The sequence below is a fragment of the Actinoplanes auranticolor genome, from assembly GCF_018332655.1.
In the GTDB taxonomy this organism is placed as follows: domain Bacteria; phylum Actinomycetota; class Actinomycetes; order Mycobacteriales; family Micromonosporaceae; genus Actinoplanes; species Actinoplanes auranticolor.
The window spans coordinates 1-52,682 of record NZ_BOQL01000015.1; the positions used below are offsets into that span (position 1 = coordinate 1).

The window sequence follows — 52,682 nt, forward strand, 5'->3', positions numbered from 1 at the left end:
ACCCAGCCGCTCCACCACATCATGCCGCTGCTGCGGAACGATCCGGACAGCCTTCACGAGGACGATGACGGCAAACAAGAGAACAACAGCAATGATGATACCGGCGACGGCATCCATGTGCGTGAACCACCTTTTCTCAGTTGGAGCACAGGCTAGGCCTGGAAATCGGTCATGTCAGACAGGTCGTCCCGCCAGACCACCGCTGTTCCTGCATTGATCTCGGCAATCCTGACTCGCTCGCCGGGAGGGTACGTGACGGCACTCTCCAGAGAACGCGCCTGCCACAGCTCGCCGTCGATCTTCACCATGCCGTGCTCCGCGTCCACCTGCTCCACGACGACCGCGGCGGCGCCCTGCATCGCCTCCATGCCCAGACCGACCGGGCCGGGCCTGCTCAGATGGCGACGCAGGGCTGGTCGAGCAGCCGCGAGGGTCAGCGCCGACACCGCGACGAACACACCGGCCTGCAGGGGCACAGGCGCACCGAGTGCGGCCGCGGCAGCGGCCGCCAGCGCACCCGCCGAGAACATGATGAGAAAGAGAGTGGCCGTGAAGATTTCCGCGACGGCGAGTACCGCAGCGACAACAACCCACAACACCACATCCATACTTCGATCGTGACACGGCCGCGCCGATTCAACCACCGGAGTTTCCGCCGGCCGTATTGAATCTCATCATTGACCGTCACTGTCATGAGATCGTCATGATTCCGGGGAGCAACGCACATGTGGCCGGCGTAAATTTCTTTCCTTGCGCGTGGTTCGCCATGCCCCCGGCCGGCGGGAGCGCACGTGTCGCCAGGGCGCTGGTGACTCCGGCCTCGTCTCGGCGGTGGGAGGGCTCAGCGGTAGCGCAACAACGCGGCGACGCCGTCCACGGCCAGGGCGGGCGTGTCCGCCGGCACGATCCGTACCGCGGCGCCGGTGCTCAGCGCGGCGCGGACGACGACGTCTTCCAGCGCCGCGGACCGTGGTTCCGGTACGCCGCGTGCGATCAGGTGATCGGACCGCAGAGCGGCGCCGGCCGTTGCCGGGTCGAAGAATGCCCGGCGTCCAGCCGTCCTCGTGGGGTCGAGCAGCACGGTGTCGGCCTGCCCGCGGCCCAGCGCCTGCAGGGTGACGTCGGCTCCGGTGGTGGCGAGGTTGCCCTGTCCCTGTTCGCGGGCCAGGGCTCGCAGCGCTTCGCCGGTCTCGGCGTCGGCCTCGGCGGCGACGAGGTCTTGGGCGCGCCGCAGCGCCTCCTCGAGGTCGCCGTAGTCGCCCTGCACCTCGGACACCAGGTCGCTCACCCGGACCGGCAGCTGGTCGCGGAGGAACTGGACCGCCCGGACGTCACCGCTGATGACGACCAGGCCCGGCTGATGGGCGTCGACCAGACGCGTCAGTGCGTCGGCGACCTCACGGGCGTTGGCATCCCAGCGGTTCTCCGCCCGTTGCTGGAAACGCCTTTGCGACCAGCCACCCGGCGCGGACCGGGTGACGTGCAGATCCTCGCCTTCCACGGACACCCGCCGGTCGGCGTCGTCGGGTTGCACCACGATCAGCTCGGCGCCCAGCCGGTCGGTGACCACCACGACATGCGGGACGAGGCGCTGCATCGTGGCGAGCAACGGCGTCAGATGCGGCAGGTCGGAGAGCACAGCGATGTCTTCCCGGGGCGGCCGGGGCAGGTGAGCGCGGTAGAGCACACCACCGGCATGGGCGATGACGGTGAGAGAATCACCGTCGCGGTGTGCCCCGTCCGTCAGCGGATCCACCGCGGCCAACGCTGTTTCCGGCGCCCCTTGCCCGGCCAGTCGTCGACGCAGGTTGCGCCACCGCAGGGCCACCTGCTCGGCGGCGTCGGGCAATGCCCCCCGGGTGGTCAGATACACCGAGACGAAAGGGCCTTCGGCGTCGAACAGGTGCGGTCCGGGTTGCCGGACCGGCGCGGGCCGGTTCGTGACGATGGACAAGATGGTTCAGCTCCTTGATCACAGCGGATGGGCGGTACGGCTTGCCCACCTTGGTTGGTGCTCCGGCCATGGCGGCGAGGAGCGATGATTGCCGGTGCCGGCGGTCAGCGCACGCCCCGATGGCGCCGTCCGGCCGTGCCGGCGACCACGGCCACGCCCAGGGCGGCCAGCGCCACCTGCGCCAGCAGTTCGAGGAAGCTGAACCCGGAGGTGTCGACGCCGACGGCCCGGGCGAGAACGGTGCCCAGCAGCGCAGCGACGACACCGATGAGCATGGTCAGCCAGATCGGAATGTTCTGCCTGCCTGGTACGGCCAGGCGCCCGAGTGCACCGACGATGAGGCCGACGATCAGTGCGGTGATGATTCCGGTAACGGTCATCATTGATCTCCCCAGATGTGTGTCCCTTCGAATAACCGCCGCCGACCAGAAATAACGTGACAGTCTCGTGACGAATGCGGGGAGATGCAACTGTCATACCGCCGTGGGGAATCCGTTACACGGGCATTGAAATGTTGCTGGTGTACGGCGACGGGACTCCGAGAAAGGAGCGACCATGGACATGCAGTTCGCGACCATGATGCGATTGCGCGACAGCGAGCAGCTGTTGTCCGATCCGGACCACGACATCCGCGGACGCAGAGTCGTGGATTGTGACGGCCATGAGATCGGCAAGATCGACGAGCTGCTGATCGACACGGAATCGAAGAAGGTGCGGCTGCTCCGCGTCGAGCACGGCGGACTGTTCGGCATCGGCGCCATGCCGTTGTACATTCCGGCTGAAGCGGTCGTGCACGTGAGCAGGGACGTGGTCACTGTCAACCGGTCCCGCGCACAGGTGGCCGAAGCGCCCCCATACGATCCCGACCTGTTCGACGGTGACAAGTACTTCGCCCGTCTGCACCGGCACTACGGCCGAACCTGATCGACGTGACCCGTCCGCATCCTGAATCCGAACCTGCACCAGGTTTGATCAGCACCTCCCTGCGGGAACCTGGTGCCTGCCCACCCCGCATCGAGGAGCTGACGTGGAAGTAACCGGGATCATCACCGCCATCATCATCGGCCTGATCATCGGCGCGCTCGGGCGCCTGGTCGTACCGGGCAGGCAGAACATCCCGATCTGGCTGACCCTGCTCATCGGCGTCGTTGCCGCCATCATCGGTACTTTCATCGCCTCCGCCCTCGGCGTCGACGACACCGGCGGCATCGACTGGATCGAGCTGCTCATCCAGGTCGTGGTCGCCGCGATCGGCGTCAGCCTCGTGGCCGGCCTCTACGGCCGTAACCGCCGCTGACCGTCGCATTCCGCTAGTGCCCGCCCACAACGTCGTGGGCGGGCACTAGCGCGTTTCCGTAACCTCCGGCACGGGGCGGCCCGCCGCCCCGTGCCGCGCCGACGTCGGATCCCGGACTCCCGGACGCCGGGGTCCCGCACGGGGCGACGCCATCGGTGATCAAGCCGCTACCATGTCGCTGCGCTGCACGGGGGCAGTCGCCGGCGTCCATCGTGACGCGCGGAACGGGGGGAGGGCGCTTTGCCGGGCAATGAATACGCCGATGGTCCGGAGGAGAGGCTCGAACGGCTCGCCTCGTCGGTCCGGTCGTTGCAACGGGTCGTGCGATCCGCCACCCGCACAGCTGACCGCCATCGCGGCAGCGACGCCAGTGGGCTGGTGACGATGGTGGCGGACAACGCCGGTCAGGTGGAGTCCGTCCGCGTCGACCCCGACTGGTTCGTCCGCCACACTTCCGCCTCGCTGGGTCCGGCGCTGTTCGAGGCTTACCAGGCGACGATGACGAAGGTCATGGAAGCCGCCGTCGCGTTGATGGACGCCGCCGAGGACGAGGAGCGCGGCCGGTACGACGCCGCCGCCGGCGGCCTGCGCTCACCGGCCGGTGACACCGGGCGACCGCAGGACGTGCACATGCCCACCTTCGACGACGTGCGCGACGCGCTGCGGACCATCGAGAACCGCCAGTACGAGCGGGAGTACCAGCGGGACCGGCGGCGGACCGAGCGCCCGGAGGAACGGCTCGTGTACGGGCCGTACCACGTCGTGGCGGTGCTGCACCGGGGCGCCGGCGTGGCCGAGCTCGCCGTCGTGAACGCGGTCAGCCGGGACCGCATCAGCACTCTCGAGCAGGACACCGTGCTGGCGCTGCGGGCGCCGCGCGAGCCGGACGGCAATGCCGACGATCGGGAAACGGAGGGCTGGTGACATGCCCGGAGACAACGAAGAGATCAGGGTCGTCCTCAGCGCGTTCGAGGCGGAGGCCAGGAAGTGGACGGATCTGGCCGATCTCATGCTCGCGCTGCGCAACAAGTCCAGCGCGCTGGGGTTGAACCCGACGGCGTTCTTCTGCGGCAATCCGGGGACCGCGCTCGCGCTCTCCGGCGCCTATGACGGCATCTTCGATCTGGTGAACACGCTGCTGACCGATGCCGAGGCCGAGTTCGACCAGATCGCCGGCGCACTGCTGATCGCCCGGGACCTGTACGACGGCACCGACCGCACCAGCGCCTCCTCCTTCGTCAAGATCTACGGCGAATAGACGCGAGCGGGCAGAAGGAGACTCCGATGGCACCAGCAGGTGACAAGGCCGCCGCCGACGCGACGCTGCAGGCGGCGATCGACAAGCTGACCGGCGAGATCGACCGCATCTCCCCCGAGTACGACAAGTTGATCGACAAGATCAACAGCTGCCTGCGGGACGCGTCGTTCGTGTCCCCGGTCGGCGCCTACCTGTTCGGCCGCAAGGTGCAGGGCAAGGTCACCGAGCTGGGCGGCGCCCTGAAGGGGGTCGGCGACGAGGTCGGCAAGTACCTCAGCGCGTCGGTGCCGGTCTTCTCCCTGATCGACCGGGGCTTCGGCTGGACCGACAACGTGCTCCCCGACCTCAGCGGCGCGGTCAGCGTCGCGCGCGACATCAAGCCCAACGCGCTGCACGCCTGGGGCGGCGAAGCCGGGCGGGCCTACCTGGAGAAGCGCTGGGGCCAGGAGAAAGGCCTGCAGGGAACGACCAACGTGGTCAAGGACACCGGGCAGTGGCTCGTGGACATCGCCGCACTCAACGCCAAGTTCCTGGTCGACCTCACCCAGCCGGTCATCGATCTGATCGAGGCCATCGTCGAGGCGGCCATCGAGCTGTGGTCGGTGATCGGCGTCCTGGAGGCCATCGACACGATCGCGGCGGCAGTCGCCGACTGTCTCGGGGCGGTGCTGGAGATCCTCAAGGAAGCCACCAAGCACATGGCCGACAGCGTCAGCGGGCTCAGCCAGGCAAAGATCATCGTCAACAACAACGACGTCTTCCCGGGCGGGAAATGGCCGCAGGCGGTCAACCGCTGATGGCGATGTCCCAGCGGTTCGCGGCGGCCCTGCTCGCGGCCGGCGCCGCTCTCACCCTGGGCGGTCCGGCCGCCGCCGCGCCGCCCCGTGATCAGCAGTGGTATCTGGATCGCATCGGCATCCCGCAGGCCCACGCCCTCACCACGGGCCAGGGCGTGCTGGTCGGGATGTTCCAGTCGGCGGTGGACACCGGCGACCCCGACCTCGCCGGCCGGGTCCGGCCCGCGCAGTACGTCGGCTCCGGCGGCGACATCAAGCCGCGCCCGGCCGGCGCCGAATCCGCCGCCGCGCGGGCGATCGGCACCGGGCTGACCGGACTGGTCGTCGCCCGCGGCGGCACCGGTCCGCTCGGCGTGGCCCCGGGAGCCGCGATCCAGCCGATCAACGGACCGGTCGGTGCGGAGAAGGTGTCGCAGGCGCTGCGCTGGCTCGTCGACCGGGGCGCGAAGGTCATCGACATGTCCGGCGGATTCACCGTGGACGACGACACCGAACGCATCGACGGCATCAACTATGCGCTGGCCAAGGACGTCGTTGTCATCGTGGACGCGCGCCGGGCCGACCGCCTGCCCGAGGGGGCCACCACCGGCGTGCTGGTCGTCGGTGGTGTCACCGACGAGACGGAGCGCGACGGCACAGCTTCGTTCGGGAGCCGGATCGACCTGTCCGCGCCCGGCGCGACACTGGGACTGGTCGGGCTCACCGGCGAACGCTCGAGCGGGCGGCCGTACGGGCCGATCGCCGCGCAGGGCGACCTCCAGGCGTGCGCCATCACCGCGGGCGTCGTCGCGCTCGTCCGCGCGCGCCATCCCGAGCTCAACGCCGCGTCGGTGATCGACCGGTTGCTGGGCACGGCAACCGATGCCGGCCCGCCGGGCCCGGACTCGACGTACGGGGCCGGCGTGGTCGACGCCGACGCCGCACTGACGACCGATCGTCCCGCGGTCACGGCGAACCCGCTGGGCGATCCCGGACCGCCGGACAGCGACGGCCTGCTCGCCCGCTACGGCGTGGCGCTGGCCGCGGTGGCCGCCGGCTTCGTGGTGGCAGCCGTGGTCGTGCTCGTGCTGACGATGCGCAGGCGTCGCCGGCGCGGCTGAGGTCAGGTCCGGATCCGCCGCATGCAGGTGGCCTGGGCGCCCACGTCCACGGTCACCACTTCCCACCCGCGGGTCTCCAGCAGCTCCACCGCCGACAGCATCTGGTCGGGCGGGCCGTTGTTGCCGGTCTTGAGCCGGAATCCCGCACCGCCGGAGAACAACGACGCCGCCGACGGTGTCACGTAGATGTACCGGAACGGGTAACCGTCGAGCGACACCCGGCCGGCCAGGATGTCGTCGGCCGAGAAGATTCGCGGAGGGCGGGGCTGCATCGCACCACTATGCCCGGCCGCCCGCGACCGCGGTCGGATCGGGTGCGCGCGGCGCGGTCACCGACTCGGACGGGCACCTCCGCGTAACATTTTTTCGTGCCAGTTTTCGGGTCATTGTCGCCGTTTGGTGGATTTCTGACCGGTGGGCTATCGTTCGATCGTTGTCGATGTCTGACCCCGAGGATGCGCATGAAGACGCGGAGTGCGTTGGTGGCCGTGAGCACGGCCGGCCTGCTACTGGTCGCCGGCACGACAGCAGCGACGGTGGCCCACGCCGCTGACCTTCCGCCCGGCGCCCCGCCCGGGGTCTGCCCGGTCGATACGGAGCACGGTCCCCCGCTCGCCTCGCCGACGACCACCGCTTCGCGACTCTTCGGCGCCCGCACGTTCCTCGAGGGCCCGGTCTGGGTGGCCGATCCCGGCTACCTGCTGATGTCCGACATGCGCGCGGCGACCGGCCCGCAGCGTGTGCAACCGTCGACCATGCTGCGGTACACCCCGGGTCCGGCGACGGTCGAGACGGTTGTCGCCGAGTCCGGCAGCAACGGGCTGGCCCTGTCCCCGGACGGGACGTCGATCGTCGCGGCCACGCACGACCAGCGCAGCGTCTCCCGCTATCAGCTCGCCGATCTCTCCCGGCAAACGGTGGCCGCCACCTTCCAGGGAGCGGCGTTCAACTCGCCGAACGACGTGACGGTGCGCTCCGACGGCGTCGTCTACTTCACCGATCCCGATTTCCAGCGCGGCCGGCGAGCCGACGCCATGAACGGCCGGACCAGCGTCTTCCGCGTCTCCGGCAGCACGGTCACGCTGGTCGACGACGGCCTGCGGCAGCCCAACGGCATCGCGCTGTCCCCCGACGGCGGCACGCTCTACGTCGGCGCCTACGGCGAGAACAAGATCTACAGCTATCCCGTACGGGCGGACGGCAGCACCGGCCCCCGGACGCTGTTCGCCTCGATCGCGGGACCCGACGGCGGCACCATCGACTGCGCCGGCAACGTCTACTGGGCCTCCGGCACCGACGGGCTCGTCCACGTCTTCAGCCCCACCGGCGTCAAGCTCGGCACCGTCGCCTCCGGAGCGGGCACGACGAACGTGGCCTTCGGCGGCACCGACCGGCAGACGCTGTTCATCACCTCCGGACGGACGGGTGACTCCGGCCTGTACAGCGTGCACCTCGGCGTACCCGGCTACCCGTACTGACCACCCCGTTGTTCGAAGGGTCCATCGATGTCCGCACCGCGCGCTCTTTCCGCCCTGGTTGCTGTCCTGATCGCCGTACCGGTGGCCGTCGGATCCCCGGTCCGGGCCGCCGCGGCCGACACCCGGCCGCCGACCGCCCCGACCGGCCTGGTGGCCAGTGACCTCAGCTGCTCCTCGGTCACGCTGACCTGGTCGGCGTCCACCGACGACACCGGCGTCGCGTTCTACGACCTCTACCACGACGGCCAGGCGATGAGCTCCACCCCCGCGGAGGTCCGGACCGTCACCGTCGGCGTGGTCCCCGGCGCCCGGTGGGGCTTCTACGTCAACGCCCGCGACGCCGCCGGCAACGTCTCCCAGGCCAGCAACACGGTGTCGGTCACCCCGCCCTTCTGTGCGCCGGACACCACCGCCCCCAGCACCCCGGCCGGGCTCACCGGCAGCGCTGTGGGCACGGCGGTGACGTTGCGGTGGTCGCCCGCGACCGACGATGTCGCCGTCACCGGCTACGACGTGCTGCGTGACGGCGTCAAGGTCGGCGGGCTCACCGGCTCGGCCGCCAATCCCCCGGCCACCACCTTCACCGACGTGGGCCTGACCGCCGACACCGACTACGCGTACGCGGTGATCGCGCGCGATGCGCAGGGCAACACCTCGCCGCCGAGCGACCCGGTCCGGGTCCGCACCGAGGCGTCCTGCGCGGCCGTGTGCGGCATCACCCAGGTGACCACGGAACGCGACCTGCCCTGGGGCCTGGTGCAACTGCCGGACGGCACGGTGCTCTACGGCCAGCGCGACCTGTTCACCATCCAGGCGATGGCTGCCGACGGCACGGGCAAGCGCAGCATCGGCAAGGTCCCGGACGCGGCCGGCACCGACGGCGAGGGCGGCGTGCTCGGCCTGGCGGTCTCCCCCAGCTTCGCCACCGATCGCTGGCTGTACGTCTACCACACCACGGCGACGGACAACCGCATCGTCCGCTTCCAGTACGACGGCACCCTGCGCACCGAGTCCCGGGAGATCCTGGTGACCGGGATCCCCCGCAACAAGTACCACAACGGCGGCCGCCTGCGGTTCGGCCCGGACGGCAAGCTCTACGCGGCCGCCGGCGACGGTCAGGATCCCGACCAGGCCCAGGATCTCGCCAGTCTCGGCGGCAAGGTGCTGCGGACCAACCCGGACGGCACCGTCCCGGACGACAACCCGTTCCCGGGCAGCTACGTGTGGAGCTACGGTCACCGCAACCCGCAGGGCCTGGCCTTCGACTCGCAGGGCCGGCTGTGGGAGCAGGAGTTCGGCAACAACGTGGCGGACGAGACCAACCTCATCGTCAAGGGCGGCAACTACGGCTGGCCGGCCTGCGAGGGAACGGTCGGCGACGCCTGCGCCACCGAGGACTTCATCGCCCCGGCGCAGACCTATCCGGTGGCGGCGGCCTCGTGCAGCGGCATCGCCATCGTCCGCGACGTCATGTACATCGCCTGCCTGCGCGGCACCCGGCTGTACCGCGCGGCGATCGACGGCGATCGGCTGACCGGGATGCAGCAGTACTACGCGGGCACGTACGGCCGGCTCCGCACGGTCGAGCCCACCATCGACGGCGGCCTGTGGCTGACCACCAGCACCCGCGGCGACAAGGACAGCGTCCCGCGCAACAGCAACGAGAGGATCTTCCGGATCACCCTGGGCGACGGCTGACCGGACCGGCGGCGACTCCCCCGGACGTCGGCAAGAGCGCCCTCATCGACTACGCCGGGCGCAACGCCGCAGGCGTCCGGGTGCTGCGCGCTGTTGCCGGTCGGCGGCTCCGAGCGCTGATCAGGGGTGATCGGGTCGGTCACCGGAGGGGGGCCGGCTGTCCGCTTCGGCCCAGGGGTCGATCGCCGGGATGCTGCCGGTGTGCGGTGGCAGCTCACGCTGGGCGGGAATGCCGAACGGGTGCGGTGTGCCCATGTCATAGCCGGGGTGCGGGGTGCCCGTGCCGCCCGTGTCGTAGCCGGGGTGCGGTTGCGGGGAGACGATCAGGACGTACCGGTTGCGGTGGCAGGCCTCGAAGAAGCGGTTGGAGGGTGGCACCGCGAGCAGGACGAGGGCCGTCAGCGCGGCCAGGGCCGTCAGCGCGTCGAGCAGGCCCGCGGTGAGGCCGTACACGGCCGGCATGACCTGCGCGACCGTGCCCGCGCCGGCGGACTCCGACGGCGCGTGCAAGGGGTCCGACAGGTTGCCGAGCCCGCCGCACAGCAGGAAGATCCCGCCGAGCACGTACGTGGTCACCCGGGCGTTCTTGCGGCCGTGGCCGTTGAGCACGGCCAGCAGGGCGGCTCCGCCGGCGAAGAGGATGTCGAGCGTGGCGCTGACGATGCTGCGGGAGCCGGACCCCGTCTCGCCGGTGTAGGCATCGCGGTAGACGCTCAGGTCCGTGTTGACGAACACCAGCTCGGTGGCCGCGGACATCAGGGACAGCACCGCGACCCCGAACAGCAGCGCGGACGAGAACCGCATGCTGGTGGGCGACGTCGGCGGTATCGGTGGTGCCACACGCATGCGAGACAAGGTAGACCCTCGTGGCCCGGCTGCCGCGTGGTGGGCTCGGAGGGCAGGATTTCGTGTTCATCCGTCCGACCGCCCGCCGAGCGCGACCAGTGAGTTCGCCCGTGATCTGACGGGCGCCAGTGACCGCCCGGTCGTCGCACACTGATCGCGTCAGCAGCTATGAGGAGGAAGCCATGTCAGAGAAGCTCACCGTCGTCCTGGTCCACGGCGCTTTCGCGGAATCCGGCGGCTGGGGTCCGGTCGTGCAGCGCCTGCAGGCCGACGGACACCAGGTGATCGCCGCGGCCAACCCGCTGCGCTCGGTCGCGTACGACGCCGCGCAGGTCCGGGCGCTGGTCGACACGATGGACGGGCCGGTCGTGCTGGTCGGGCACTCCTACGGCGGCCTGGTGATCAGCAAGGCCGCCGCCGGGGCGAGCAACGTCAAGGCGCTGGTCTTCATCGCCGCGTTCGCCCCCGAGGCCGGCGACAGCGCCGCCTCCCTGTCGGGCAAGTACCCGGGCAGCACCCTGGCCGAGACGCTGCGGCCGGTCCCGCTGCCGGACGGCAACCAGGACATGTACGTCGCCCAGGAGCTCTACCAGCAGCAGTTCGCCGCCGACGTGCCGCCGGAGACCACCCGGATCATGGCCGCCACCCAGCGACCGATCACCCTGGCGGCGCTGCAGGAGCCGGCCGAGGGCGAGCAGGGGTGGACGACGATCCCCAGCTTCTTCCTGATCGCCGAGGCGGACAAGAACATCCCGGCCGCCGCGCACCACTTCATGGCCGAACGCGCCAAGGGCCACACCGTCAGCATCGACGGCGCCTCCCACGCGGTCTTCGCCTCCCACCCGGCCGAGGTCACCGACCTCATCCGGCAGGCCACCACCGTCTGAGCACCGCAGCATCCCGTCATGATCGAACCGGTCCGGGCTGGACAGGACGGCCGATAGTGGGCTGATGAGACGGTGGATCCCGGCGGTGGCACTCCTGGCTCTCGTGGCTGCCTGCGACGCCACGGTTCCCCGGCCCGCGCCGTCGGTGTCCGCTGCCTGGGCGCCGCCGCCCCTGCGGCTGCCGGCCATCGCCGCCGGGACGCCGTGCCCGGTGACCCCGCCGACGCCCGCGAGCCCGCCCGGCGAGCCGGTGCTCGGCGACGGGCCGGTGCACCCGGTGGCCTACTACTTCGGGCATCCGGGCACGGTCCTGCGGCTGCGGCCCGCCGACCGCCACCCCGACGGCACCTACGAGGTGAAGGTCCGCTGGACCAGCGCCGGATATCGGGGACCCGTCCTGATCCGGGCCGGGCGCATCGACGGCCCGGGAACAGCTCTGAGCGCCTTCTCCTACACCGGGGAGGACCGCGACGGCGGCCACTACGCCGTCATCGAGAACGACCCGGGAGACCTGCCGGGCACGACCACGGTCAGCGGCCCGGGCTGCTACGCGATCCAGGCCGACGGCACCACCTTCAGCACCACGATCGTCTTCCTGGCCCGCTCGTGACCGTCCGCCCGGTGCGCCGCGTCGTTGCTCGCGACCGGCAATCCCCGGCCGCCGAGTTGTCCGCCGCGGGCCCTGTCAGCCGATCGCGAGCCCGCCGATAGTGGGGAGAGGCGGCTGCGCGGCGGCCCGGCCGCAGGATCCATACAGGAAGGATCACCATGCACCCCTCTGCAGAGCGGCCAACACCGCTACCGGCGCGCGACGTCGCGCCGGTGGTTGTCGGATTCGACGGTTCGGCGCATGCGCTGTCGGCCGTCGGCTACGGGGCCCGGGAGGCGCTGCGGCGCGGGTGCGGTCTGCGCGTGGTGCATGCTTTCGGCCGGCCGGTGATCCTGCCGCCGTTCCATGCCCCGTACGACGAGCACGGTCAGGGACCCCGGGCGGCGATGCTGGATCTCCTGGCCCGGACCGCGCAGCAGCTGCGGGCCGGTCATCCTCAGCTGGCGGTGACCACCCGCCTGATCGACGGGTCACCCGGCGCGGTGCTCATCGAGGCCGCGCGCGAAGCTCAGCTGCTCGTCCTCGGCCATCGCGGCCTGGGCGGGTTCGCCGGGCTCCTGCTCGGCTCGGTGGCCGCCCAGGTCGCCGCCCATGCTCGCGGCCCGGTCGTGGTGGTACGCGGCGACCCGCCGCCGGAGGGCGCGCCCGTCGTGCTCGGCACCGATGGTTCGCCGGCGGCCAACCGGGCCGCTGAGGTCGCGTTCGCCGAGGCGCAACTTCGCGACGTCGAGCTGATCCTGGCCCACCACGGTCCGGCCGGAAAGAGCTCCGCGGGCGCCATGGTGACCGGCAATCCCGACTTCTGGGCGGCGGCAGGCGACGCGGGCGCGCTCGGTGCCGGTGCGCGGTATCCGGACGTCAAGTACCGCACCGAGGTCGTGCCGGGTGACTCCGCGGCGTCCGCGTTGATCGTCTTCGCCCGCCGCACCTCGGCCGGCCTGCTGGTCGTCGGCCCGCGAGGACTGGGCGGTTTCCGGGGGCTGGTGATGGGCTCGACGTCCCGGAATCTGATCGAGCACGCCGCGTGCCCGGTGATGGTGGTTCCCGCGGCCCGCGACGCGGAGAGGAGGCAGACATGCTCAGCGACGCCGAACGGCGCAGATTGACGGAGATCGAGAACGAGCTGCGGTTCGAGGACCCCGGGTTCGCCGAGCGGCTCGGCCGCGTGCCGCCGCGCGGCCCCCGCGAGCGGCCCGGCATGACCGCACGCGGGTGGCTGGTCGCGGCCGCGCTCGTCATGGGCCTGGCGGTTCTGCTACGCAGCCCGGGCCTGGCCCTGATCGCGATGAGTGTGGCCGGCGTGAGCGCCGCGATCTGGCTGACCCGCTCGGCCGGCACCGATGGCCGGCCACCGCCCCGGCCGTAGCCCCGGGCGGCCGCTACCCGCACCGGTCCCCCGCCTTCCCCCGGCCATCGCCGGCCCGGTCACCCAGGGCGGTAACACCGTCGAGGTGGTCACCACCTGCGAGCCCGGCAAGCCGGTCACCGGCGACCTCCTCGTCCTCGCCGTACCCACGGGCCGTCCCGGCCGTCGAGCAGTATTGAGTAGCGCGTGGGAGCGCCGGCCAGAACACTGCGGCGGTGACCAGTACCGCGCTGCCAGAGCTGCTTCGGCCCCGCGCCCTCGGGCCCGGAGATCTCGTCGTCATCGCGGCGCTGTCCGGGCCCCTGCCGGCCGCCTACGAGTCCCATGTCGAGCAGACGGTGGTCGTGCTCGAACGGATGGGCTTCCGCGTACGTCGCGCCCCACTGCTCCGCACAGGACACCACCACTGGTGGAGCGCGGCCACGCCGGCCGAGATCGCCGCGGAGCTCAACGGGCTGCTGCGTGATCCCGAGGTACGCGCGATCGTCGCCAACGACGGCGGCCAGACGGTGCTCGGCTACCTCGACCTGATCGACGTCGAGGCGATCCGGGCCGACCCCAAGCCGATCCTCGGCTACAGCGACATCTCACTGCTGCATCTGGTGCTGTACGCGCAGACGGGCCTGGTCGGATTCCACGCCGACATGGCCACCCCCGGCTTCGGCGGGCACTGGCAGGCCGCGCCGGTGACCCGCCGGACCGAGCTCGAGCAGCTCTACTCCCGGTTGCTGACCAGCACCGAGGCGATCGGTGCGCTACCCGCGAGCCCGTCGTGGGAGTGCTGGCGGGCCGGGCGGGCCGAGGGCCGGCTCCTCGGCGGCGTGATCAACCGCATCGCGCTGTCGCAGGCGACGCCCTTCGCGCTCCCGCTCGAAGCCTTCGACGGTGCCGTGCTGTTCTGGGAGGAGATGGGCGGGCTGGCCTCGTACGTGTGGAGCTACCTGCACGTGCTGCGGCACCGCGGCATCCTCGACCGGATCTCGGGCATGGTCGTGGGCGTGCCCCGCGAGATCGCCGGGCTCGAGGGTCCCGACCCGTCCCCGAGCCTGGCCGAGATCGTCCTCGACGTGCTCGGCGACCGGGACATCCCGGTGCTGGGCAACGTCGAGGTCGGGCACGCCGGAGCGAACCTGCCGATGCCGGTCGGCATCCGCGTCGCCCTCGACGCGCAGCAACGGACGCTGGCCCTGCTCGAACCGGCGGTCACGCGAGCCGCCGGCCCGAACTCAGGCTGAGGTCTTCTTCGGCCGCAGCGCCCGGGTCAGCGTCCGGCCCAGCTTGCGGCGCCAACCGGCCGGCAGCCGGTGCCACAGCGGCCGAAGGCGTTCCCGGCCGCGGCGGGCGGGCGCGGCGAACTCGTACGTGGGGCTGGAGTTGAACACCTTGCCGGTGGCCCGGTAGCCGTACGGCCGGAGCACCTGCTCGATCTCGGCCACCAGCTCCGGGCTGTGCGCCTCGGCGTAGATCAGCGGACGCCACCGGGAGAGCACGCGCCGCGCGCCGCGCAGGGCCGCCGCCTCCATGCCCTCGACGTCGAGCTTGATCACCGCGACCGGCTGACGGCGCAGCACCTCATCGAGCTTGACGATCTCGAAGTGCTCCTTGGCCCAGTCCGGATCCGGGACGAAGCCCTTCTGGTGCTCCGGGGAGAGCTGGTTGACGGCCTGCCCGGCGCGGTCGGACAGGCCGACCTGGTGCAGGGTCACGCGGTCGGTCAGGCCGTTCGCGGTGATGTTACGCCGGACGACCTCGGCGAACCGGTTGACCGGCTCGAAGGCGTGCACGTGGGTCGACGGGCACAGCTGGGCGAACCAGACGGTGTGGGTGCCGAGGTGGGCACCGATGTCGACGTAGTCGCCGCGGCGGTTCAGCGATCGGATGTGCTCGAGGAACGGCTCCTCGTACACCTGATCCTTGAGCAACGGCCCGTAGACGTAGGGCGGCTCGGCGAACCCACTGTCGTCGAAGAACAGTTCGGTCTCACCGCGCTTGACCGTCAGCATCAGAACTCCGCTCGCGGGTCTTTCAAGATTCGAATGGTCCCGAGAGTGTGTCATATCGACGCGCGGTCGTGTGCAGGCCCGAGCCACCGGTCGAACCAGGCACGGGTACGGCGCAACACGTCGCGCTGGTGGTGGCGTTCACGCAACGCGTGAGGTTCCCGGGGATAGACGACGTACTCGTGCTCGACGGCGAATCTGCGCAGCGCACGGTGGTAGAACTCCGCCTGGGACACCGGGACGTTGGTGTCGTTCTCGCCGTGCAGGATCAGCACCGGCGTGCGGACCCCGGCGGCGTACGAGATCGGGCTGAGCCGGTCGTGGTGGTGCGGGCCCGGTCCCTCCCAGCCACTGCTGCCGCCGAGGGCGGACTCGAACCGTCCCAGCTCCCCCGTGGCGGCCAGCATCCCCCAGTCGCTGATCCCGGCCCCCATCACCGCCGCCTTGAACCGGCCGGTCTGCCCCACCGCCCACGCGGCCATGAAGCCGCCGTGGCTCCAGCCGCCGATGCCCAGCCGGTCCGGGTCGGCGACGCCGCCGGCGACGAGCAGATCGATGCCGGCGCTGATGTCGGTCCACTCCTGCAGGCCGACCGCCCCGGCGACACGGACCGCGAAGTCGTGGCCGCGGCCGGCGCTGCCGCGCGGGTTCGGCAGGAACACGGCGTAGCCGGCGGTCGCCAGCCACTGTCCGGACGGGTCCCAGTCGAGCATGAGCCGGTCGGCGTGCCGATCGTACGGGCCGCCGTGGACCAGGGTCACCAGCGGAAACGGCCCGTCGTCGCGGGAGCGGCCGGCGGGCAGGATCAGCAGGCCGTCGAGAGCCAGGCCGTCGGGCGCCTGGTAGGACAGGCGGTGCTGGCGGCCCCACCGGATGCCCCGCAGCTCGGGCCGGAGGTCGGTCAGCCTGGTCAGGGGCCCGTGCGCGGGGCCGGCGTGGACGTTGCGGGGCTCGTAGGCGGTGCTGACGACCGCCGCGAGAGCGTCACCGTGCCGGTTGGTGGTCAGCCACTTCGCGTGGCCGTCGATCCGGGACACCTCGACCGGACGGGACCCGGCCGGATCGAGCCGGTGGATCGCGGTGTCGAGGCCGTCGGCGACCAGCACCAGCGGCGGGCCGGTGCCGGCCTGGACCAGAGCGACCGGGCAGACGGTCGCGCCGGCGGTCAGGTTGCGGTGCTCGCCGGCCGGCCCGCTCACCGGTACGGCGACATCGAGCACTGCCTGCCCGCCCGCCAGCAGCGGCGGGGTGGTGGCGAGGTACGCCAGGTGCCAGCCGTCGGCGGCGGACCACCAGACCGGCGACGACGCGTCCGCCGCGGCCGGGCCGAGGTCGCGGGCCGGGCCGCCGGCCGGGTCGAGCAGGTGCAGAGCGGGCTCGATCGCGCCCGGGTCCACCTCGGGGCTGGACCAGCTGAGCACCGCCAGCATCCCGTCGCCCGGACGCTGGGTCACCTCGACGACGTGGCGGTCACCGAACCCGTCCGGTGTCCGGATCTGCCCGCTGCCGACGTCGAGCAGCCGCAACCGGTCCGGACGTACGCGTTCTCCCCACACCCGGGCGTCGTCGCGCTCGGTGGCCCGGCGCACGTCCTCGGCCGACGGCTCGTCGGCGGCGATCACGGCGACGAGATCGGGAGCGGCCAGCGGAAGATGCCCGGACACCCCGCCGGACCACGACGTCAGCGCCTCCACGACGCCGTCGCCCAGGGCGATGCGATGGACCTGTGCCGTGCCGCGCCCGGCCCGGTCGGAGAGAAAGTAGATCAGCCGCGAATCGGCGGCCCAGCGTGGCGCCGCATCGTGGGCCTCGCCCGAGGTGAGCCGTCGCGGCGGCTCGGTTCCGTCGGTGGCGGCGACCCAGACTTCACTCACGGGATGGTCACCGGCCCGACCGGCCGGAGCGACCACGTAGGCGACCCACCGGCCGTCCGGCGACAACGCCACCGCTTGCGGCACCCGGCCGTCGACGATCAGCTCCGCGGTGAGCGGTGTCCCGTCCATCGCGGCACACTATCGATCAGAGCGGGCCCAGGAACTTCAGGATGGCGGCGGCGAGCGCTCCGGGAGCCTCCTGCGCCACGAGGTGGCCGACCCCGGCCAGCCGTACGGCGGTGAGCTCACCCGCGGTCACCTGGCGGAAGGTCTGCTCGGTGAACGGGGCGCTGACCGCATCGACGGTCAGGACCGGCATCGTCAGCGGGTGCGCCTCGGCCAGAGCCCTGGTGCTGCCCGCGTCGGCGAAGATCGCCTGGTAGAGGCCCGCGGTGCCGCGCCAGCCGTGCGGGCGGGCATAGCAGCGGACGAACTCGTCGAGGTCGGCGTCGGTGACCGCGTCCTTCGTCGCGGTCATCATGGGGTACGCCCACCCGGCGAGCAGCTGCCGCTCGTGGCCGGGCAGGAGCATCTCGGGAATGCCCGGGGCGCCGAGGAACCCGACGTGCCACGAGCCGCCGTGGTTGACGTCGGCCAGGCTCTCCAGCCCGTACCCCGGCAGCGTCGTCTCGACGGCGGTGAGGCTGCGCACGTCGCCGGGATGGGTGGCGGCGAAGCGGAAGCCCGGTCCCCCGCTGATGTCCTGGCACAGCAGGTGCACCGGGCCCGCGCCGAGGTGCGTGACCAGGTGGTGCAGGTCCTCGGCCGAGGTGGCGTCGTCGTAGGCGCCGTCGGCGGCGCCGGAGTCGCCGAAGCCGCGCAGGTCGACGGCGACGACGCGGTGGGTCGCGGCCAGCAGCGGGATCAGCTTGCGGAAGGCCCACCAGGTCTCCGGCCAGCCGTGCACGAGCAGGATCGTCGAGCCGGTGGTGCCGGCCGAGACGTAGTGCAGCCGGGTGCCGTTGACCTCGGCCAGGTGGTGGGTGACGCCGGGGATGGTGGCACCGGCAGGGGTGATGGCGGGCATGCGAACTCCTCAAATCGACAGCTTGGCTGTCGTTTAAAAGTAGACAGCCAGGCTGTCGTTGTCAATCGTTCTTATAGGCTGGGCGCATGTCCCGATCCGGAGCCGACCTGGCTCTGCTGCTGCTCGGTGGTTTCCGCGCCCTGGCCGACCGCGCGACCGCCGAGCTCGCCGCGCGCGGCTACGCCGACGTCCGGCCGGTGCACGACTTCGCCCTGCAGGCGATCCTGTCCGGCGCCGACACCGCCTCCGAGCTCGGCCGCCGGATGTCGGTCGCCAAGCAGTCCGCGGCGAAGACGATCGCCGGGCTGGAGGAGCGCGGCTTCGTCAGCCGCGAGCCCGACCCGGCCGACCGGCGGCGGATGCGCCTGCGCGTCACCGAGCACGGTCTCGCGATGCTGCGCGAAGGCGAGGCCATCTTCGACGAGTTGCGGGAGCAGTGGGAGCAGCAGGTGGGCGCGGACGCGATCAAGGTGCTCGAGGACTCGCTGCGCCGACTCCTGGCCGACGCCCCGGTCCGGCTCGACACGCCCGGCTGGCTCATGCAGGACCTGTCCGGCGTCGACTGACCGCCCTGCGCTCAGCTCCCGGCGTCGCTCACGACCGCCGCGATCACGGCGAGCGGGCGCTGGGTGTCGTTGCCGGGCCGGCGCTCGTGCTCAACCTCGGTGAAACCCGCGCGCGCCAAGCGCTCGGAGAACGCGCCGACCGGCCACCGGTAGGCGGTGGTGACCTTGTGGTCGAAGGGCTCGATCTCCTCGCCGTCGAAGAACCCGGCCACCAGCGTGCCGCCCGGCGCCAGCACCCGCCGGAACTCGGTCAGCACACCGTCGAGCTCCGGCGGCGCCAGATGGATCAGCGAGTACCAGGCCAGAATCCCCGCGACGGCTCGGTCAGCGACGTCGAGGCTGGTCATCGACCCGAGGTGGTACGTGCCGTCGGGGTGGGTCGCCAGCGCGTGGGCGATGAACTCGGGGACCAGGTCGATCCCAACCGCGTCGACACCGAGCCCGCGAAGGTAACCGGTCAGATGCCCGGGACCACAGCCCACATCCAGCACGGTCCCGGACCGCAGGGTCAGGTGCCGCCCGATGAAGGCGAGATCGGCGGCGGCCACCTTCTCCCGGGCGCCGAACAGGTCGATGGAGAGATCGGCGACGGAGGCGTACGCATCCCGGACCCGTTCCACGTTCACGGAGGACTCCTCAGCGCAGCCGGAAGAGGACCTCGCCGGCGTCGGGCACCACGAAGGTGCCGGCGGCGATCTCGGCCGGGATGTCGAGGGAGTCCGGGTCCAGATAACCCAGGTTGGCGGCGTGGCACACCTCCGGCGGGATCCGGGTCGCCAGGGTCACCCGTACGCGCAGCCGTTCCTCGCCGGTCTCCGGATCGTAGGTGCCCGCGCCGCGCAGGTGGGTGGAGTGGGCCAGCGTGCCCCAGTGGATGTGCTTGAAGCGGTCCCACTGCTTCACGAAGTAGTCGCGGCAGTGGTAGCCGATCTCGTTGATCTCCGGGTGGCTCGTGGAGATCGTGGTGATGTGCGGCGCGTACAGGATGACCTCGCCGCCGTCGGCCACGGCCGGCTCGAGCTTGTAGAAGCCCTTGGCGCCGGTCCAGATGTCGTCGTACATCTGCGGGACCAGCGAGATGACCCGGTGCACCGGCTCGTCGAGGTAGTGCACGTGGGTCGCCGCGCAGACCTCGGCGGCGTCGGCCCAGGCCGAGACGGTGTCGCCGAAGGAGATCGAGTGCAGGTCGAGGCTGCCGGCTTCGCCGACGACGCAGAACGACAACTTCTCCGCGGGTACGAGCGCCGCACCCTCGTTGATCAGCGCGCGGACCGGGGTGATCGCCGTGGTGCCGATGATCTCGGCCGAGGTGATGAGCGCGCCGATCCAGTGCGAGACGTCGATGATCTCCTGTCCGGCGACGCCCGGGAAGAAGTACTTGTTGCCGCCGGAGATCCCGACCACCTCGTGCGGCAGGACGGGACCGACGACCAGGGCCACGTCGTGCTCGACGACGGCCTTGTTCAGCAGCACCGGGACGTCCATGCTGAGCCGCCCCTCGGACAGCTCGGTCAGCCGGGCCGCGGGGATGGTCCCGAGGTCGGCGAACGACTCGGGCAGCCACCACTCGTGGTTGAGCACGGTCATGCCGGGATAGGTCGCTTCGAGCGCGCCCTCGGTGAACCCGAGGTGCCGCGCGATCGCCGCCGCGCTCATCGGCTGATGCGTGCCGAGCGCGATGAGCGTCGTCATCCGGCTCACCCGTCCGGACAGCGCCTCGTGGACCGCACCGAGCAGCAGCGGCAACGGGCAGGTGCGGGTACCGTCCGGCACCAGGATGCAGACACTGCGGCCGTCGAGATCCACGGCGGCCAGCTGCTCGCGGACGAACGCCCGCACCTGGCCGTCGGTCAGCACGCCCTCGGCTCCGCCGAGACGCGCGGCGGGACGGTGGTTCTGCACGGAGGTGCCGGCGAGGCTGGTCATGGGTTCCAATCTGGCCCGCCCCGGTACGCACGGCAAGCCCCGGCGGGGTTGCCGTGCCGCCGCAACGGCACGGCAACCACCTCGGTTCAGCCGTGCTTCTCCTGGCACGGCACGCAGAAGCGGGCATGCGGAAGGACCTCGAGACGCTCCACGGGAATGGCGCGGTCGCACTTCTCGCAGGCGCCGTAGGCGCCTTCGGCGATCCGGCGCAGGGCACCGGAGATCTGCTCGATACTGCGCCGCGTCGCGGCCAGCAGCCCGGCCCGGTTGTGAGCCTCGCCGGGGTCGCCGGTGTCGGCGTTGAGCTCGGTGAGTTCCCGCAGCCGGGCCGTCTGCGTGGCGAAATCATCCGTCAGCGACGCGCGCAGATCGGCCAGCCGGCCGTGGTCGACAGTCTGTTGCTCGGTACTCATGATCTGCCTCTCGGAAAGTGGGGAAAACAAAAAAGGGCCGAAGCTGGAAGCTTCGCCCTGGCGGCCGTTCGATGGATACAAACGGTCCGCGGGAGGGCCTCGCCCGGTGCGCGCCGGCAGCACGGACGTGAGCGTGGATGCGATGGCCACCACCCGGGAGGCCACCGGCACCGGCGGAAGCACGCACGCCGCGGCCGCCGGCACCTCGGTGACGGCAGGCGAGCAGAACGTCACCGGCGACATGGCCCCACCATAGGAGGACGGCAACGGAAAGCCAAAAGCGGCTCAGCGCGGCTCAGCCGGGCCGGCGCCTCACCTTGGTCGCGTAGCGCCGCACCAGATACACCAATTTGCCGGAAATGACCAGGACAACGGCCCGACCTACGACTCGCCGGGTGATGAAGTTGACCGGCGTGGCCAAGGCGGGAACCGGTTCCGCAGTTCGGCGATCTCCGGCGGCCCGAGCCCGTGCGGCGCGAAAACTCGATCCGGCGTCTCGTCCAGGCGTGAGCCGACCCGCGCTACGTCCTCGTCCTCGAGGGCGTGGGCGGCCAGAAACACTGAGACATCGACGAAGTCGCGCACCTCAGCGCGGGACACCAGCGCGGCGACCTTCCACGCCATCAGGTCTGCCATGGCCATGACCGGACCGACCTCGAGCACCACCGGCGCCCGGGTGCGATCGAGGTGCCCGAGGCTCACCCTGACCGCCCCTTCGCCGCCGACGCCCGGGAAGGCGACCATCTCGGCCATGAAGTAGTCCATGTCCTCCGGGCCGAACAGGTCGATGTCCTCGGTCGGGCGTTGTAGCGCGCCGTGCAGGATCAGGGCGAGGCCCTCCCGAGCACGAATCCGTACCGGTGGGCAACCCTCAGTGCGACGCGGACCACCTTTTCGTGGAACGGGTCGATCGGCGGTGCGCTCAAGCGGCGGCCCGGTGTCCGACCAGGTCCGGGTGGCGCAGCTCCCACGCTGTGCGAACGCCGCGGGGCAGATACAGCTCCGTCCACAACCGGCGTAGCGTCGCCGCATCCAGCCAGGTGGCCAGCTCGTCGATACAGATCGCCTCGCGCAGCACGATCTCATAGACCCGTTTGAGGTCGAAGCCGTCCTCGAGGTCGAAGCGACGATCCTGCGGCGGCAGCCAGACCAGCCGGTGTGGTAGCTCGACGACGCCGCTCGTCGGCCCCTGCAGCAGGGCGAGATCCGGGGCAACCAGCGCCAGACGGCCCGGTCGGCTGGTCAGCCGCACAGGGGCGAGGGCGGAACGGTCTGCCATACAAGCACGATACGCGCAAGACCAAGACAGGTCACGCCGCAGCGATCGCTCGCCACCAAGGGGCCTACGGCAACCTCACGGTGAAGGTCGTGCCGCTGCCCGGGGTGCTGGCCACCTCGATCGTTCCGCCGTGTGCCTCCGCCAGCTTGCGGACGATCGCCAGCCCCAGGCCGCTGCCGCCGGTGGCCCGGCTCCGGGACTCGTCGGCCCGCCAGAACCGGTCGAACACCCGCGGCAGGTTCTCCGCCGAGATACCCACCCCCGTGTCCCGTACGGTGATCGTCGATCCCTGCGCTCCCACCGTGACCGACCCGCCGCGCGGGGTGAAGCGGACCGCGTTCGACACCAGGTTGCCGATCATCTGGCGCAGGCGTACCGCGTCGGCCGCCACCACCGGGTCGCCGTCCGCCTCCATCGCCAGCCGGACCCCCGCCGCGTGCGCGGGGGCGCGGTGGCTGTCCACCACCTGGGCCAGCACGTCGCGGACGTAGGTCGGTTCGGCGTGGATGCGCAGCGTGCCGGCGTCCGCCGCGGCCAGGTCGCTCAGATCGTCGATGATGTGCTGCAGCAGCACCGCCTCCTCGTGCAGCAGCTCGACCAGCTGGCCGTCCGTCGGGGCCAGGTCGTCCTGGGCCGCCTCCAGCCAGCTGCGGATGTTGGTCAGCGGGGTACGCAGCTCGTGCGCCACGTCGCTGACCATCGCGCGGCGCTGGGCCTCCGCCTGGTCGCGGCGTTCGGTGGAGTCGTTCAGGGCACGGGCCAGCCGGCCGATCTCGTCCTGGGTGGACACCGGCGCCGGGGTGTGCCGGTCCGCGGCTTCGGTGAGGGCGCGCAGCGGGCGGACCAGGCGGCGGCCGACCAGCACCGTGATCAGGATGGTGGCGAGCAGGACGCCGCCGGTGGTCGTCACGATCCGGATCGTGTTCTCCCGGGACAGGGTGAACCGGGTCTGGTCGGCGCCGGTGTCCGGGTCGGTCACGAACAGCAGGGCGGGAGGGGCGACGTACGGCTGCAGCATGCCCCGCCGCGACTTCTCGACGCAGCCGCGGACGCGGGTGGCGGCCCGGGTGTCGCCGGCGTCGAACAGCTCCCGGATGGTGAGGGCCGGCGCCACATTCTCGGCCGGGTCGTCGGCCGGGTCGACCTTCTCCACCGACGTCGAGAAGTCGGGCCACACGCCGAACCGGTACCCCCGCGGCGGGCCCACGCAGCGGGTGACGAGCCGGCTCAGCTCCCCCAGCGGCTTGGCCTCGCCCCTGGTGATCGCGGGCAGCTTCTCGAGGCAGGCCTGCCCGGCCTTCTCCGGGCCGGTCACCGTGACGGCCGGCCGCCCGTTCGGCAGCTCCTCGATCTTGCCGTCCGCGCCGATCCGGCGGAGGCAGGCCAGCTGGTCATTGGCGATCTTGCGCAGCAGACCGCGCTCGTCCGACGGGACCCGGAACGGGCCGACCGCCCGCTCGTCGATGCGCTCGGCGCCGCCGGTCAGGGCCAGGTCGAGGTTCAGCGGGTCGACCGTGGCCGACGGGCGGGCGGCCGCCAGCGACGGGCCCGGACCGGAGTCGGCGATCACCACCCGTTCCGCGGTCATCAGGGTGATGCGGCGGTCCAGCTTCGCGGCCCGCTCCCGGATCAGCGCCGGGGCGCCGGACCAGTCGGCGTGGGTGGCCGCGTGGCCGACGAGCATGTCGTACACGCCCTTGTCCTCGGTCAGCGAGCGGCCCTGCTCCTGCCGGATGGCGCGGGTGGCGGTGCTGGCGGCCAGCCAGGCGGTCGCCGCGATGGCGGCCACGGCGATCAGCACGGACGTGACGAGCAGGCGGGTCACCAGGCTGTGCCGCAGCGGCACCCGGCCGTTGCTCACGCGGTCTCCGCCGATCCGGCCGACAGCCGGTAGCCGACGCCGTAGACGGTGATCAGCTGGGTGGGCCGCTGCGGATCGAGCTCGATCTTGCGGCGCAGGTTCATCACGTGCACGTCGATGGTCCGCTCGGTCGAGCTGCGGTCGATCCCGCGGGTGTGGTGCAGCAGCTGGGCCCGGGTGAAGACGCGTTCCGGCTGCTCGGACATGGCGGCCAGGATGGCGAACTCGCCGCGGGTGCACTCGACCGGCTCATTGCCGACGGTGACCTGGTGCACGGCCGGGTCGACGCCGATCCGGCCGATGCGGCGCGGCCCCGGGCCGGCCGGCACCGGCGCGCCGCGGGACGCCCGGCGCAGGAGGGTACGCACCCGGGCCATCAGCTCCCGCGGGCTGTACGGCTTGGTCAGGTAGTCGTCGGCACCGAGCTCCAGGCCGAGCAGCAGGTCGTCCTCGGCGGTACGGGCGGTGAGCATCAGCACCAGCACGTCCGACTCCTGGCGCAGGGTGCGGCACACCTGCAGCCCGTCCAGGCCGGGCATCATGACGTCGAGCACCAGCAGGTCGGGCCGCCACCGCCGGGCCACGTCCAGGGCGGCCCGGCCGTCGTGCACGACGTGCGCGTCGTGGTCGGCCGCGGTCAGGTACCGGCGCACGACCTCGGCCTGGCGGGGATCGTCATCGGCAACCAGGACCCGAGCACGCATGGCGGCGATGATAGGCCGGGCCGGGCTCGCGCGGCGGACTTCTCCGGCATACCTGACAGCTTCCTAACGATCTCCGGCGACGCTCGTCGGCATGCATCCGAAGGTTGACTCCCCGACCGAGGTGATCCCCCTCGTCCCGGACCCGCCACCACGGCGGCGCAGCACGGTGAAGTGGCTGGCCGGAGGCATCGTCGTCGTGATCGCCGCGGTCGCGGCCGGGATCGTGGTGACCCGGCACCGGGCGTCCGGGCAGCCCGCGGCGCCGGGGCCGTCGGCGGTCGAGACGGTCAAGCTGGAACGCCGGGACCTGTCCACCACCAAGCAGCTGGACGGCAGCATCGGCTTCGGGGCGTCACGCCCGCTGGCCGGGCACACCGAGGCCACGGTGACCTGGCTACCGGCCGTCGGCGCCACCATCAAGCGGGGCCAGCAGCTGTTCCGCGCGGACGACAAGCCGGTGTCGCTCTTCTACGGCAGGATGCCGCTCTACCGGCCGATCGCCGGGCGCCAGCTGGTCGGCCGGGACGTGCGGATCGTCGCGGACAATCTGCGGGCGCTGGGGTACGGCATCGGCAACCAGCCCTCCGTGGGCGAACGAGTGACCCGGACGGAACCCGCCCCCGTGGCATCCGCCGCACCGGCCGCCGGGAAAGCCCCGGAAACGCCCCCGGCCGCCGCCAAGTCCACGACCGTGAAGGTCAGGAAGGGCGACGGCGTCCTCACCACCGGCCTGATCGCGGCGATCAAGGACTGGCAGCAGGACCGCGGCCTGCCGGTCACCGGGCGGATCGCGGTCGGCGACGTCGAGGTGCTCCCCGGCGCGATCCGGGTCGACGCGCTGGCCGTCCAGCCCGGCTCCCCCGCGAACGGCCCGCTGATGTCGGTCACCTCCACCCGCAAGGTCATCACCGTGCCGGCCGAGCTGGGCGACGCCGCCGTCCTGGAACGCGGCAAGGCCGTCACCGTGACGCTGCCCGACGACCGTACGGTGAAGGCCCGGATCTCCTCGGTGGGCCGGACCCTCGCCGCGCCGGAGGGTGCCGTGGCCGACGGCGAGCCCACGATGACCGTGGCCGTGACCGTCGACGACCCGAAGGCGATCGCCGACCTGGACTCGGCGGACGTCCGGGTGAACGTGGCCGGCACGACCGTCGAGGACGTGCTGGCCGCGCCGATCGAGGCCCTGATCGCGCTGACCGAGGGCGGCTACGCCGTGCAGGGCCCGGGCGGGCTGGTCGCGGTGAAGACCGGGATGTTCGCCGACGGCTGGGTCGAGATCAGCGGGGCCGGCCTGGACGCGGGCACGGACGTGGTGGTCGCGTCGTGACAGGGGAACCCGTTCTCCGCGTCCGCGACGCGGGCATGCGCTATCCCGGCGGAGTGACCGCGCTGGCCGGGGTGAACCTGGACATCGCCCGGGGCGAGATGGTGGCCATCGTCGGCCCCTCCGGGTCCGGCAAATCCACCCTGCTCAACATCATCGGTACGCTCGACCGCCCCACCACGGGCTCGGTCCGCATCTCCGGGCAGGACGTGGCCACGCTCAGCGACCGCCACCTGTCGGCCCTGCGAGCACGCGAGATCGGCTTCGTCTTCCAGCAGTTCCACCTCACCGACGGGCTCAGCGCGGCGGAGAACGTGGCCACCGGTCTGCTCTACGCCGGGGTGCCCCGCCGGCACCGTGGCGACCGGGCCCGGCACGCGCTGGCCCGGGTCGGTCTGGCCCACCGGGCCGGGCACCGCCCGCACGAGCTGTCCGGCGGCGAACGGCAGCGGGTGGCGATCGCCCGGGCGCTGGTCAACCAGCCGTCGCTGGTGCTGGCCGACGAGCCGACCGGCGCCCTGGACACCACCAACGGCCGCGCTGTGCTCAGCCTGCTGCACCGGCTCAACGAGGAGGGCACGACCATCGCGCTGATCACCCACGACCGGGACATCGCGGCGTCCCTGCCACGGCAGGTCGAGATCCGCGACGGCCGCCTGGTCAGCGACGCCACGGCGGTGCCGCGATGAGCCGGACGGTCCGGACCCGGGCGGCGCGGACCGCAGCGGCCACAACCCGGGCGGCGGCGGTCCGGCCGGCCCGGCTGGCCCCGGCGGACCTGCTGGCGCTCGGGATGATCGGCCTGCGGACCCGGCCGGCCCGCGCCGCCCTGTCCGGGCTGGGCATCGCGATCGGCATCGCCACGATGATCGTGGTGACCGGCATCCCGGCGTCCAGCCAGGCCGCGCTGGTCGACGAGCTCAGCGCCCTGGGCACCAACACGCTGCAGGCGATGGCGCTGCCCGACCTGGTGCCGCCGGCCCCGTTGCCGGAGTCGGCGGTGGAGATGGTCCGCCGGATCGGCCCGGTCACCGGGGCCAGCGCGGTCGCCAACACCCACACCGTGGTACGCCGCAACGACCGCACCGACCCCCGGGACGGTTCCGGGCTGACCGTGCTGGCCGCCCGGATCGACCTGCCGCCGATCATCAACGCGCGGGTCCGGGCGGGCACCTGGCTCACCCCGGTCACCGAGAAGTTCCCCGCCGTGGTGCTCGGCTCGGTCGCCGCCGACCGGCTCGGTGTCACGGGGCTGCCGGCCGGCGTACCGGCACCGCAGGTGGTGATCGCCGACCGCAAGTTCACCGTGGTCGGCATCCTGGCCACCACGCCGCTGACCCCCGACATCGACCGCTCGGTGCTGGTCGGCTGGCCGTCGGCGAAATCCGAGCTGGCCTTCGACGGCCACCCGACCGTGCTCTACGTGCGCAGCGACGAGACGCAGATCGAGGCGGTGCGCGGCGTGCTGCCCGAGACCGTCTCACCGGAGCGGCCCGGCGCGGTGATGATCACCCGGCCGTCCGACGCGCTGGCCGCCAAGCGGGCGACCGAACGCAGCTTCTCGGTGCTGTTCCTGGCCCTGGCCGGGGTGGCGCTGGTGGTCGGCGGCATCGGGGTGGCCAACACGATGGTCGTGTCGGTGCTGGAACGGCGCTCCGAGATCGGCCTGCGGCGCGCGCTGGGCGCGACCCGCGGCCAGATCCGCGGGCAGTTCCTCACCGAGTCGGTGGTGCTGGCCACGGTGGGCGGGCTGGCCGGCACCGCGCTGGGCCTGCTCGCGACCATGGGGTACGCGGCCTGGCAGGACTGGCCCCTGGTGCTGCCCGCCCGCTCAGCGGCGCTCGGCGTCGGCGGGGCCATCGTCGTCGGGGTGCTGGCGGGGGTGTATCCGTGCGTACGGGCGGCCCGCCTGACCCCGACGCAAGCGCTCGCCACCGTCTGAACGCACCCGGGGCGGCGGCCGGGGTTCCGACCGCCGCCCCGCCCGGCTACTTCTTCAGCTGGGCCGCGGCCTGACGCTCGCACTCGGGCATCAGATCCAGGCCCTTGCGCACCGAAGGCATGTGGTTCTGCTCCCCGCCGAGGGCGATGTCCACGCCGTTGACGTCCGTGCCGACGTACTTCACGCCCTTTTCCTTCAGGCACTTGACCACGTCGCGGGCGAAGTCGCGCGCCTCCGGGTTGGCCGGGTCCTTCTCCCACGGTGGCAACGGGTAGTACTGCGGGTTGCAGATCCGGTCGGCCGCCTCGGCCTTGTCGGCCAGCGCGGCGATCTTCTCGGGGTCCGGCTTCTTGCTGGTGCCGTCCGGGAACCACTCGCTCTTGGGTAGCGCGCCGTGCTCCTTGAGGCACTTGTTGTACGGCCCGAGCATGGCCTCGAACTCCTCGGGCGTGCCGTCCAGCCGCTCCCGCGGTCGTTCCGGTTTCGGCGCGGTGGACGCCTGCGCCGCGGGACTGGTCAGGGTGGCCACTTCGGACGACTTGTCGGCGGCCGGCTCGGACGATCCGCAGGCCGACAATGCCGCCAGCGCCACGACTGTCACCAGCAGCGGGTGACTTCTCCGCATCGGGTTGCCTCTCTCTCCCGCGCCCGGGGCGGTCCCGGGCGCAAGGAGCCTTCCAAGCACAAGTCAGGAACGTGTCAGGTTGCCCCTGGGCTCATCGGAATCGCGGTGCGCCCGCAGCTCGGCCAGCAGCCCGTCCCGGTCGGCCAGGACCGCGCCCAGGATGCGGCGACCGGCAGCCAGCAGGTCCGCGACGGCGGGCGTGCTGAGGGCGTACCGGACGGGGCCGTCGTCGCGGACGGAGGCGACCACGCCGGCCCGGCGCAGGACGGCCAGGTGCTGCGACAGGGTGGACGGCTCGACGTCGATCTCGCCCAGGAGGTCGCGGACCGCCAGCGGACCGGCCTGCAGCAGCTCCAGCACCCGGATCCGTACGGGATGGCCGAGGACGCGGAACATCTCCGCCTTGGCCTGATAGAGCGGTACCGACACCAGCAACCCTCACCACTTGCCCGGCACGGCAGTTGCCGGTCTGCCGAGTTGCAAAAATCGGCAACTGCATCCCGTGATGCCCGAGTCTCGCACCGATCGGTGGGCGCTGAGGCGGACACGGAGTCCGACCGGCCCGCGTCCGGGTCGCTGATCCTCGGTCCGGACAACACACCACGTGGGAGGGGTTACGCATGGCGGAGATGGATGTGGCGCTCAAGGACGCCCTGCAACTGGACGGCGCGATCGCGGCGGCCATCGTCGACTACACCAGCGGCATGGCCCTCGGCACGGCCGGCGGTGACCGGGGTTTCGACGTCGCTGTCGCCGCGGCGGCCAACACGGAGGTGCTGCGGGCCAAGCTGCGCACGATCGACCTGCTGGGGCTGCGCGAGACGATCGACGACATCCTGGTCACGCTCGGCTCGCAGTACCACCTCATCCGGCCGGTCACCGGTTCGTCCGGCCAGGGCCTGTTCATGTACCTGGCGCTGAACCGGAACCGCGCGAACCTCGCCATGGCCCGGCACCGGCTCCGGTCGATCGAGCGGGCCCTCGAGCTCTGAGCGGGCGGCTACGTCGGGTCGGCGTGCAGATCCCGGAGCAGCTCGGCCTGACCACTGAGGACCCCGGACAGGATCTGGCGCGCCACGTACAGCAGCTCGGCGACGTGCGGGCTGGTCAGCGCGTAGTAGACGGTGGATCCTTCGCGCCGGGTGACGACCAGGCCGGCCCGGCGCAGCACGGCCAGCTGTTGCGAGAGGTGGGCGGGCTCGATGCCGACCTCGGGCAGCATCTCGGCCACGCAGTGCTCGCGCTCGCTGAGCAGCTCCAGCACCCGGATGCGCGCCGGATGGCCGAGGGTCTTGAAGAACTCGGCTTTCAACTGGTACAGCGGTCGGCTCACCGTCACCACCTTTCCACGGCAGCGACCACGGTGGCGACTGCGGGTCCGGCGGGCACACTCGCCAGTCCTCCTCTCTCTGCCATTTGCTTAATTGCTAAAGTTGGCAAGTCGTGGAGCGGCGGAGCAGTCGCCGGTGTGGGAAGAGGGTGCCGTGGGCCTGAGTGCGCGCTTCGGCGACCTGCTTCCCCAGCGGTCCGACTGGGCCGCGGTGCGGCGCTCACCGCGCGGGGATCTGATCGCCGGGCTGACCGTGGCCGTGGTGGCCCTGCCACTGGCGCTGGCCTTCGGGGTCACCTCCGGCCTGGGGGCGCAGGCGGGACTGATCACCGCGATCGTCGCCGGCGCGGTGGCGGCCGTGTTCGGCGGCTCGAATCTGCAGGTCTCCGGGCCGACCGGGGCGATGACCGTGGTCCTGGTCCCGGTCGTCGCCGAGGTCGGCGCGGCCGGAGTGCTGATGGTCGGCGCGATGGCCGGGGTCATCCTCGTCGCGCTGGCGGTGGCCCGCCTCGGCCGCTACGTGCGGTACCTGCCCACTCCGGTGATCGAAGGCTTCACCGCGGGGATCGCTGTGGTCATCGCGCTGCAACAGCTACCGGTTGCCCTCGGGATCGCCGACGCGCACGGCGACAAGGTCTGGGCGGTGGCCGCCGACGCGGTCGCCCGCTTCGCCCGCCACCCGCACCCGAGTTCCGTCGCGGTGGCCCTGGGCGTCGCGACACTGATGCTGCTCGGCGCGCGCCGGCGGCCCGGCATGCCGTTCTCCCTGCTGGGCGTCGCCGCCGCCACGGTCCTGGCCGCGACCACCCCATTATCGCTGCCCAGCATCGGTGACCTGCCCGCCGGCGTACCCGCTCCATCGCTGGCCTTCCTCGACCTCAGCGCCGTGCCGGCACTGCTGCCCGCCGCGGTCGCGGTGGCCGCGCTGGCCGCCCTCGAGAGCCTGCTGTCGGCCACGGTCGCCGATGCCATGACCGTCAACGAACGCCACGACCCCGACCGGGAGCTTTTCGGTCAAGGGCTGGCCAACCTCGTCTCCCCCGTTTTCGGCGGTATCCCGGCGACGGCCGCGATCGCCCGCACGGCCGTCAACGTCCGCGCCGGCGCCCGCTCGAAGCTCGCATCGCTGACCCACGCCGTCGCCCTGGCCGTCATCGTGCTGGCGGCCGCCCCGCTGGTCGAACACATCCCGCTGGCCGCTCTGGCCGGGGTGCTGCTGGCCACCACCGTGCGGATGGTGGAGGCGGCCTCGCTGCTCGCGCTGGCCCGCTCCACCCGCCGCGACGCCCTGGTGCTCATCCTCACCTTCACCGTCACTGTCGTCTTCGACCTGGTCACCGCCGTCGCGGTCGGAATCGCTGTCGCGATCGTGCTGGCCCTGCGCGCCGTGGCGCTGACGGCACGCATCGAGCAGATCCCGCTGGAGCAGGGCGATCACAGCGCCGAGGAGCACGCCCTGCTGGCTGAGCACATCGTCGCCTACCGGCTCGACGGACCATTGTTCTTCGGGGCGGCGCACACGTTCCTGATGCAGCTGTCCGAGATCACCGACGCCCGGGTGGTGATCCTGCGCATGTCACGGGTGTCGACCGTCGACGCCACGGGCGCGCACGTGCTCGGTGATGCGATCGACCGGCTGCAGCGGCGCGGCATCACCGTGCTGCTCTCCGGCATCGCCGCCGGCCACGAGGAGATTCTGGGCAGGCTCGGCGTCGCCGAGCAGCTGCGCCGCGACGGGTCCGTCTTTCCCGACACCCCGAGCGCCATCGCGCACGCCCGCAGCCACGTCCTGCGGCACCACAGCAACGACCGGCCACCGCCGTCGACGTCAGCACCCACTGCCTGAACGGCGCCACCGGCGCGCCCCGCGTGATGGCCCGAAGGCGGCGCACCCGCCGCCGGTCAGGCGACGGGGCCGAGGGCGAAACCGCCGTCCGCGACGATCTCCGAGCCGTGGCGAAGCGGGTCAGATCCGAGGCGGCGAACAGGATGAAGTCGGCGATCCCCCCGGGTGCCGCCCGGCGCGGAACGGCCAGCGCACCGACCGGGACGAGCTCGTAGCCGTCCGGGGCCGTAGGCCGGCGGCGTCTCGATGATGCCCGGGTGCACGGCGTTGACCCGGATGCCGTCGCGGACCGGTTCGCTCGCGGCGGCGCGCATCAGGCCCCGCAGTGCCCACTTGCTGCTGCTGTAGGCGACCAGCCCGGGAGCCGCCGCGAGCCCGGCGACGAAGTTGACGTTTACCCAGTGGTGCCGGCGTCGGTCGAGTAGGCGAGGTCCCGGGCCGCTTCGAGGGCCTCGAGGCGGTGGCGCAGAGCCGCGGTCGCCACCTCGTACGCGTCCGAGCCGAGCGTCAGGCGCAGCGGCGCCTCGGGCAGGTCGGCCGAGGCGATGACGGCCGCGGCGATCTTGACGGGGTCGCCGGGGGCGGGCAGGGGCGGCAGGTCGCCGGAGAGCATGCGCCGCAGCTGCCCGGACGGTCCGTCGGCGTACTCGGGCAGTGCCTCGCCCAGGACCGCGCCGCCGGCGAAGTTGGTGCGCGACACGCCGGGCTCGACGATCGTGACGCCGATGCCGAACGGCGCGAGCTCGGCCGCGGAGGACTCCCAGAAGCCCTCGATGCCCCACTTGGTCGCGTGGTAGAGGCTCATCGCCGGGAAGGCGACCTGGCCGCCGACGCTCGCGATCTGGATGTACCGCCCGCCGCCCTGACGGCGCAGGTGCGGGGTGGCGGCGCGGGCCAGCTGGATCGAGGCCGTGAGGTTGGTGGCGATCTGCCGGTCGATCTGCTCGTCACTGAGCTCCTCGGGGGCGCCGAAGAGGCCGTAGCCGGCGTTGGACACGACCACGTCGATGCGGCCGAGCTCGGCGAACGCGCGACCGACCACCTCGCGCAGCGCCGTGGTGTCGGTGACGTCCAGGCTGGCGCGCCACAGCCGGTCGCCGTGGCGCGCCGCGAGGTCGTCGAGGGTCTGCGGGCGACGGGCGGTGGCGGCGACGCGGTCTCCCCGGTCGAGCAGCTGCTCGGTGAGCCGGCGGCCGAAACCCGAGGACGTGCCCGTGATGAACCAGGTGCGGGGCATGACTTCCTCCGTAGGTAACTAACTGGATACATTCATCCTGCGTCACCCGGGCCGGGTAAGCAACCGGATGGTTACGTACGATGGATCACATGCCGCCCGACGCCACCGAGACCAAGCGCCGCCTCATGCAGGCGGCAGTCGACGAGTTCGCCCGGTACGGCCTGGCCGGCGCCCGGGTGGACCGCATCGCCGAGACCGCCCGGGCCAACAAACGGTCGATCTACATGCACTTCGGCACCAAGGAGGAGCTGTTCGACCTCGTCGTGGGCGGCAGCCTGCTGGAGCTGGCGGAGGCCGTCGCGTTCGACGCCGCGGACCTGCCGGGCTACGCCGGTGAGTTGTTCACCCTGCTGGAGTCGCGTCCGCATGTGCGGCGGCTGACCTTGTGGGCGGCGCTGGAGCGGCCGCAACCCATCGATGCCGAGGTCGCGGCCTACCGGGCGAAGATCGACGCTCTGGAGGCCGCGCGGACGGCGGGCCGGATCCGTTCCGACATCCCGGCGGTGGAGCTGCTCGCCATGGTGCTCGCGCTGGTGACCAGCTGGGACACCGCCTCGTGGTCACTGAAGGCACTGCACGCTGACGCCCCGGGCGACCGCCGGGCCGCGGTGGAGGCGGCGGTGGCCGGACTGGTCCACGGGGTATCGTCCGCCGCATGAGAGTACGGGCGCCGCGTTTCCGCGATCCGACCTCGGACTACTCGCTGTACAACCTCGCCCTGCACCCGATCGACGCGGTGTGCCCGCGCTGCGCCGCGCACGCCCTGGTGATCGCGGATCCGGCCACCGACCTGCTGCCGACGTCGCGTCCGAGGCGGCTGGTGTGCCGTCCGTGCGGTCACACCGCAACCTGGTCGTCGCCGGGCCGGTCATCGTGGTGGGGAGCAGCCGTCGACCCGTTCTTCCAGCAGCCGTTGTGGCTCACGACGACCGTGCGAGGGCACCGGCTGTGGGCGTACAACCGGGAACATCTGACCCTGCTGGGCGAGTACGTCGCCGCGGACCTGCGCGAGCGCGGCCCGTACGGGGGCTGTTCGATGTCGATGATCGAGAAGTTGCCGGCGTGGATCAAGTCCGCCGGTAACCGCGCTGACGTCCTGGCCGCCGTGGCCCGGCTCCGCGCCCGGCTGGACGATCCGGGCCGGGCTGCGACCCGCCGCGTGCGGCATCCGGCGAGGCAGACGGACCTACGCCGGCGCGGCGCTCACGAACTTCGCTGACCAGCGCCGGCGGCGACGGCACGCGGAGGCCGAGGGTCACCCCGGCACGCCCCAGCCGACGTGCGTGCCTTCCGGGTGGAACCGGCTCGAGGGCCCTCACGTCCCCTACGAGGTGGATCCGGGTGAGCCGTTGCAGGAGTCCCTCTCAGGCGTCGACGGCCTGATGCGCCCCGGCCGGCGGTTGCGCCCGGATGAAGGACGCGACGCCGACCTCGCGGAGCTGGGCCATCACGAACGAGCCGACGTTGATCAGCGCGAAGGAGATCCCGCCCCACCCGGCCGTGCGGTGACTGTCCAGCAGCGCGGCGATCCCGGCGGCATCGAGCACGGTGACGTCGGCCAGGTCCAGCAGGATCGCCTCGGGCGCCCACCGTACGATCGCCGCCCGCACCGCCCCCGGGATCTGCTCGGGACTCTGATAGACCACCGCCCCGCTCAACGCCAGAACCACGGTGTGATCGGCCAACATCTCTGCGCGCATCAACAATGACACCCGTCGACGATGGCACAAGGTCACGATCCGGTCCAGTCGAGTCACCGATCGTGACCGCGACGCGGGTCCGCGCTCACCGTGTGCTCGTGGCACCATCGACGGGCGGCCCGGACCCACGACGAGGAGCATCGCGGTTGAACCACACGCAGACACGGGAGCTCGCGGCCCGGCTGATGCACCAGCACGGACTCACCGACTGGCGGCTGGAGCTCGACCACGCCAGGACCCGGGCCGGGATCTGCCACTCGGACCGTAAGGTGATCGGCCTGTCGCGCCATCTGATGAGCCTGTACTCCCCGGAACAGGTCACCGAGACCGTGCTGCACGAGATCGCGCACGCCCTCGTCGGCCCGCGGCACGGTCATGACCGGGTGTGGCGGACGGTGGCGCGGCGGATCGGTTGTTCGGGGCAGCGGTGCATGCCGGCCGACGCGCCGAAGGTGGACGGCGCGTGGGAGGGGGTCTGCGCGGCGGGTCACCGTACGACGGCTCATCGCCGTCCGGTCCGGGTGCGCTCGTGTGCGGTCTGCTCAGCGGCCTTCGACCTGACCGCGCTCTACACCTGGACCTACCGGGGCGACCCGGCGCCGATGCATCCTCGCTACACGGCCGAGCTCGCCCGCCTGCGGGCACCCCGGACCGAGCCAGCGCCCGTCGAGCTCAGGGTGGGCGACCGGGTCCGGCTGACCGGCGAGGGACGGTACGCCGGGCTGGCCGGCACGATCGTCAAGCGCGGGCGCAGCCGCTACCACGTCCAGACCAGGGCCGGCATGCTCAGCGCCGCTTTCCCGTCGGTGCAGCCACTGACCCGCGACTGACCGGCAGCTCAGGCCGGTTTGTGCTGCACGGCGACGACACCCGGCAGGCCCTGGACCTCCTGCACCAGCGCGGGGAAGTCGCTCGCCACGCCCAGTTCGACCGGGAAGAAGTACGGCAGTCCGGCGACCGCCTCCGAGTGCACCGGGCCGCCGTCGCAGTAGGTGTCCCGGAACTCGGTGGCGCCCGGTTCCCAGACCATCCCCTGGGTCCCGCCGGCCCAGCTCCGGCGGATCGCCGCGGTGATCAGGTTCCGTTCGTCCGGCGTGGAGGCCGGATCCACGTACACGTGGGCCAGCAGGCTGTCCCGGGTCTGCGCCGCCGGGGCCTCGGCCGGCACGCCGGGCGCCGGCCGGCAGGCCGCCCTGACCGCGGGCAACGCGGTCGGCGACGACGGCAGGGCGATCGCGGCGACCAGGGCGGCGACCACCATGGCCAAGCCGGCGAAGACGGCCCGGGGACGGCGGCGCACCGCGGCGGCGGCCAGCCCGCGCGCCCGGCGCCAGGTCGCGCTCCGGCTCACGGCCACGGCCCCGGCGAGGAACAGCAGCAGGAGGGCGGCGAGGGCGGCCAGCACCGTCGTGAAGAGGCCGAGATAGGCGAGACCGCCCCACCAGGGCGCCGCGCCCGGCGGGTCCGGCGGGGGACTCATCAGCATGGCCGGCAGCGACATGACCAGCATGCCGACCGTCAGCACGCCCGTGATGGCCGTGCCGCCCGCGACCCCGGCGAGGGTCCGGCCCACCCAGGCTCCCAGGAACCAGGCGAGAAGCGCGCCCAGCACCGCGCCGGCCCACCCGGCCGCCGTCGCCTCGAAGGAACTGCCGCGGCGCAGCGTCAGCTGGACACCACCGTCGGAGTCGTACGCCGGAAAGCCCGTCAGCAGCGAGTTGTCGTACCCGAGCACCAGGCCGGACCGGGCCGCCCAGAACGTCACCCCGGTGCCCTGGCCGCCGTCGATGTAGTCCTCGGGGCCGGTCAGCGTGAAGTCGTGCACGTCCCATCCGGCGGCGACGAGCCGGTCCCGCGCCGCGGCACTGTAACCGCTGACGTCGCGAGTCGCGTCGTTGTGGCGCACCCAGTAGGTCGCGTAGCCGTACTCGATGCCCTCCCCGTCCGGCTGCGAGACGACAGGATCGGGATCGCCACCGCCCCACACCTTGAGCCCGGGCAGCACCGTCCCGGTGATCTGCGCCGCGGCAGCACCGCGCGGCAGCTCGGGAGCCGACTCCAGGCCCACGCGATGGCCCGCGGCACCGCCGTACCACGCCCCGACCAGGGCCACCAGAGCGACGAGGATGATCGCGGGCCCGCGGCGCGGGCGACCGGGGAAGACGCTAAGGACGGTACGGACGCGTCCTTTCCGGGAAGCCATGGCGGATACGGTACGCAGGACCGTCAAGCGGCCGGGTTCGCCTCCTCCGGCTACGGTGACGGACGTGCAGATCCCTGGCCTCGGCCCGGTCGTCCACGAAGCCGACCTGGGCTGGTATCGCAGCGCGCCGACCGCGGTACCGGTACTGGGTGGAACAGCGTGCCGATTCGTGCTCGCCGGCTATGACGACGACCCCGCGCGAGAAGACTTCCACACCGCGATCCACACGTTCCTCGCCCTCGACCGGGCGGCGTTGGACGCCGCGGTGCCCTCGATCTGGGCCTACTACCGGGACGTCATGGACGGCGTTCCGGCCGACGACGAGTGGTACGTCGACATCGAAGGTCCGCACGATGTCCTCGACCATGTCCGGCTCGGAGACGAACCGGCAGTCCGCCGGGACACCCACGGCGATCAGCATGTGTACGTGTCGGTCGAGTGCGAGTGCGACTGGGAACCGGAGCACGGTCTGCAGATCGTGTTCCGTGATGGCGCCACGGTGACCAAGGTGGGCCCGTACGACGGCCACCTCACGGCTCACTGAGGGGGCGCGATGTCGAGGGTCACCGTCGACAGCGGGCAGGACATGCAGGCCAGTACGAAGCCGTCCGCCTGCTGCCCCGGCGTCAGGCAGTTCGGCCCGTTCTGCGTGACCTCGCCGCCGCGAAGCCGGACCATGCACTCGCCGCAGTTGCCGACCGTGCAGGAGAACGGCATCGGCAACCCCGCGGCGAGGCCGGCGTCGAGCAGCGTCTGCCCCGGCTCGACCACCACCGTGGCGACCCGCTGACCGTTCTCCTCGACGGTCATCTCCTGCGGCACAGTCGTCGCGACCCCGGTGTCCGTTCCGCTGGCGTAGCGCTCGTGGTGCACTTGCGCGTCCGGAACCCGAGCCCCGCCAGTACGCCCTGCACTACAGCCATCAGCGGTTCGGGGCCGCACACGAAGTAGTGAGCGTCGCCGGCCGGGGACAGACCGGTGATCCACCGGTGCACGCCCTCCGCGTCGAGCCGGCCGTCCCGGCGGGTCAGCACGTGGGTGACGGCGAGCCGGTCGGGATGGTCCTTGACCAGCCGGTCCAGCTCGCCGGCGAAGATGATGTCGTCCCGGTCGCGGCTGCTGTAGAGCAGCGCGATCCGCTCGCCGGCCGACCCGGCGGCGAGCCGCGTACGGATCATGCTCATCATCGGTGTCACGCCGCTGCCGGCCGCCACGAGCACGGTCTGAGCCGGATCGGGCGATCCGGCGTGGAAGGACCCCGACGGGCCGAGCACCGCGAGCCGGTCCCCGGCGCGGAGGCCGCCGTGCACGTGGGTGGAGAAGCGCCCCTGGTCGACACGCTTGACGGTGACTTCCAGCCGGGGCGAGCCGGGGACCGAGGACGCCGAGTACGCCCGTCGCACCGGGCGGCCGTCGATGTCGGCGACGAGGGTGAAGAACTGGCCGGGCCGGAAGTCGAACGGACGACGGCTGTCACCGGCGTCCTCCAGGACCAGGGTCACGGCGCTCGGCGTCTCCGGGCGTACCTCGGCGATCCGTACCTCCCGCAGGAGACCGCCGTCGTCGGCCGGCCGCCGGCCCGGCCGGCCCGCGCCGGGTACGAGGTGCTCGTAGCCCTCCTTGCGCAGGCCGAGCAGGTAGGCCCGGTTCATCACCAGCCGCAGCAACCGGGTCATCCCCGGGATCGCCGCGATGACCTTCAGCAGCGACGAGGACAGGCCGCCACCGGCGGACGCCGCGTTGGCGGCGAGGTGCTCCCCCGCCAGCGCCATCAGGTCCGGCACCGTGCCGCGGTCGACGTGCGCGCCGGGACTCCACACCCGGGACCGGGTCAGGGCGTGGTTGCCGGCGATCTCGGCGTGCTCGACGTCGATGAGCAGCGCCGCCTGCGGGGGCACTCCCCGCAGGGCCATCGTCTCCAGCAGGGCGGGATCGTCGGTGATCGCGCCACGGCCGCGGACGTGCAGCACGCCGCTGCGCCCGGGGACGAGCGCGGCGAACGACAGCCGGTCGTCCTGCAGCAGGTTGTGCAGCGTGTCGGCGCGCTTGTTGCCCCGGCGGTCCGGGAGGACGAGCGTGCGGCCGTCCAGGATCCGCGCCACGGCCTGCTGGTCTCCGCGCGGGCTCGTGTCGCTGCCACCGGACGAGTCCCACGTGGACAGGGCCAGAAACGGCGCGGCGGCGAGGAATTCGGTGACGCCGGGCCGGGAGAGCGGCCCGTCGCCGGTGATCCCGGCGGGCGGCTGCGGCTGGGCGGGCGGCTGCCAGAGGCCGGACCGGAGTACGGCCTGAGCGCAGTGCACGTACGCCTCGGTGACGCCGACGGTGATCTCCGGGCCCTGGCGCGCGGCCACCGTACCGTTGACGCGCAGGATCTCGCCCACGCCCGGCAGCAGGAAGAAGAACGAGACCGGGCCGTGCGGGTCGCCGGCCTCGGGCAGGGGGAACGAGATCCGCGTGGGCGACAGGACGCGGGTGAATCCCGGTGTGCCACCGATGAACGTCGTCCGGCTGGCGCCGTCGGCGTCGCGGTAGCCGAAGGCCGCTATCGGACAGCGGGCCAGGACAGTGCGGCAGCCCTCGTCGAGGGCGCTGATCTGCTTGAGCATGATCATGGACGCCGGGCGCCCGATGGCCGTCCCGATCTCGTCCACTGTGGTCAACCGGCGCGGGGTGCTCAGCTGGCCTGCGTGCTGCACGGGGATTCCTCTCATCCGGGAGCGGACCGGCCCAGACGCCAGTAGCCGATGAACGAGATGTCCCGCCTGGGCACCCCGCGGTCGTCGACCAGGTGCCGCCGCACCGACGTGGCCAGCCGCGATTCGCCCGCGACCCAGGCATAGAAGGGACCGGACGGCAGGGACGCGTGGCGGACGGCGTCCAGTGCCAGGGTGCCGGGCCGCAGATCGTCGTCGTCGCGGCTGAGCCAGTGGATGCGGACGCCGGTGGGCGCCGGGACGGCCCGGATGTCGGCCGCCGTCGCCACTTCCAGGTAGACGTGGGTGGCCAGCCCGGGTGGTGTGCCTTCCAGGATCGACAGGATGGCCGGCAGCGCGGTCTCGTCACCGACCAGCAGCTGTCCCCGCACGTGCTCCGGCAGCCGGTACGTGGTGCCGATGTCGAAGATGCCGGCCGGGTCACCCGGCTCCGCCCGGCGCACCCAGGACGACATGGGCGAGTCGCCGTGCAGGGCGAACTCGATGTCGAGCTCGTCGTCCGCGGGCCGTACCCGCCGGATCGTCAGGTTGCGCACCCACGGGCGGACCGACTTCGGGGCCAGCAGCAGCTGGGCGATCCAGGCCTCGTTCGACACGGTCGGCATCCGCAACGCGGTCTGACCCTCGCGGGGGAAGAACAGGCGCACCGCCTGGTCGGCCCCGGCGACGACGAGGTCCTGTACGGCCGGGCCGCCGAGGGTGACACTGGCGAAGCCGGGCGAGAGCACCTCGCGGCGGCGGACCTCCAGCGTGATCATCGAACGGGACTCGGGCCGATACACCTTCGGGATCACCGGCCGTCACCACCATCCGGTACGGCACACTTGTTTTCGCAGCTCACGCCACTATTGTGAACAATAGCTCAGCTCTTTGGCTACTCGCATTCCGCGCCCCGAGGAGGACCCCCGATGCCGTCGGCCGACCGTCGCCTTCAGCCACGTCGCACGCCTCGGCAGGTACGCGCCGAGCTCACCCGCGAGCGGATCCTCACCGCCGCTGCTCACGTTTTCGCCGAGCACGGGTACGCCGCGGGCACCACCAACCGCATCGCCGAACGGGCCCGCATCTCCATCGGCTCGCTGTACCAGTACTTCCCGAACAAGGACGCCATCCTGGCCCAGCTGCTGGTGCGGCACCTCGACCGCGGCACCTGGACGCCGGCGGACCAGCTCGACCTGTCCCCCGGCAGCCTGCCCGCGACGGTACGGGCCCTGGTCCGCGACGCGATCGACAACCACAGCGACGATCCGCAACTGCTCCGGATCATGATCGAGGAGGCGCCGATGTCACGGGACCTGCTCGACGCGATCGACCGGCACGGCCGGACCCGTACCGCTCACCTGCGCGACCTGCTGGCCCGGCACCCGGACGTCCAGGTACGCGATGTCGCCACCGCGGCCGAGCTGATCCTGTTCACCGTGGAGATGAACACGCACAAGCTCATGGCCGACCCGCGGGCCATCCCGGTCGAGACGTTCGAGAAGGAACTGGTGGACATGGTCACCCGCTACCTGCGCGGTGATCGCTAGCCCGCGGCGCGGCCGGGATCACTTCCCGGTCAGTGCCCGCACCACGTCCGGCGGCAACGGCCGGTCACTGTAGAGCAGCCGGATCGCGCCGGCGTCGGGATTACCCGCGTCCGGCCCCCGCCAGACGAAGCTCAGCCCGGTCCGTTCGACCGCACGCAGCGACTTCTCGTTGCCCTCGAGCAGGTAGGCGGTGACCGGCAGCTCGGCGCGGCGCGTGCGGGCGGCACTGATCGCCGCGGCGCTGATCTCCTGGGCGTACCCCCGGCCCCAGCACGGCGGGCTCAGCCGGAAGCCGAGGTTCCAGGCGACGCCGTAGCGGACGAAGCAGCCACCGATCCCGACGAACGTGTCGCCGTCCCAGGCGGTCCACATGCCCAGGCCGTCGCGGCCCCAGGCGGCCCGCCAGTTCGCGATCATCCGCTCGGTCTGCGCCGGATCCTCGTGCCGGCTCAGCGGATCCGGTCCCCACACCAGCGGATCCGCGTACAGGCCGAAGAGCCGCTCCAGGTCTTCCGGCCCGGGCACCCGCAGCGTCAGCCGGTCGGTCGTGCTCATGCGGGGCTCGTGCGGCCGGCGGCGCGACGCCGGTCGGTCTGCCGGCGCGCCTTGATCCGGCTGCCGCAGTCGTCCATGCTGCACCACCGCCGGCTGCGGTTCTTGGTGGCATCGATGAAGAGCCAGGAGCAGCCCTCGTCGGTGGGGCACTGCTTGATCCGGTCGAGGGGCCCGTGGGTGAGCAGCTCCATCGCCGAGACGGCGACCGGCCACCACGGCCGGTCGAGCGAGTCCGCGTCGCCGAAGTCCCACGCGAAACCCCCGGCACGCGCCACCAGCCGGCCGTGCCGGGCCGCGTCTGCGAAGGCCCGCCGCAGCACCTCGAGGTCCGCCGCGGCCGGCGTCGCGCCGTCGACGATCGCCGCGAACAGCCGGAACAGCCCCTCGCGCAGGTCGATGGCCCTCCCGAAGGCCGTCCGGGCCTCCGCCGGCCGAGCCGCGGCCGCCCGCAGCAGCGCATCCGCCGCCGCTTCGTCGAGCAGGCCACCGGACCGCGCCCAGACGACCAGGTCCGCACAGCCGGTCAACCACTCGCGGGACACCGGCCCGGTCCGCGGTTCCACAGTGTTGATGAAGTCCAGGCTCAGCGTGCCGCCGTTACGGACGAGATCAGCCACGCTCATGACATCAAACCTACCGCCAAAGCCTTCTTTACCGGAAGCACGTTCGGTATGCTTCCACTAAAGCAAGTTTAGCTGGTAGCAGGAGGAGGAGCGATGCTCATCTACTACGCGGTCGGGCGGCTCGGCGTGCAGCAGGCGCGGGAGGCTGCGCACTCGGCCCTGCCGGACGCGCCGGTGATCCCGGACCAGCCACCCCGGGTAGGGGCGTTCCGCGTCCGGACCGCCGGTGCGCTGCACCGGCTGGCCGACCGGATCGGCCCGGCCTGCCACGCACCCCTGCAACAAGCCTGAGAGATCCGGGGTACGGAGATCGCGCCCGCACCGTGGACGGCTCCGGGTGGCGACGGGCCGGAGACGTCCACCACCCGCTCACGCCAGGTAGTCCCGCAACCTGGCGTGGGCGTCGTCCCAGACCTCTTGTTGCAGGCGACCGTCGGTGACGAGCGGGGACAGCTTGCGCCGCCGGCCACGGTGGTAGTGCGCGGCGTCGAAGCCTGGCCGCAGCGCCGGGCGCAGCAGGTGCTCAGCGGCGGCCCCGGGTGAGCTGAGCACAGGCCGGGCAAGAATCTTGAGGACCGCACCGGTCCGGCCCAGGTACCGGCCGAAGTCGGAAGCGACGAGTCCGGGATGGACATCCGTGATGACCAGTTCCGGCGTGCGCCGGCGCAGACCCGCATGCAGCAGCAGGCCGGCGAGCTTGGCCCGGGCGTACCGGCGGTGCGGGCTCAACCCGGCGGGGGTGTCGAGCTGCCGGGTGACCTGCCCGGGCGTGAGGGTCACCCCGCGGTATGGCTGCACGGTCAGCTACGGCGCCTGGCCGACGAGCTCACCACCCCGGCCGCCATCCGGATGACGACCTCGCTCGTGCAACGCGACGCCGCCGACGACGGCGCACTGCATCAGCGCCGGGACCGCCTCTTCGGCGTCCTGGAGGACCGGCTCGCCGCTGTGCTGTGCCGGGCCGGCCGGCCGGCCGCCCGGCCGACGAGGTCGCCGCGTCATTGATCGGTCCGCTGCTCTACCTCGGCCTGGCCCGGGGCCGCCGGGTGAGCGACGAGTTCATCCGTACGCTCGTCGCGGCCCACCTGCCCTGAGGCTCAGTCCTGCCGGGCCGGGCGGATGACGATCTCGCCGATCTCCACGTCGTCGGGCTGCTCGATGGCGAAGGCGATGGTCCGGGCCACGGCCTCCGGCGCGATGGCGAGCTCGGCCATGCTCCGGCGGATCTGCTCCCGTACGCCGGCGTCGTCGATGGAATCGGCCAGCTCCGTGCGGACGTACCCCGGCGACACCGCCGTGGTACGGATGACGCCGTCGGTCGATTCCTGGCGCAGTCCCTCGAGGATCGTCCGCACGGCGTTCTTGAGGCCACCGTAGACGGCCATGGTCGGGGTGATCTTCAGCCCGGCCGTCGACACCGTCGTGACGAAGTGCCCCGCGCCCTGGCGCCGGAACGCGGGCATCGCCGCGGCGATGCCGTGCAGCACGCCGCGCAGGTTGACGTCGATCATCGCCGACCAGGCGTCGACGTCCCCCTCGGCCATCAGGCCGATCTTGCTGATGCCGGCGTTGCCGACCAGGACGTCGATGCGGCCGAACTCCGCGACCGTGCGCGCCACCAGCTCGTCCAGGTCGGCGCGGCGCGTGACGTCGGTGCGGCAGGTGATCACCCCCGCGCCCCGGTCACGCAGCTCACCGGCGATGGCGTCCAGCCGCTCGGTGCGCCGGGCGCCCAGGGCCACGACGGCACCCCGTTCCGCCAGCAGGCGGGCGGTCGCCTCGCCGATGCCGCTGCTCGCCCCGGTGATGGCCACGACCTTGCCGGTGATGCCTGACATGGGATCTCCTCACTCAACCGGACACGTGTCCGCTTCAGTCCACCGTAGCGGACACGTGTCCGGTTGACCAGGGTGTGGTACGACGTACCGGTGACACCTGCACGTCGCCGGGCCGACGCCACCGAGAACCGCGCCCGCATCATCGAAGCCGCCCGGGCCGAGCTCACCGGCGACGCCGAGATCCGGCTGAACGCGGTCGCCCAGCGGGCGGGTGTCGGTCAGGGCACCCTCTACCGGCACTTCCCGACCCGGGCCGACCTGCTCGCGGAGGTCTACCGCGCCGACGTCGACGACCTGGTCGCCTCCGCGGCCACCCTGCTGCAGCGGCACGACCCGCTCACCGCCCTGCGGGCCTGGTTCGACCGGGTCGCGGAGTACGCCCAGGTCAAACGCGGAGTGTTCGCGGCGCTGGAGGTCGCGACCGGGGAGGACCTCTCGGCGCACAGCCTGGGCCCGATCGGCGGCGCGGTCACGCTGCTGCTCGAGGCCGGCCGGGCGGCCGGCGAGATCCGGCCCGATGTCGACGCCCGCGACGTGATCATCCTGATCGGCTACCTGTCCCGCCTCGACCCGGCGGAATTCGACGCCCGGGCCCGGCACCTGCTCGGCGTGGTGCTCGACGGCCTGCGCACCCGCGGCTCAGCGGCGTAGCAGCCGTCCGGCCTGCGCGGAGCAGGGTCAGTAGCGGAAGCGGGACACCAGGGTCTGGAGCTGACCGGCCGTGGTGGCGAGCTCCCCGGCGGCGTGCCGGGTGGCCGAGACGGTGTCCGTGGTACGCCGGGTCGCGTCGGACATCCCGGTGATCGTGACGGCGATGTCGCTGGCCCCGTTCGCCGCGTCCGACAGGGTGCGGTTCATCTCCTGCGTGGTCGCGGTCTGCTCCTCGACGGCGGAGGCGATGGTGAGCTGGATGCCGTTGATCCGTTCGATGATCGCGGAGATCTCGCCGATCGCGGTGACCGCGCCGTCGGTGTCGGTCTGGATCGTCCGGACCCGCCGGGAGATGTCCTCGGTGGCCTTGGCGGTCTCCTGGGCCAGGTCCTTGACCTCCCCGGCGACCACGGCGAAGCCCTTGCCCAGCTCGCCGGCCCGGGCGGCCTCGATGGTGGCGTTCAGCGCGAGCAGGTTGGTCTGCTCGGCGATCGAGGTGATCACCTTGATCACGGTGGCGATCTCGGCCGAGGACTCCCCCAGCCGGGCCACGATCGCGTTCGTCGCGGTGGCGACCTCGACGGCCTGGGCCGCCACCTCGGACGCCTCCGTGGTCGAGACGCTGATGTCGCGGATCGAGGAACCCATCTCCTGCGAGCCCGAGGACACCACCTGCAGGTTGTTCGAGACCACATCGGCGGCCGAGGCGACCGAGCCCGCCTGGGCGGCTGCGTCCGCGGCGGCCGCGTCGACCGTGCCGGACACGGTGGTCAGCTGCTGGGCCGCCTCGTTCAGGGTGCCGGCGTTACCGGCCAGCTGCACGACGTCCGCCCGCAACCGGCTGATCGCCCGGTCCAGCGAAGCGGCCATCCGGCCGACCTCGTCGTTGCCGACGACCCCCGACTCGCGGGTGAGATCGCCGTCGGCCAGCCCGTCGGCCAGCCGGGACACGCCCGTCATGGCGCGGCGCAGCCGGTTGGCCACCCGGATCGCCAGCAGAATGCTCAGCAGGAGGCCGACGGCGAGCACGACCGCGATCGCCGTCACCGCCTCGCGGGCCTCGGCCGCCGAGTACTCGATGTTGGCCGCCGCCATGGCCTTCGCCCGGTCCTCCAGCGCCACCTGGTCGTCACCCAGCGCCTTGTAGAGGGCGTCGTACTGCTTGACGACCTCGGCCAGTTGCTCCGGAGTCAACGGCGCGGGCGGCGTCGACGACGAGGCAGCGCCGCCACCGTTGAACGCCAGATAGGCCTCCCAGTCCTGCTTGGCCTTGGCGACGGCCTGCGCGCCCCCGTTCTCCTGGGACAGGTTGGTGCTCAGCACGTTCAGCGCGTCGGTGACGGCCTGCTTGTTGGCGGTCAGCGCCTGGTTGATGCGGTCCTTGAGGCTCGGATAGAGCTGCAGCGCGGACGTGTTGCCGCTGAACGCCTCGATGTTCTTGCCGAAGGACCCGGCGGCGGCCTGGACCGCCAGGGTCTGGCGCTGCGCGTCGGCGGCGTCGCTGTTCGAATCGCGCACCGTGTTGATCGCCACGGCCCCGACGATGAGGCCGCTGAGGGCCGCCGTCAGGACCACGGCCCCGATCTTGGTACGCAGTGAACCGTTGTCGAACGCTCCACCGAGCTTCATGACCGTGCCTCTCCCGAACGCTTGGGGGTCACCCACAACGTACGAGCCGGAACCGGGCGGCGAAGCGTTTCCCGGATCTGCGAACAAGCCCGCGAAACGGTGGTATGAGCGGTCAGCTGCTCAGCGGGGACCGGGCAGCGGCTCCCGTGGCCAGTCGAGGACCTTCGCGCCGAGCACTGCCGCCTGCAAGGTGAAGCGGTGGGCCGGATCGGCCGGGTCGTAGCCGGTCAACGACCTGACCCGGGCCAGCCGGTAGGTGACGGTCCGCACCGACACGTGCAGCCGTTTGGCCGACTCGGTCGCCACCGCCCCGGTCGCGAAGTAGGCGTCCAGGGTCTCGAGCAACGGCCCGGCCCCGCCGCGGGCCGCCGTGAGCGGGCTCAGCACCGCCTGCACCAGGTCCACGATGGCCGATTGGTCGCGCAGCAGCACCCGGTAGACGAGCAGGTCGTGGGCGTTGATGACCGGGCTGTCGGTGTGCAGCCGGCCGGCCATGGTGAGCGCTTCGCGGGCCTCCTCATAGGAGCGGGCGATGCCGTACACGCCGGGATGGGCCCGTCCGACCGCGACCCGCCAGGGACCGCCACGGGGCAGCCGGCTCAGTTCGCGGTGCATGAGCCCGCCGAGCTCGGTGCTCGCGTCCAGCTCCGGCGACGGCCGGCCCGCCGTGGCGACGTCGGCCGGTGCCAGCACGACCAGCAGGCCGTCCTTGGTCGCCACCAACACGTCGCGGTCACCGAGCCGGTCGAAGACGACCGCCTCGAGGGCGCTGATGGCCGCGTCGGCGTCGGGCAGCCGCCGGCTCGGCGCGGCCAGCGCCACCTGGTGCACGCGGGCCAGGTCCAGCCCGAACGGTTCGGCCCGCTCGACCAGCGTGCCGAGATCGGAATCGCCGCGCAGCAGGTCGTCGATCAGTTCCCGGCGCAGCGACTCCTCCCGGCGCACCAGGTCACGGCGGGCCACCGCATAGCCCTCGGCGAGGGTCGCCACCGCGTCGTCGACGACCTGCAGGACGGCTGTCGCCGCGGCGCGCACCGCCTCCCGGTCGCGGGACCGCACCACCGCCGGCAGGTCCTGCCACAGCCGCCGGGCCGCGGACAGGTACAGCTGCACCACGCGTCCGGCGGAGATGCCCTGCTCCGCGGCCTGCCGGCCGAGCAGGCCGACCGCGTCCAGCTCGCGGCGCCTGGCCCGGCGGCCGTGCGTGGCCGCGTCGGCGAGCAGCGGGAGGTAGTCGCCGAGCAGTTCCACCGGTACGCCGCCGGCGTCGCGGCTGGCCCCGTCGGCGACATCGACCAGCCACGCGTCCTCCGGTCGCGGCTTCAGGTCACGTCGCCGAGCGCTGCCGGTCATCGCCACCCCATCTCCGCGGAGCGTGCTGCGTCAGCCGTTCGTTGCCGACAGTCGGCAGTCTAGACCCGTCATGTCTGGGAACCGCGCCCCTGCCGGGATCCCACCCGCCGGACGACGATGGAGGCAACCCGGAAGGAGAGCACCCATGCAAGTCCGAAAGTGGCACATCGTGCCGGCGATCGCCGTCACGGCCGTCCTGGCCGTCGCCGTCTCCGTACTCGTGAACCGCGGAACCGCCGAGGCGCTGGTGCTGACCGCCCTCGTCGCCGTCATGACCGGTCTGTACCTGCTCCGCCGCCACGCGCGCGCCGAGACGCTGTACCGCCGCGACGCCGGACCGCGCCCGCCCGCACGCTCCAGCGAGACACTCGGCACCAGGAAGGGAGCATCATGACGACCTGGCGGGTCCAGGACGTGATGACCACCCGGTCGGACCTGCTCGAGGTGCACGCCCGGCCGGACGCCGTCATCCGCGACGAGGTCGTGCAGCAGGTGCTGCGCCGGACGCTGATGATCCGGCCCGGGGCAGTCCAGGCACCGGCCGGCGTGCCGTTGCCGACGCCCGGCAAGAAGCGACGAGCTTCGTGGCCGTCGCCGGCCCTGGTCGGGGGGAGGTACCACGGTGAAGCTTGAGACGGCCGATGTTCACCGTCGGAGCAGGACCGCGGCTCACCCGGTCCGGAGAGGTGCCGAGATGCAGTGGCAGGTCGACGACGTCATGACGCGTGAGGTGATCACCGTGGGGGCCGACACCCCGGTCGGACAGATCGCCGGGCTGCTCGATCGCGAGGGCATCAGCGCCGTACCGGTGACCGCCGCGACCGGCGGCGTGCTGGGCGTCGTCTCGCAGGGCGACCTGCTCGCCGGCGTCGCCGGCGGCAAACGGCGCCGAAGGCGGCGCAGGCGGCCGACCGGCGCCACAGCCGCCCGGGCCGCCGACGTGATGACCGCGCCCGCGTTGTGCATCGACGCCGACGCCTCGCTGACCCGGGCCGCGCAGACCATGAAGTCCCGCAACGTCCGCCGGTTGCTCGTGACCGGGCCGCAGGGACGCCTGCTCGGCGTGGTGTCCCGCGGGGACCTGTTGCGCCCGTACGCGCGGCCGGACGCGGCGATCCGCCGCGAGATCGAGGCCGTGTTGCGCCGCCGGCTGTGGATCGGTCCGGAACAGATCGTGGTGAGCGTCAGCGAGGGCGCGGCGACGCTGACCGGCACGGTGGACCGGCGCTCCACCGCCGACATCGCCACCCGGCTGGCTGCGGCCGTGCCCGGGGTCACCGACGTGGCCGACCGCATCGTCCACGACTTCGACGACGCCGAGCTGGCCCGTTCCACGGTCGGCCGGACGCATCCGTTCAGTGCCGAACCGTTCCACCCCGCCGGGGACTGACCGGCGGTTCCAGCTCACGGACCTACCGCTGGAGGCATCATGACCGCCGCGCTGCACGGCACGGCCCGTTCGTCCGCGGAGCACATGGAACTGCTCCGCGGCATGCTCGAGGAGCAGTTCGCCGTGCACACGGCCCGGCTGACGCAGCTGACGGTGTACGCCAGGCGGCCCCGGCACGCCGGTCACGACCCCCGGACCCTCGACGCGCTCACCGCATCCGTCCGCCAGCAAATCGCCGAGACCGCGCAGGCCCTCAGGCGCATGTCCGAGGGAACCTACGGTCTGTGCGCGGACTGTCACCGCCCGCTCCCCCTCGGCCGGCTGCGCGCCATCCCCCACGCCACCCACTGCACCCGCTGCGAGCGGCGCCGATAATCCTGATTCCGCGTGCGTCTACGATCGTCGGGACAGCAACGTGGAGAGGACAACCATGCGGGTTCTGCTCGTCGCCCCTCCCGGAGCGGGAAAAGGAACCCAGGGCGCGCTGATCGCCACCCACTTCAACGTTCCCCACATCGCCACCGGGGACCTGCTCCGCGACCACGTCGCCCGGCAGACCCCGCTCGGTGTCGCCGTGCAGGCCCACCTGGACCGCGGCGAGCTGGTCCCGGACGACATCGTCCTCGACATGGTCCGCACCGCCTTCCTGGACGCCAAGGAGCAGGGCGGGTACGTCCTGGACGGCATGCCGCGCAACATGGCCCAGGCCCGGGCGCTGTACCAGGTCGGCAAGAGCCTCGACATGACGGCGAACGTCGCGCTGCACCTGAAGGCCGACGACGACGAGCTGATCCGCCGGCTCCTCGCCCGGGCGGCGCTCGAACACCGCTCGGACGACACCGAAGAGGTCATCCGGCGGCGACTGGCCCTTTACCACGAGGTGACGTATCCGATCGTCGAGTGGTACAGCAGCCGGGGCATCCTCGTGTCCGTGGACGCCATGCGCCCCGTCGCCCAGGTCGCCCATCAGGTCCTCACCGCCCTGGAGGCCATGAGCTCGCTGGTCGACCTGGTCCCCGAGAACGCCCGGCGCTCCATCGACCTGACCGGGCTCGGCGCCGCGTTCGGCGAGAACCGACCGGCCCGACCGGAAAAGGCAGCGGAGGCAACATGATCGGCGAAGCACTGTTCCCGGTGGAGGCGTGGCAGGTCCGGGAGCCCGTCCTGGACCTGGACCGGCTGCCCCAGACCGAGTCGGTGCTCGCCCTGGCCAACGGGCACATCGGGCTGCGCGGAAACCTGGACGAGGGCGAGCCGCACGTCATCGCCGGCACCTACCTGAACTCCTACTACGAGCAGCGGCCGCTGCCGTACCCGGAGGGCGGCTACGGCTATCCGGAGCAGGGCCAGACCGTCGTCAACGTCACCGACGGCAAGCTCATCCGGCTGATGGTCGACGACGAGCCCTTCCACGTGGCCCACGGCCGGTTGCACTCCCACGAACGGGTCCTGGACCTGCGGTCCGGTCTGCTGCGCCGGGCCGTCGACTGGGAGTCCCCGGCCGGGCGCCGGGTGCGGATCCGCAGCTCCCGGCTCGTGTCCTTCACCCACCGCGCGGTCGCCGCGATCGACTACGAGGTCGAGGCGGTCGACCACGAGGTGCGGATCACGTTGCAGTCCGGCCTGGTGGCCAACGAGGAGCAGCCGCAGAAGTCCAAGGACCCGCGCGTCGCCGCCGCGCTGGACCGCCCGCTGGCCGCGGTGGCGCAGGACGTCGAGCAGCACGGCGCGGTGCTGCTGCACCGCACCCGCGCCAGCGGGCTGCTGATGGCCGCCGGCATGGACCACGTCGTCGAGGCGCCCGGCCCCTACGACGAGGAGACCGACGTCCGCGACGACTGGGCGCGCACGACGGTGGTCACCGTGCTGCAGCCCGGCGAGCGCCTGCGGATCACCAAATTCCTGGGGTACGCGTGGAGCAGCTCCCGGTCGCCGCAGGCGTTACGGGACCAGGTGGCCGCGGCGCTGACCGGGGCGCAGTACGCCGGCTGGGACGGCCTCGCCGCGGAGCAGCGCGCGTACCTCGACGACTTCTGGGACGCCGCCGACGTCGAGATCGAGGGCGACCCGGTGTTGCAGCAGGCGGTCCGCTTCGGCCTGTTCCACGTGCTGCAGGCCGGCGCCCGCGCCGAGCGGCGGGCCATCGGGGCCAAGGGACTGACCGGCCCCGGGTACGACGGGCACGCGTTCTGGGACACCGAGGGTTACGTCCTGCCGTTGCTGACCTACATCGCTCCGCACGCCACGGCCGACGCCCTGCGGTGGCGGCACAGCATCCTCGACCAGGCCCGGCACCGGGCCCGCACGCTGGGCCTCAAGGGTGCGGCGTTCCCGTGGCGCACCATCCACGGCGAGGAATGCTCGGCGTACTGGCCGGCCGGCACCGCGGCACTGCACCTGAACGCGGTGATCGCCCGCGCCGTCGAACGCTACCGCCAGGTCACCGGCGACGAGTCGCTGGAGGCCGAGTGCGGCCTGGAGATCCTGGTCGAGACGGCCCGGCTGTGGGTCTCCCACGGCCACCACGACGCCGCCGGGCACTGGCACGTCGACGGCGTCACCGGCCCGGACGAGTACAGCGCGGTCGCCGACGACAACGTCTTCACCAACCTGATGGCCGCCCGCAACCTGCGCGCCGCCGTCGCCGCGTGCGCCCGCCGGCCCGAGGCGGCCGAGAAGCTCGGCGTCCGGCCGGACGAGCCGCAGGTCTGGCGGGCGGCCGCCGAGGCCGTGCACATCCCCTACGACGAACGGCTCGGCGTGCACGAGCAGTCCGCCGGCTTCACCCGCTACGCCCCGTGGGACTTCGCCGCCGAGCACCCCGGCGAGCCGCTGATGATGCACGCGCCGTACTTCCAGCTGTACCGCCGGCAGGTCATCAAGCAGGCCGACCTGGTGCTGGCCATGCACTGGTGCCCGGAGGACTTCACCGCCGAGCAGAAGGCCCGCAACGTCGACTACTACGAACGCATCACCGTGCGCGACTCGTCGCTGTCGGCGTGCACCCAGGCGGTGATGTGCGCCGAGGTCGGCCACCTGGAGCTGGCCCACGACTACGCGGGCGAGGCCGCCCTGGTCGACCTGCGCGACCTGCACGCCAACACCCGCGACGGGCTGCACCTGGCCTCGCTGGCCGGGGCCTGGTCGGCCATCGTGGAGGGCTTCGGCGGTCTGCGCGAGCACGACGACGTGCTCGCGCTGTCGCCGCGGCTGCCAGCCGGCATCACCGGGCTGCGCTTCCGGCTCCGG

63 protein-coding genes and 1 pseudogene (1 of these 64 running past the window's edge) are annotated in these 52,682 nt (G+C 72.1%); 33 read left to right on the forward strand and 31 right to left on the reverse strand.

Going from position 1 to position 52,682, the window contains the following annotated elements:
• Nucleotides 1-152 precede the first annotated feature (152 nt).
• The 3 genes from Aau02nite_RS07130 to Aau02nite_RS07140 form a co-directional block, all read right to left on the reverse strand.
• Nucleotides 153-608: an NfeD family protein gene (locus Aau02nite_RS07130; RefSeq protein ID WP_212987512.1), complete on the reverse strand. Its 456-nt coding sequence runs from the start codon at nucleotides 606-608 to the stop codon at nucleotides 153-155.
• Nucleotides 609-841: 233 nt separating this feature from the next.
• Nucleotides 842-1,954, reverse strand: a complete 1,113-nt coding sequence (locus Aau02nite_RS07135) for a baeRF2 domain-containing protein (RefSeq protein WP_212987513.1) — start codon at nucleotides 1,952-1,954, stop codon at nucleotides 842-844.
• Between the two features lie 104 nt (nucleotides 1,955-2,058).
• Complete coding sequence (locus tag Aau02nite_RS07140; RefSeq protein WP_212987514.1) at nucleotides 2,059-2,334, reverse strand: GlsB/YeaQ/YmgE family stress response membrane protein; 276 nt, start codon at nucleotides 2,332-2,334, stop codon at nucleotides 2,059-2,061.
• A gap of 175 nt (nucleotides 2,335-2,509) precedes the next feature.
• On the opposite strand from Aau02nite_RS07140, the gene Aau02nite_RS07145 reads away from it, so the two are divergent.
• The 6 genes from Aau02nite_RS07145 (at nucleotide 2,510) to Aau02nite_RS07170 (ending at nucleotide 6,406) form a co-directional block, all read left to right on the forward strand.
• On the forward strand, nucleotides 2,510-2,878 hold the full coding sequence (locus tag Aau02nite_RS07145) for a PRC-barrel domain-containing protein (RefSeq protein ID WP_212987515.1): 369 nt from the start codon (nucleotides 2,510-2,512) through the stop codon (nucleotides 2,876-2,878).
• Between the two features lie 103 nt (nucleotides 2,879-2,981).
• Nucleotides 2,982-3,251, forward strand: coding sequence for a GlsB/YeaQ/YmgE family stress response membrane protein (locus Aau02nite_RS07150; RefSeq protein ID WP_212987516.1), 270 nt, complete (start codon nucleotides 2,982-2,984; stop codon nucleotides 3,249-3,251).
• 378 nt (nucleotides 3,252-3,629) lie between these two features.
• Nucleotides 3,630-4,175, forward strand: a complete 546-nt coding sequence (locus tag Aau02nite_RS07155; protein ID WP_212987517.1) for a hypothetical protein — start codon at nucleotides 3,630-3,632, stop codon at nucleotides 4,173-4,175.
• A gap of 1 nt (nucleotide 4,176) precedes the next feature.
• A complete protein-coding gene (locus tag Aau02nite_RS07160; RefSeq protein ID WP_212987518.1) occupies nucleotides 4,177-4,509 on the forward strand; it encodes a hypothetical protein in 333 nt (110 codons plus the stop codon).
• Nucleotides 4,510-4,535: 26 nt separating this feature from the next.
• A complete protein-coding gene (locus Aau02nite_RS07165; protein ID WP_212987519.1) occupies nucleotides 4,536-5,306 on the forward strand; it encodes a hypothetical protein in 771 nt (256 codons plus the stop codon).
• On the forward strand, nucleotides 5,306-6,406 hold the full coding sequence (locus Aau02nite_RS07170) for a S8 family peptidase (RefSeq protein WP_212987520.1): 1,101 nt from the start codon (nucleotides 5,306-5,308) through the stop codon (nucleotides 6,404-6,406). Before Aau02nite_RS07165 ends, Aau02nite_RS07170 begins: the two co-directional genes overlap by 1 nt.
• A gap of 2 nt (nucleotides 6,407-6,408) precedes the next feature.
• Here Aau02nite_RS07170 and Aau02nite_RS07175 read toward each other — a convergent pair whose 3' ends face one another.
• On the reverse strand, nucleotides 6,409-6,678 hold the full coding sequence (locus tag Aau02nite_RS07175) for a hypothetical protein (RefSeq protein ID WP_212987521.1): 270 nt from the start codon (nucleotides 6,676-6,678) through the stop codon (nucleotides 6,409-6,411).
• A gap of 189 nt (nucleotides 6,679-6,867) precedes the next feature.
• Here Aau02nite_RS07175 and Aau02nite_RS07180 point away from each other — a divergent pair, with 189 nt between their 5' ends.
• Together Aau02nite_RS07180 and Aau02nite_RS07185 are read left to right on the forward strand one after the other, a co-directional pair.
• Nucleotides 6,868-7,884 (forward strand): SMP-30/gluconolactonase/LRE family protein, encoded by a 1,017-nt coding sequence (locus Aau02nite_RS07180; protein WP_212987522.1) that lies wholly within the window; start codon nucleotides 6,868-6,870, stop codon nucleotides 7,882-7,884.
• A gap of 27 nt (nucleotides 7,885-7,911) precedes the next feature.
• Nucleotides 7,912-9,582 (forward strand): PQQ-dependent sugar dehydrogenase, encoded by a 1,671-nt coding sequence (locus Aau02nite_RS07185; protein ID WP_212987523.1) that lies wholly within the window; start codon nucleotides 7,912-7,914, stop codon nucleotides 9,580-9,582.
• Between the two features lie 120 nt (nucleotides 9,583-9,702).
• Here the strand turns inward: Aau02nite_RS07185 and Aau02nite_RS07190 are convergent, their stop codons facing one another.
• Nucleotides 9,703-10,428 carry a hypothetical protein gene (locus tag Aau02nite_RS07190; RefSeq protein ID WP_212987524.1) on the reverse strand — a complete coding sequence of 242 codons (726 nt, stop codon included), beginning with the start codon at nucleotides 10,426-10,428 and terminating at the stop codon, nucleotides 9,703-9,705.
• 182 nt (nucleotides 10,429-10,610) lie between these two features.
• On the opposite strand from Aau02nite_RS07190, the gene Aau02nite_RS07195 reads away from it, so the two are divergent.
• The 5 genes from Aau02nite_RS07195 (at nucleotide 10,611) to Aau02nite_RS07215 (ending at nucleotide 14,526) form a co-directional block, all read left to right on the forward strand.
• On the forward strand, nucleotides 10,611-11,315 hold the full coding sequence (locus Aau02nite_RS07195; RefSeq protein ID WP_212987525.1) for an alpha/beta fold hydrolase: 705 nt from the start codon (nucleotides 10,611-10,613) through the stop codon (nucleotides 11,313-11,315).
• A gap of 64 nt (nucleotides 11,316-11,379) precedes the next feature.
• Entirely contained in the window at nucleotides 11,380-11,925 is a 546-nt protein-coding gene (locus Aau02nite_RS07200; RefSeq protein WP_212987526.1) for a hypothetical protein, read from the forward strand.
• A gap of 212 nt (nucleotides 11,926-12,137) precedes the next feature.
• A complete protein-coding gene (locus tag Aau02nite_RS07205; protein ID WP_212987527.1) occupies nucleotides 12,138-13,031 on the forward strand; it encodes a universal stress protein in 894 nt (297 codons plus the stop codon).
• Nucleotides 13,001-13,291 carry a DUF3040 domain-containing protein gene (locus Aau02nite_RS07210; protein WP_212987528.1) on the forward strand — a complete coding sequence of 97 codons (291 nt, stop codon included), beginning with the start codon at nucleotides 13,001-13,003 and terminating at the stop codon, nucleotides 13,289-13,291. Before Aau02nite_RS07205 ends, Aau02nite_RS07210 begins: the two co-directional genes overlap by 31 nt.
• A 215-nt stretch (nucleotides 13,292-13,506) precedes the next feature.
• A complete protein-coding gene (locus Aau02nite_RS07215) occupies nucleotides 13,507-14,526 on the forward strand; it encodes a S66 peptidase family protein (RefSeq protein ID WP_212987529.1) in 1,020 nt (339 codons plus the stop codon).
• On the opposite strand, the gene Aau02nite_RS07220 is transcribed toward Aau02nite_RS07215, so the two are convergent.
• From Aau02nite_RS07220 to Aau02nite_RS07230, 3 genes are read right to left on the reverse strand one after another with little or no spacing between them, the layout of a single operon-like run.
• Nucleotides 14,518-15,294, reverse strand: a complete 777-nt coding sequence (locus Aau02nite_RS07220; RefSeq protein ID WP_212987530.1) for an FkbM family methyltransferase — start codon at nucleotides 15,292-15,294, stop codon at nucleotides 14,518-14,520. The two genes, Aau02nite_RS07215 and Aau02nite_RS07220, sit on opposite strands and share 9 nt — an antisense overlap.
• 50 nt (nucleotides 15,295-15,344) lie before the next feature.
• A complete protein-coding gene (locus tag Aau02nite_RS07225) occupies nucleotides 15,345-17,294 on the reverse strand; it encodes a S9 family peptidase (RefSeq protein WP_212987531.1) in 1,950 nt (649 codons plus the stop codon).
• A gap of 16 nt (nucleotides 17,295-17,310) precedes the next feature.
• Nucleotides 17,311-18,192: an alpha/beta fold hydrolase gene (locus Aau02nite_RS07230; RefSeq protein ID WP_212987532.1), complete on the reverse strand. Its 882-nt coding sequence runs from the start codon at nucleotides 18,190-18,192 to the stop codon at nucleotides 17,311-17,313.
• An 86-nt stretch (nucleotides 18,193-18,278) separates the two neighbouring features.
• Here Aau02nite_RS07230 and Aau02nite_RS07235 point away from each other — a divergent pair, with 86 nt between their 5' ends.
• The gene (locus Aau02nite_RS07235; RefSeq protein WP_212987533.1) at nucleotides 18,279-18,758 is read left to right on the forward strand and encodes a MarR family winged helix-turn-helix transcriptional regulator; all 480 of its coding nucleotides are present in this window, start codon (nucleotides 18,279-18,281) and stop codon (nucleotides 18,756-18,758) included.
• 11 nt (nucleotides 18,759-18,769) lie between these two features.
• On the opposite strand, the gene Aau02nite_RS07240 is transcribed toward Aau02nite_RS07235, so the two are convergent.
• The 7 genes from Aau02nite_RS07240 to Aau02nite_RS07270 all read right to left on the reverse strand — a co-directional run bounded on the left by Aau02nite_RS07240 (nucleotide 18,770) and on the right by Aau02nite_RS07270 (nucleotide 24,941).
• Nucleotides 18,770-19,384, reverse strand: coding sequence for a class I SAM-dependent methyltransferase (locus Aau02nite_RS07240; RefSeq protein WP_212987534.1), 615 nt, complete (start codon nucleotides 19,382-19,384; stop codon nucleotides 18,770-18,772).
• 10 nt (nucleotides 19,385-19,394) lie between these two features.
• Nucleotides 19,395-20,684 (reverse strand): lactate racemase domain-containing protein, encoded by a 1,290-nt coding sequence (locus tag Aau02nite_RS07245; RefSeq protein WP_212987535.1) that lies wholly within the window; start codon nucleotides 20,682-20,684, stop codon nucleotides 19,395-19,397.
• Between the two features lie 86 nt (nucleotides 20,685-20,770).
• Nucleotides 20,771-21,340: a TraR/DksA family transcriptional regulator gene (locus Aau02nite_RS46250; protein ID WP_246594963.1), complete on the reverse strand. Its 570-nt coding sequence runs from the start codon at nucleotides 21,338-21,340 to the stop codon at nucleotides 20,771-20,773.
• A gap of 138 nt (nucleotides 21,341-21,478) precedes the next feature.
• Nucleotides 21,479-21,862 carry a hypothetical protein gene (locus Aau02nite_RS07255; protein ID WP_246594964.1) on the reverse strand — a complete coding sequence of 128 codons (384 nt, stop codon included), beginning with the start codon at nucleotides 21,860-21,862 and terminating at the stop codon, nucleotides 21,479-21,481.
• A 157-nt stretch (nucleotides 21,863-22,019) separates the two neighbouring features.
• Complete coding sequence (locus Aau02nite_RS07260) at nucleotides 22,020-22,376, reverse strand: hypothetical protein (RefSeq protein WP_212987536.1); 357 nt, start codon at nucleotides 22,374-22,376, stop codon at nucleotides 22,020-22,022.
• A 64-nt stretch (nucleotides 22,377-22,440) separates the two neighbouring features.
• Complete coding sequence (locus Aau02nite_RS07265; RefSeq protein ID WP_246594965.1) at nucleotides 22,441-24,237, reverse strand: sensor histidine kinase; 1,797 nt, start codon at nucleotides 24,235-24,237, stop codon at nucleotides 22,441-22,443.
• Nucleotides 24,234-24,941, reverse strand: a complete 708-nt coding sequence (locus Aau02nite_RS07270; RefSeq protein WP_212987537.1) for a response regulator transcription factor — start codon at nucleotides 24,939-24,941, stop codon at nucleotides 24,234-24,236. Before Aau02nite_RS07270 ends, Aau02nite_RS07265 begins: the two co-directional genes overlap by 4 nt.
• A 91-nt stretch (nucleotides 24,942-25,032) precedes the next feature.
• Here Aau02nite_RS07270 and Aau02nite_RS07275 point away from each other — a divergent pair, with 91 nt between their 5' ends.
• From Aau02nite_RS07275 to Aau02nite_RS07285, 3 genes are read left to right on the forward strand one after another with little or no spacing between them, the layout of a single operon-like run.
• Nucleotides 25,033-26,268, forward strand: coding sequence for an efflux RND transporter periplasmic adaptor subunit (locus tag Aau02nite_RS07275; protein ID WP_212987538.1), 1,236 nt, complete (start codon nucleotides 25,033-25,035; stop codon nucleotides 26,266-26,268).
• A 35-nt stretch (nucleotides 26,269-26,303) separates the two neighbouring features.
• Nucleotides 26,304-26,954 (forward strand): ABC transporter ATP-binding protein, encoded by a 651-nt coding sequence (locus tag Aau02nite_RS07280; protein WP_212987601.1) that lies wholly within the window; start codon nucleotides 26,304-26,306, stop codon nucleotides 26,952-26,954.
• Nucleotides 26,951-28,207 carry an ABC transporter permease gene (locus tag Aau02nite_RS07285; protein WP_212987539.1) on the forward strand — a complete coding sequence of 419 codons (1,257 nt, stop codon included), beginning with the start codon at nucleotides 26,951-26,953 and terminating at the stop codon, nucleotides 28,205-28,207. Before Aau02nite_RS07280 ends, Aau02nite_RS07285 begins: the two co-directional genes overlap by 4 nt.
• Nucleotides 28,208-28,253: 46 nt before the next feature.
• Here the strand turns inward: Aau02nite_RS07285 and Aau02nite_RS07290 are convergent, their stop codons facing one another.
• The gene (locus Aau02nite_RS07290) at nucleotides 28,254-28,832 is read right to left on the reverse strand and encodes a hypothetical protein (protein WP_212987540.1); all 579 of its coding nucleotides are present in this window, start codon (nucleotides 28,830-28,832) and stop codon (nucleotides 28,254-28,256) included.
• A gap of 63 nt (nucleotides 28,833-28,895) precedes the next feature.
• Entirely contained in the window at nucleotides 28,896-29,261 is a 366-nt protein-coding gene (locus Aau02nite_RS07295) for an ArsR/SmtB family transcription factor (protein ID WP_212987541.1), read from the reverse strand.
• Between the two features lie 191 nt (nucleotides 29,262-29,452).
• Between Aau02nite_RS07295 and Aau02nite_RS07300 the strand changes: the two genes are divergently transcribed.
• Nucleotides 29,453-29,824 (forward strand): hypothetical protein, encoded by a 372-nt coding sequence (locus Aau02nite_RS07300; protein ID WP_212987542.1) that lies wholly within the window; start codon nucleotides 29,453-29,455, stop codon nucleotides 29,822-29,824.
• Between the two features lie 8 nt (nucleotides 29,825-29,832).
• Here Aau02nite_RS07300 and Aau02nite_RS07305 read toward each other — a convergent pair whose 3' ends face one another.
• Entirely contained in the window at nucleotides 29,833-30,165 is a 333-nt protein-coding gene (locus Aau02nite_RS07305; protein ID WP_212987543.1) for an ArsR/SmtB family transcription factor, read from the reverse strand.
• A gap of 151 nt (nucleotides 30,166-30,316) precedes the next feature.
• On the opposite strand from Aau02nite_RS07305, the gene Aau02nite_RS07310 reads away from it, so the two are divergent.
• On the forward strand, nucleotides 30,317-32,008 hold the full coding sequence (locus Aau02nite_RS07310; protein WP_246594966.1) for a SulP family inorganic anion transporter: 1,692 nt from the start codon (nucleotides 30,317-30,319) through the stop codon (nucleotides 32,006-32,008).
• A 56-nt stretch (nucleotides 32,009-32,064) separates the two neighbouring features.
• Here the strand turns inward: Aau02nite_RS07310 and Aau02nite_RS47815 are convergent.
• Both Aau02nite_RS47815 and Aau02nite_RS07320 read right to left on the reverse strand, forming a co-directional pair.
• A pseudogene (locus tag Aau02nite_RS47815) lies at nucleotides 32,065-32,370 on the reverse strand (SDR family oxidoreductase); the annotation flags it as partial.
• A 32-nt stretch (nucleotides 32,371-32,402) separates the two neighbouring features.
• Nucleotides 32,403-33,245 (reverse strand): SDR family oxidoreductase, encoded by an 843-nt coding sequence (locus Aau02nite_RS07320; protein ID WP_212987545.1) that lies wholly within the window; start codon nucleotides 33,243-33,245, stop codon nucleotides 32,403-32,405.
• An 89-nt stretch (nucleotides 33,246-33,334) separates the two neighbouring features.
• On the opposite strand from Aau02nite_RS07320, the gene Aau02nite_RS07325 reads away from it, so the two are divergent.
• Nucleotides 33,335-33,904: a TetR/AcrR family transcriptional regulator gene (locus Aau02nite_RS07325; RefSeq protein WP_212987546.1), complete on the forward strand. Its 570-nt coding sequence runs from the start codon at nucleotides 33,335-33,337 to the stop codon at nucleotides 33,902-33,904.
• Nucleotides 33,901-34,464 (forward strand): hypothetical protein, encoded by a 564-nt coding sequence (locus tag Aau02nite_RS07330; RefSeq protein ID WP_212987547.1) that lies wholly within the window; start codon nucleotides 33,901-33,903, stop codon nucleotides 34,462-34,464. Before Aau02nite_RS07325 ends, Aau02nite_RS07330 begins: the two co-directional genes overlap by 4 nt.
• A 145-nt stretch (nucleotides 34,465-34,609) precedes the next feature.
• Here Aau02nite_RS07330 and Aau02nite_RS07335 read toward each other — a convergent pair whose 3' ends face one another.
• Nucleotides 34,610-34,915 carry an STAS domain-containing protein gene (locus tag Aau02nite_RS07335; RefSeq protein ID WP_212987548.1) on the reverse strand — a complete coding sequence of 102 codons (306 nt, stop codon included), beginning with the start codon at nucleotides 34,913-34,915 and terminating at the stop codon, nucleotides 34,610-34,612.
• A 176-nt stretch (nucleotides 34,916-35,091) separates the two neighbouring features.
• Here Aau02nite_RS07335 and Aau02nite_RS07340 point away from each other — a divergent pair, with 176 nt between their 5' ends.
• Nucleotides 35,092-35,775 (forward strand): SprT-like domain-containing protein, encoded by a 684-nt coding sequence (locus Aau02nite_RS07340; RefSeq protein ID WP_246594967.1) that lies wholly within the window; start codon nucleotides 35,092-35,094, stop codon nucleotides 35,773-35,775.
• Nucleotides 35,776-35,783: 8 nt separating this feature from the next.
• Here the strand turns inward: Aau02nite_RS07340 and Aau02nite_RS07345 are convergent, their stop codons facing one another.
• Nucleotides 35,784-37,148 carry a hypothetical protein gene (locus Aau02nite_RS07345; protein WP_212987549.1) on the reverse strand — a complete coding sequence of 455 codons (1,365 nt, stop codon included), beginning with the start codon at nucleotides 37,146-37,148 and terminating at the stop codon, nucleotides 35,784-35,786.
• A gap of 64 nt (nucleotides 37,149-37,212) precedes the next feature.
• Between Aau02nite_RS07345 and Aau02nite_RS07350 the strand changes: the two genes are divergently transcribed.
• Nucleotides 37,213-37,692 (forward strand): DUF6985 domain-containing protein, encoded by a 480-nt coding sequence (locus tag Aau02nite_RS07350; RefSeq protein ID WP_212987550.1) that lies wholly within the window; start codon nucleotides 37,213-37,215, stop codon nucleotides 37,690-37,692.
• Here the strand turns inward: Aau02nite_RS07350 and Aau02nite_RS07355 are convergent.
• The 3 genes from Aau02nite_RS07355 to Aau02nite_RS07365 are packed head-to-tail and all read right to left on the reverse strand — an operon-like array spanning nucleotide 37,686 to nucleotide 40,659.
• Complete coding sequence (locus Aau02nite_RS07355; protein ID WP_212987551.1) at nucleotides 37,686-37,958, reverse strand: 2Fe-2S iron-sulfur cluster-binding protein; 273 nt, start codon at nucleotides 37,956-37,958, stop codon at nucleotides 37,686-37,688. The genes Aau02nite_RS07350 and Aau02nite_RS07355 overlap by 7 nt on opposite strands.
• Nucleotides 37,955-39,847, reverse strand: a complete 1,893-nt coding sequence (locus Aau02nite_RS07360) for a pyridoxamine 5'-phosphate oxidase family protein (RefSeq protein ID WP_212987552.1) — start codon at nucleotides 39,845-39,847, stop codon at nucleotides 37,955-37,957. Before Aau02nite_RS07360 ends, Aau02nite_RS07355 begins: the two co-directional genes overlap by 4 nt.
• Nucleotides 39,848-39,858: 11 nt before the next feature.
• Entirely contained in the window at nucleotides 39,859-40,659 is an 801-nt protein-coding gene (locus Aau02nite_RS07365; RefSeq protein WP_212987553.1) for a siderophore-interacting protein, read from the reverse strand.
• Between the two features lie 114 nt (nucleotides 40,660-40,773).
• Here Aau02nite_RS07365 and Aau02nite_RS07370 point away from each other — a divergent pair, with 114 nt between their 5' ends.
• Nucleotides 40,774-41,394, forward strand: a complete 621-nt coding sequence (locus Aau02nite_RS07370; RefSeq protein WP_212987554.1) for a TetR/AcrR family transcriptional regulator — start codon at nucleotides 40,774-40,776, stop codon at nucleotides 41,392-41,394.
• Nucleotides 41,395-41,412: 18 nt separating this feature from the next.
• Here the strand turns inward: Aau02nite_RS07370 and Aau02nite_RS07375 are convergent, their stop codons facing one another.
• Both Aau02nite_RS07375 and Aau02nite_RS07380 read right to left on the reverse strand, forming a co-directional pair.
• Nucleotides 41,413-41,949 carry a GNAT family N-acetyltransferase gene (locus tag Aau02nite_RS07375; protein WP_212987555.1) on the reverse strand — a complete coding sequence of 179 codons (537 nt, stop codon included), beginning with the start codon at nucleotides 41,947-41,949 and terminating at the stop codon, nucleotides 41,413-41,415.
• Complete coding sequence (locus Aau02nite_RS07380) at nucleotides 41,946-42,572, reverse strand: CGNR zinc finger domain-containing protein (RefSeq protein WP_212987556.1); 627 nt, start codon at nucleotides 42,570-42,572, stop codon at nucleotides 41,946-41,948. The genes Aau02nite_RS07375 and Aau02nite_RS07380 overlap by 4 nt, the downstream gene beginning before the upstream one ends.
• 93 nt (nucleotides 42,573-42,665) lie before the next feature.
• Here Aau02nite_RS07380 and Aau02nite_RS07385 point away from each other — a divergent pair, with 93 nt between their 5' ends.
• Nucleotides 42,666-42,863, forward strand: a complete 198-nt coding sequence (locus tag Aau02nite_RS07385; RefSeq protein ID WP_212987557.1) for a hypothetical protein — start codon at nucleotides 42,666-42,668, stop codon at nucleotides 42,861-42,863.
• Between the two features lie 78 nt (nucleotides 42,864-42,941).
• Here the strand turns inward: Aau02nite_RS07385 and Aau02nite_RS07390 are convergent, their stop codons facing one another.
• Entirely contained in the window at nucleotides 42,942-43,301 is a 360-nt protein-coding gene (locus Aau02nite_RS07390) for a hypothetical protein (protein WP_212987558.1), read from the reverse strand.
• Between Aau02nite_RS07390 and Aau02nite_RS07395 the strand changes: the two genes are divergently transcribed.
• Complete coding sequence (locus Aau02nite_RS07395) at nucleotides 43,290-43,577, forward strand: hypothetical protein (RefSeq protein WP_212987559.1); 288 nt, start codon at nucleotides 43,290-43,292, stop codon at nucleotides 43,575-43,577. The two genes, Aau02nite_RS07390 and Aau02nite_RS07395, sit on opposite strands and share 12 nt — an antisense overlap.
• Before the next feature lie 92 nt (nucleotides 43,578-43,669).
• On the opposite strand, the gene Aau02nite_RS07400 is transcribed toward Aau02nite_RS07395, so the two are convergent.
• On the reverse strand, nucleotides 43,670-44,410 hold the full coding sequence (locus Aau02nite_RS07400; RefSeq protein WP_212987560.1) for an SDR family oxidoreductase: 741 nt from the start codon (nucleotides 44,408-44,410) through the stop codon (nucleotides 43,670-43,672).
• 90 nt (nucleotides 44,411-44,500) lie between these two features.
• Between Aau02nite_RS07400 and Aau02nite_RS07405 the strand changes: the two genes are divergently transcribed.
• Nucleotides 44,501-45,061 carry a TetR/AcrR family transcriptional regulator gene (locus Aau02nite_RS07405; protein ID WP_212987561.1) on the forward strand — a complete coding sequence of 187 codons (561 nt, stop codon included), beginning with the start codon at nucleotides 44,501-44,503 and terminating at the stop codon, nucleotides 45,059-45,061.
• A gap of 27 nt (nucleotides 45,062-45,088) precedes the next feature.
• Here the strand turns inward: Aau02nite_RS07405 and Aau02nite_RS07410 are convergent, their stop codons facing one another.
• Nucleotides 45,089-46,690 carry a methyl-accepting chemotaxis protein gene (locus tag Aau02nite_RS07410; protein ID WP_212987562.1) on the reverse strand — a complete coding sequence of 534 codons (1,602 nt, stop codon included), beginning with the start codon at nucleotides 46,688-46,690 and terminating at the stop codon, nucleotides 45,089-45,091.
• A 120-nt stretch (nucleotides 46,691-46,810) separates the two neighbouring features.
• Entirely contained in the window at nucleotides 46,811-48,043 is a 1,233-nt protein-coding gene (locus tag Aau02nite_RS07415; RefSeq protein ID WP_212987563.1) for a PucR family transcriptional regulator, read from the reverse strand.
• A 145-nt stretch (nucleotides 48,044-48,188) separates the two neighbouring features.
• Here Aau02nite_RS07415 and Aau02nite_RS07420 point away from each other — a divergent pair, with 145 nt between their 5' ends.
• From Aau02nite_RS07420 to Aau02nite_RS07445, 6 genes are all read left to right on the forward strand, one after another.
• Nucleotides 48,189-48,437, forward strand: coding sequence for a hypothetical protein (locus Aau02nite_RS07420; protein WP_212987564.1), 249 nt, complete (start codon nucleotides 48,189-48,191; stop codon nucleotides 48,435-48,437).
• The gene (locus tag Aau02nite_RS07425; RefSeq protein WP_212987565.1) at nucleotides 48,434-48,676 is read left to right on the forward strand and encodes a hypothetical protein; all 243 of its coding nucleotides are present in this window, start codon (nucleotides 48,434-48,436) and stop codon (nucleotides 48,674-48,676) included. Before Aau02nite_RS07420 ends, Aau02nite_RS07425 begins: the two co-directional genes overlap by 4 nt.
• A gap of 61 nt (nucleotides 48,677-48,737) precedes the next feature.
• The gene (locus tag Aau02nite_RS07430; RefSeq protein WP_212987566.1) at nucleotides 48,738-49,433 is read left to right on the forward strand and encodes a CBS domain-containing protein; all 696 of its coding nucleotides are present in this window, start codon (nucleotides 48,738-48,740) and stop codon (nucleotides 49,431-49,433) included.
• A gap of 39 nt (nucleotides 49,434-49,472) precedes the next feature.
• Nucleotides 49,473-49,808, forward strand: a complete 336-nt coding sequence (locus Aau02nite_RS07435; protein WP_212987567.1) for a TraR/DksA family transcriptional regulator — start codon at nucleotides 49,473-49,475, stop codon at nucleotides 49,806-49,808.
• Nucleotides 49,809-49,863: 55 nt separating this feature from the next.
• Nucleotides 49,864-50,547, forward strand: coding sequence for an adenylate kinase (locus Aau02nite_RS07440; protein ID WP_212987568.1), 684 nt, complete (start codon nucleotides 49,864-49,866; stop codon nucleotides 50,545-50,547).
• Nucleotides 50,544-52,682 carry the 5' portion of a glycoside hydrolase family 65 protein gene (locus Aau02nite_RS07445; protein ID WP_212987569.1) on the forward strand. Its footprint extends 219 nt past the window's final position, so the window shows 2,139 of its 2,358 coding nt (coding positions 1-2,139); the start codon lies at nucleotides 50,544-50,546; the stop codon falls past the right edge of the window. Before Aau02nite_RS07440 ends, Aau02nite_RS07445 begins: the two co-directional genes overlap by 4 nt.

Bases quoted from the DNA above. Each gene is read 5' to 3' on its own strand.
- Aau02nite_RS07255 (WP_246594964.1), bottom strand. From the start codon at position 21,862: ATGGACTACTTCATGGCCGAGATGGTCGCCTTCCCGGGCGTCGGCGGC.
- Aau02nite_RS07330 (WP_212987547.1), top strand. From the start codon at position 33,901: ATGAGAGTACGGGCGCCGCGTTTCCGCGATCCGACCTCGGACTACTCG.
- Aau02nite_RS07425 (WP_212987565.1), top strand. From the start codon at position 48,434: ATGACGACCTGGCGGGTCCAGGACGTGATGACCACCCGGTCGGACCTG.
- Aau02nite_RS07185 (WP_212987523.1), top strand. From the start codon at position 7,912: ATGTCCGCACCGCGCGCTCTTTCCGCCCTGGTTGCTGTCCTGATCGCC.
- Aau02nite_RS07170 (WP_212987520.1), top strand. From the start codon at position 5,306: ATGGCGATGTCCCAGCGGTTCGCGGCGGCCCTGCTCGCGGCCGGCGCC.
- Aau02nite_RS07260 (WP_212987536.1), bottom strand. From the start codon at position 22,376: ATGGCAGACCGTTCCGCCCTCGCCCCTGTGCGGCTGACCAGCCGACCG.
- Aau02nite_RS07165 (WP_212987519.1), top strand. From the start codon at position 4,536: ATGGCACCAGCAGGTGACAAGGCCGCCGCCGACGCGACGCTGCAGGCG.
- Aau02nite_RS07400 (WP_212987560.1), bottom strand. From the start codon at position 44,410: ATGTCAGGCATCACCGGCAAGGTCGTGGCCATCACCGGGGCGAGCAGC.
- Aau02nite_RS07430 (WP_212987566.1), top strand. From the start codon at position 48,738: ATGCAGTGGCAGGTCGACGACGTCATGACGCGTGAGGTGATCACCGTG.
- Aau02nite_RS07140 (WP_212987514.1), bottom strand. From the start codon at position 2,334: ATGACCGTTACCGGAATCATCACCGCACTGATCGTCGGCCTCATCGTC.
- Aau02nite_RS07195 (WP_212987525.1), top strand. From the start codon at position 10,611: ATGTCAGAGAAGCTCACCGTCGTCCTGGTCCACGGCGCTTTCGCGGAA.
- Aau02nite_RS07245 (WP_212987535.1), bottom strand. From the start codon at position 20,684: ATGACCAGCCTCGCCGGCACCTCCGTGCAGAACCACCGTCCCGCCGCG.
- Aau02nite_RS07225 (WP_212987531.1), bottom strand. From the start codon at position 17,294: ATGGACGGGACACCGCTCACCGCGGAGCTGATCGTCGACGGCCGGGTG.
- Aau02nite_RS07285 (WP_212987539.1), top strand. From the start codon at position 26,951: ATGAGCCGGACGGTCCGGACCCGGGCGGCGCGGACCGCAGCGGCCACA.
- Aau02nite_RS07145 (WP_212987515.1), top strand. From the start codon at position 2,510: ATGGACATGCAGTTCGCGACCATGATGCGATTGCGCGACAGCGAGCAG.
- Aau02nite_RS07375 (WP_212987555.1), bottom strand. From the start codon at position 41,949: ATGAGCACGACCGACCGGCTGACGCTGCGGGTGCCCGGGCCGGAAGAC.
- Aau02nite_RS07355 (WP_212987551.1), bottom strand. From the start codon at position 37,958: ATGACCGTCGAGGAGAACGGTCAGCGGGTCGCCACGGTGGTGGTCGAG.
- Aau02nite_RS07300 (WP_212987542.1), top strand. From the start codon at position 29,453: ATGGCGGAGATGGATGTGGCGCTCAAGGACGCCCTGCAACTGGACGGC.
- Aau02nite_RS07320 (WP_212987545.1), bottom strand. From the start codon at position 33,245: ATGCCCCGCACCTGGTTCATCACGGGCACGTCCTCGGGTTTCGGCCGC.
- Aau02nite_RS07290 (WP_212987540.1), bottom strand. From the start codon at position 28,832: ATGCGGAGAAGTCACCCGCTGCTGGTGACAGTCGTGGCGCTGGCGGCA.
- Aau02nite_RS07160 (WP_212987518.1), top strand. From the start codon at position 4,177: ATGCCCGGAGACAACGAAGAGATCAGGGTCGTCCTCAGCGCGTTCGAG.
- Aau02nite_RS07180 (WP_212987522.1), top strand. From the start codon at position 6,868: ATGAAGACGCGGAGTGCGTTGGTGGCCGTGAGCACGGCCGGCCTGCTA.
- Aau02nite_RS07325 (WP_212987546.1), top strand. From the start codon at position 33,335: ATGCCGCCCGACGCCACCGAGACCAAGCGCCGCCTCATGCAGGCGGCA.
- Aau02nite_RS07345 (WP_212987549.1), bottom strand. From the start codon at position 37,148: ATGGCTTCCCGGAAAGGACGCGTCCGTACCGTCCTTAGCGTCTTCCCC.
- Aau02nite_RS07200 (WP_212987526.1), top strand. From the start codon at position 11,380: ATGAGACGGTGGATCCCGGCGGTGGCACTCCTGGCTCTCGTGGCTGCC.
- Aau02nite_RS07175 (WP_212987521.1), bottom strand. From the start codon at position 6,678: ATGCAGCCCCGCCCTCCGCGAATCTTCTCGGCCGACGACATCCTGGCC.
- Aau02nite_RS07370 (WP_212987554.1), top strand. From the start codon at position 40,774: ATGCCGTCGGCCGACCGTCGCCTTCAGCCACGTCGCACGCCTCGGCAG.
- Aau02nite_RS07230 (WP_212987532.1), bottom strand. From the start codon at position 18,192: ATGCCCGCCATCACCCCTGCCGGTGCCACCATCCCCGGCGTCACCCAC.
- Aau02nite_RS07270 (WP_212987537.1), bottom strand. From the start codon at position 24,941: ATGCGTGCTCGGGTCCTGGTTGCCGATGACGATCCCCGCCAGGCCGAG.
- Aau02nite_RS07220 (WP_212987530.1), bottom strand. From the start codon at position 15,294: ATGCTGACGGTCAAGCGCGGTGAGACCGAACTGTTCTTCGACGACAGT.
- Aau02nite_RS07190 (WP_212987524.1), bottom strand. From the start codon at position 10,428: ATGCGTGTGGCACCACCGATACCGCCGACGTCGCCCACCAGCATGCGG.
- Aau02nite_RS07235 (WP_212987533.1), top strand. From the start codon at position 18,279: ATGTCCCGATCCGGAGCCGACCTGGCTCTGCTGCTGCTCGGTGGTTTC.
- Aau02nite_RS07385 (WP_212987557.1), top strand. From the start codon at position 42,666: ATGCTCATCTACTACGCGGTCGGGCGGCTCGGCGTGCAGCAGGCGCGG.
- Aau02nite_RS07440 (WP_212987568.1), top strand. From the start codon at position 49,864: ATGCGGGTTCTGCTCGTCGCCCCTCCCGGAGCGGGAAAAGGAACCCAG.
- Aau02nite_RS07435 (WP_212987567.1), top strand. From the start codon at position 49,473: ATGACCGCCGCGCTGCACGGCACGGCCCGTTCGTCCGCGGAGCACATG.
- Aau02nite_RS07420 (WP_212987564.1), top strand. From the start codon at position 48,189: ATGCAAGTCCGAAAGTGGCACATCGTGCCGGCGATCGCCGTCACGGCC.
- Aau02nite_RS07275 (WP_212987538.1), top strand. From the start codon at position 25,033: ATGCATCCGAAGGTTGACTCCCCGACCGAGGTGATCCCCCTCGTCCCG.
- Aau02nite_RS07210 (WP_212987528.1), top strand. From the start codon at position 13,001: ATGCTCAGCGACGCCGAACGGCGCAGATTGACGGAGATCGAGAACGAG.
- Aau02nite_RS46250 (WP_246594963.1), bottom strand. From the start codon at position 21,340: ATGTCGCCGGTGACGTTCTGCTCGCCTGCCGTCACCGAGGTGCCGGCG.
- Aau02nite_RS07380 (WP_212987556.1), bottom strand. From the start codon at position 42,572: ATGAGCGTGGCTGATCTCGTCCGTAACGGCGGCACGCTGAGCCTGGAC.
- Aau02nite_RS07130 (WP_212987512.1), bottom strand. From the start codon at position 608: ATGGATGTGGTGTTGTGGGTTGTTGTCGCTGCGGTACTCGCCGTCGCG.
- Aau02nite_RS07415 (WP_212987563.1), bottom strand. From the start codon at position 48,043: ATGACCGGCAGCGCTCGGCGACGTGACCTGAAGCCGCGACCGGAGGAC.
- Aau02nite_RS07280 (WP_212987601.1), top strand. From the start codon at position 26,304: ATGCGCTATCCCGGCGGAGTGACCGCGCTGGCCGGGGTGAACCTGGAC.
- Aau02nite_RS07410 (WP_212987562.1), bottom strand. From the start codon at position 46,690: ATGAAGCTCGGTGGAGCGTTCGACAACGGTTCACTGCGTACCAAGATC.